This is a genomic window from Pseudomonas sp. NPDC086566 (assembly GCF_050280885.1).
In the GTDB taxonomy this organism is placed as follows: Bacteria; Pseudomonadota; Gammaproteobacteria; order Pseudomonadales; family Pseudomonadaceae; genus Aquipseudomonas; species Aquipseudomonas vlassakiae.
Genome location: NZ_JBNNWD010000004.1, coordinates 510,860 through 551,883, shown reverse-complemented (window position 1 = coordinate 551,883; position 41,024 = coordinate 510,860). Strand labels below are relative to the sequence as shown.

At 63.6% G+C, this 41,024-nt stretch carries 36 protein-coding genes and 1 pseudogene; 23 read left to right on the top strand and 14 right to left on the bottom strand.

What is annotated here, in order from left to right; translation table 11 throughout:
- Window positions 1-369: 369 nt before the first annotated feature.
- Window positions 370-1,863, bottom strand: a complete 1,494-nt coding sequence (locus ACQKPS_RS12420) for a CoA-acylating methylmalonate-semialdehyde dehydrogenase (protein WP_283725444.1) — start codon at window positions 1,861-1,863, stop codon at window positions 370-372.
- Between the two features lie 72 nt (window positions 1,864-1,935).
- Window positions 1,936-3,282 carry an aspartate aminotransferase family protein gene (locus ACQKPS_RS12415; protein ID WP_254483039.1) on the bottom strand — a complete coding sequence of 449 codons (1,347 nt, stop codon included), beginning with the start codon at window positions 3,280-3,282 and terminating at the stop codon, window positions 1,936-1,938.
- A 118-nt stretch (window positions 3,283-3,400) separates the two neighbouring features.
- Between ACQKPS_RS12415 and ACQKPS_RS12410 the strand changes: the two genes are divergently transcribed.
- From ACQKPS_RS12410 to ACQKPS_RS12390, 5 genes are all read left to right on the top strand, one after another.
- Window positions 3,401-4,318, top strand: a complete 918-nt coding sequence (locus ACQKPS_RS12410) for a LysR family transcriptional regulator (RefSeq protein WP_054886800.1) — start codon at window positions 3,401-3,403, stop codon at window positions 4,316-4,318.
- A gap of 90 nt (window positions 4,319-4,408) precedes the next feature.
- Complete coding sequence (locus ACQKPS_RS12405; RefSeq protein ID WP_254483037.1) at window positions 4,409-5,071, top strand: TetR/AcrR family transcriptional regulator; 663 nt, start codon at window positions 4,409-4,411, stop codon at window positions 5,069-5,071.
- Between the two features lie 9 nt (window positions 5,072-5,080).
- Window positions 5,081-5,665: an IMPACT family protein gene (locus ACQKPS_RS12400; protein ID WP_254483035.1), complete on the top strand. Its 585-nt coding sequence runs from the start codon at window positions 5,081-5,083 to the stop codon at window positions 5,663-5,665.
- A 369-nt stretch (window positions 5,666-6,034) separates the two neighbouring features.
- Window positions 6,035-6,721, top strand: coding sequence for an SDR family oxidoreductase (locus ACQKPS_RS12395; RefSeq protein WP_427604242.1), 687 nt, complete (start codon window positions 6,035-6,037; stop codon window positions 6,719-6,721).
- Window positions 6,722-6,805: 84 nt separating this feature from the next.
- Complete coding sequence (locus ACQKPS_RS12390) at window positions 6,806-7,753, top strand: adenosine deaminase (protein WP_283725447.1); 948 nt, start codon at window positions 6,806-6,808, stop codon at window positions 7,751-7,753.
- A 4-nt stretch (window positions 7,754-7,757) separates the two neighbouring features.
- Here the strand turns inward: ACQKPS_RS12390 and ACQKPS_RS12385 are convergent, their stop codons facing one another.
- Window positions 7,758-8,465 (bottom strand): ArsR/SmtB family transcription factor, encoded by a 708-nt coding sequence (locus tag ACQKPS_RS12385; protein WP_283725448.1) that lies wholly within the window; start codon window positions 8,463-8,465, stop codon window positions 7,758-7,760.
- A 453-nt stretch (window positions 8,466-8,918) separates the two neighbouring features.
- Between ACQKPS_RS12385 and ACQKPS_RS12380 the strand changes: the two genes are divergently transcribed.
- Entirely contained in the window at window positions 8,919-9,116 is a 198-nt protein-coding gene (locus ACQKPS_RS12380; protein ID WP_283725449.1) for a hypothetical protein, read from the top strand.
- On the opposite strand, the gene ACQKPS_RS12375 is transcribed toward ACQKPS_RS12380, so the two are convergent.
- The gene (locus tag ACQKPS_RS12375) at window positions 9,067-10,248 is read right to left on the bottom strand and encodes a multidrug effflux MFS transporter (protein WP_254483027.1); all 1,182 of its coding nucleotides are present in this window, start codon (window positions 10,246-10,248) and stop codon (window positions 9,067-9,069) included. The genes ACQKPS_RS12380 and ACQKPS_RS12375 overlap by 50 nt on opposite strands.
- Before the next feature lie 105 nt (window positions 10,249-10,353).
- On the bottom strand, window positions 10,354-10,551 hold the full coding sequence (locus ACQKPS_RS12370) for a heavy-metal-associated domain-containing protein (RefSeq protein WP_427604239.1): 198 nt from the start codon (window positions 10,549-10,551) through the stop codon (window positions 10,354-10,356).
- 146 nt (window positions 10,552-10,697) lie between these two features.
- Here ACQKPS_RS12370 and ACQKPS_RS12365 point away from each other — a divergent pair, with 146 nt between their 5' ends.
- From ACQKPS_RS12365 to ACQKPS_RS12345, 5 genes and pseudogenes are all read left to right on the top strand, one after another.
- Window positions 10,698-11,084, top strand: coding sequence for a hypothetical protein (locus tag ACQKPS_RS12365; RefSeq protein WP_186604104.1), 387 nt, complete (start codon window positions 10,698-10,700; stop codon window positions 11,082-11,084).
- A 57-nt stretch (window positions 11,085-11,141) separates the two neighbouring features.
- The gene (locus tag ACQKPS_RS12360; RefSeq protein ID WP_427604237.1) at window positions 11,142-13,541 is read left to right on the top strand and encodes a heavy metal translocating P-type ATPase; all 2,400 of its coding nucleotides are present in this window, start codon (window positions 11,142-11,144) and stop codon (window positions 13,539-13,541) included.
- On the top strand, window positions 13,538-13,942 hold the full coding sequence (cueR, locus tag ACQKPS_RS12355; protein WP_427604235.1) for a Cu(I)-responsive transcriptional regulator: 405 nt from the start codon (window positions 13,538-13,540) through the stop codon (window positions 13,940-13,942). The genes ACQKPS_RS12360 and cueR overlap by 4 nt, the downstream gene beginning before the upstream one ends.
- Window positions 13,943-14,133: 191 nt before the next feature.
- Window positions 14,134-15,219: pseudogene (locus ACQKPS_RS12350) on the top strand (HAMP domain-containing protein); the annotation flags it as partial.
- 90 nt (window positions 15,220-15,309) lie between these two features.
- Complete coding sequence (locus ACQKPS_RS12345; RefSeq protein ID WP_427604268.1) at window positions 15,310-16,077, top strand: methyl-accepting chemotaxis protein; 768 nt, start codon at window positions 15,310-15,312, stop codon at window positions 16,075-16,077.
- Between the two features lie 108 nt (window positions 16,078-16,185).
- Here ACQKPS_RS12345 and ACQKPS_RS12340 read toward each other — a convergent pair whose 3' ends face one another.
- Both ACQKPS_RS12340 and ACQKPS_RS12335 read right to left on the bottom strand, forming a co-directional pair.
- Entirely contained in the window at window positions 16,186-16,965 is a 780-nt protein-coding gene (locus ACQKPS_RS12340; protein WP_254483019.1) for an AraC family transcriptional regulator, read from the bottom strand.
- A 58-nt stretch (window positions 16,966-17,023) separates the two neighbouring features.
- On the bottom strand, window positions 17,024-18,301 hold the full coding sequence (locus ACQKPS_RS12335; RefSeq protein WP_254483017.1) for an acetyl-CoA C-acetyltransferase: 1,278 nt from the start codon (window positions 18,299-18,301) through the stop codon (window positions 17,024-17,026).
- Window positions 18,302-18,418: 117 nt separating this feature from the next.
- Here ACQKPS_RS12335 and ACQKPS_RS12330 point away from each other — a divergent pair, with 117 nt between their 5' ends.
- The 8 genes from ACQKPS_RS12330 (at window position 18,419) to ACQKPS_RS12295 (ending at window position 24,526) form a co-directional block, all read left to right on the top strand.
- Window positions 18,419-19,771 (top strand): 3-oxoacyl-ACP reductase, encoded by a 1,353-nt coding sequence (locus ACQKPS_RS12330; RefSeq protein ID WP_313200657.1) that lies wholly within the window; start codon window positions 18,419-18,421, stop codon window positions 19,769-19,771.
- 2 nt (window positions 19,772-19,773) lie between these two features.
- On the top strand, window positions 19,774-20,625 hold the full coding sequence (locus ACQKPS_RS12325; RefSeq protein ID WP_313200658.1) for a MaoC family dehydratase: 852 nt from the start codon (window positions 19,774-19,776) through the stop codon (window positions 20,623-20,625).
- A gap of 64 nt (window positions 20,626-20,689) precedes the next feature.
- Window positions 20,690-20,995, top strand: coding sequence for a MazG-like family protein (locus ACQKPS_RS12320; protein WP_254483011.1), 306 nt, complete (start codon window positions 20,690-20,692; stop codon window positions 20,993-20,995).
- Entirely contained in the window at window positions 20,992-21,741 is a 750-nt protein-coding gene (locus ACQKPS_RS12315; RefSeq protein WP_254483009.1) for a methyltransferase domain-containing protein, read from the top strand. The genes ACQKPS_RS12320 and ACQKPS_RS12315 overlap by 4 nt, the downstream gene beginning before the upstream one ends.
- 22 nt (window positions 21,742-21,763) lie before the next feature.
- Window positions 21,764-22,399 (top strand): DUF4136 domain-containing protein, encoded by a 636-nt coding sequence (locus ACQKPS_RS12310; protein ID WP_427604232.1) that lies wholly within the window; start codon window positions 21,764-21,766, stop codon window positions 22,397-22,399.
- A gap of 19 nt (window positions 22,400-22,418) precedes the next feature.
- Window positions 22,419-22,988: a DUF4136 domain-containing protein gene (locus ACQKPS_RS12305; RefSeq protein WP_313200659.1), complete on the top strand. Its 570-nt coding sequence runs from the start codon at window positions 22,419-22,421 to the stop codon at window positions 22,986-22,988.
- Between the two features lie 167 nt (window positions 22,989-23,155).
- Window positions 23,156-23,626, top strand: coding sequence for an A24 family peptidase (locus ACQKPS_RS12300; protein ID WP_254483003.1), 471 nt, complete (start codon window positions 23,156-23,158; stop codon window positions 23,624-23,626).
- 114 nt (window positions 23,627-23,740) lie between these two features.
- A complete protein-coding gene (locus ACQKPS_RS12295; RefSeq protein WP_409519838.1) occupies window positions 23,741-24,526 on the top strand; it encodes a response regulator in 786 nt (261 codons plus the stop codon).
- A 40-nt stretch (window positions 24,527-24,566) separates the two neighbouring features.
- On the opposite strand, the gene ACQKPS_RS12290 is transcribed toward ACQKPS_RS12295, so the two are convergent.
- Both ACQKPS_RS12290 and pbpC read right to left on the bottom strand, forming a co-directional pair.
- Entirely contained in the window at window positions 24,567-26,228 is a 1,662-nt protein-coding gene (locus ACQKPS_RS12290; RefSeq protein ID WP_427604229.1) for a ShlB/FhaC/HecB family hemolysin secretion/activation protein, read from the bottom strand.
- 90 nt (window positions 26,229-26,318) lie between these two features.
- Window positions 26,319-28,673 (bottom strand): peptidoglycan glycosyltransferase PbpC, encoded by a 2,355-nt coding sequence (gene pbpC / locus ACQKPS_RS12285; RefSeq protein WP_254482999.1) that lies wholly within the window; start codon window positions 28,671-28,673, stop codon window positions 26,319-26,321.
- A 77-nt stretch (window positions 28,674-28,750) separates the two neighbouring features.
- Here pbpC and ACQKPS_RS12280 point away from each other — a divergent pair, with 77 nt between their 5' ends.
- Complete coding sequence (locus ACQKPS_RS12280; protein WP_254482997.1) at window positions 28,751-29,044, top strand: hypothetical protein; 294 nt, start codon at window positions 28,751-28,753, stop codon at window positions 29,042-29,044.
- A gap of 160 nt (window positions 29,045-29,204) precedes the next feature.
- Here the strand turns inward: ACQKPS_RS12280 and ACQKPS_RS12275 are convergent, their stop codons facing one another.
- A complete protein-coding gene (locus ACQKPS_RS12275; RefSeq protein ID WP_427604226.1) occupies window positions 29,205-34,106 on the bottom strand; it encodes an alpha-2-macroglobulin family protein in 4,902 nt (1,633 codons plus the stop codon).
- A 180-nt stretch (window positions 34,107-34,286) separates the two neighbouring features.
- Here ACQKPS_RS12275 and ACQKPS_RS12270 point away from each other — a divergent pair, with 180 nt between their 5' ends.
- From ACQKPS_RS12270 to ACQKPS_RS12260, 3 genes are all read left to right on the top strand, one after another.
- Window positions 34,287-35,639 carry an MATE family efflux transporter gene (locus ACQKPS_RS12270; RefSeq protein WP_427604224.1) on the top strand — a complete coding sequence of 451 codons (1,353 nt, stop codon included), beginning with the start codon at window positions 34,287-34,289 and terminating at the stop codon, window positions 35,637-35,639.
- Between the two features lie 102 nt (window positions 35,640-35,741).
- On the top strand, window positions 35,742-36,128 hold the full coding sequence (locus ACQKPS_RS12265; protein ID WP_254482988.1) for a polymorphic toxin type 44 domain-containing protein: 387 nt from the start codon (window positions 35,742-35,744) through the stop codon (window positions 36,126-36,128).
- Window positions 36,106-36,537 carry a hypothetical protein gene (locus ACQKPS_RS12260; protein WP_254482987.1) on the top strand — a complete coding sequence of 144 codons (432 nt, stop codon included), beginning with the start codon at window positions 36,106-36,108 and terminating at the stop codon, window positions 36,535-36,537. The genes ACQKPS_RS12265 and ACQKPS_RS12260 overlap by 23 nt, the downstream gene beginning before the upstream one ends.
- A gap of 105 nt (window positions 36,538-36,642) precedes the next feature.
- Here ACQKPS_RS12260 and speA read toward each other — a convergent pair whose 3' ends face one another.
- The 4 genes from speA to ACQKPS_RS12240 form a co-directional block, all read right to left on the bottom strand.
- Window positions 36,643-38,556 (bottom strand): arginine decarboxylase, encoded by a 1,914-nt coding sequence (gene speA, locus ACQKPS_RS12255; protein WP_254482986.1) that lies wholly within the window; start codon window positions 38,554-38,556, stop codon window positions 36,643-36,645.
- A gap of 151 nt (window positions 38,557-38,707) precedes the next feature.
- Window positions 38,708-39,079 (bottom strand): translation initiation factor Sui1, encoded by a 372-nt coding sequence (locus ACQKPS_RS12250; protein WP_176509643.1) that lies wholly within the window; start codon window positions 39,077-39,079, stop codon window positions 38,708-38,710.
- Between the two features lie 296 nt (window positions 39,080-39,375).
- A complete protein-coding gene (locus ACQKPS_RS12245) occupies window positions 39,376-39,912 on the bottom strand; it encodes an NUDIX hydrolase (protein ID WP_254482985.1) in 537 nt (178 codons plus the stop codon).
- Window positions 39,913-39,914: 2 nt separating this feature from the next.
- Window positions 39,915-40,982: a DUF2333 family protein gene (locus tag ACQKPS_RS12240; protein ID WP_054886852.1), complete on the bottom strand. Its 1,068-nt coding sequence runs from the start codon at window positions 40,980-40,982 to the stop codon at window positions 39,915-39,917.
- Window positions 40,983-41,024: the final 42 nt, after the last annotated feature.

Below are 41,024 nucleotides of genomic sequence, written 5' to 3'. Positions count from 1 at the left end.
CGAGGCGCGCATTCTACGCTTTCCTCAGAGCCTGTCAAGCGTTTATTTTGAAGTTTTTTGCGAGAAACTCGTTTAGCTTCAAACACTTGGCTCGCCGCGATCTCTCGTAGCGGGAGGCGAATAATACAGCGTTTAAAACCGCTGTCAACCTTCATCTCAACCGCTATCGATCATTTGACCGAAGCCCTTCCAGCACCTGCCGAATCGTCTAACTCGTTGAATTTCAAGGAGTTTGTCGTTCCGATGTCGCTGGAAGTGGGGCGCATTATAAGGGGATTCGAAAGCGCGTCAACCTTTATTTCAAGAAACTTTAATATCGCTGAAAACAAAGCAAGGAGGCCTGTCGGCCTCCCCGCTTTGTTTCATCCCTTACAAGCTAGGGAACGCAAACTGCGAGGCCTCATGGCTGGAACGCTGCGGCCAACGCTGAGTGATCGCCTTGCGGCGGGTATAGAAGCGCACACCGTCCGGGCCATAGGCATGCAGGTCGCCGAACAGCGAACGCTTCCAGCCACCGAAGCTGTGGTACGCAACCGGTACCGGCAGCGGTACGTTGACGCCGACCATGCCCACTTCGATTTCGTCACAGAACAGGCGAGCCGCTTCACCGTCACGGGTGAAGATGCAGGTACCGTTGCCATACTCGTGATCGTTGATCAGCTGCATGGCCTGCTCCAGGCTGTTCACACGCACCACGCACAGCACTGGGCCGAAGATCTCTTCTTTATAGATGCGCATTTCCGGAGTCACGTTGTCGAACAGCGTGCCGCCAACAAAGTAGCCGTCTTCATTACCCGTTACACGCAAGCCACGACCATCCACCACCAGCTTGGCGCCAGCGGCAATGCCGTCGTCGATGTAACCGACAACCTTGTCACGGGCAGCAGCAGTCACCAGCGGGCCCATGTCCAGGCCGCAGGAAGTGCCAGCACCAATCTTCAGCGCCTTGATTTGTGGCTCCAGCTTGGCGATCAGCGCATCGGCAACCTGGTCACCCACGCAAACGGCCACCGAGATCGCCATGCAGCGCTCGCCACACGAACCGTAGGCAGCGCCCATCAGCGCGCTGACCGCATTGTCCAGGTCGGCATCAGGCATCAACACCGCGTGGTTCTTCGCACCGCCCAGGGCCTGTACGCGCTTGCCACGCTTGGTGCCTTCGGCATAGATGTATTCGGCAATCGGAGTCGAACCGACAAAACTCAGCGCTTTCACTTCCGGCGCTTCGATCAGTGCATCCACCGCTTCCTTGTCACCATGCACCACATTGAGAATGCCCTTGGGCAGGCCAGCCTCCAGCAGCAACTGAGCGATGAACAGGGTCGAACTCGGGTCACGCTCGGATGGTTTGAGAATGAAGGCGTTACCGCAGGCAATGGCCAGCGGGTACATCCACAGCGGTACCATGGCCGGGAAGTTGAAGGGCGTGATGCCAGCGACCACACCCAGTGGCTGGAAGTCAGACCAGGCGTCGATGTTCGGCCCGACGTTGCGGCTGTACTCGCCTTTCAGCACTTCCGGCGCCGCACAGGCGAACTCGACGTTCTCGATGCCACGCTTCAGTTCGCCGGCCGCGTCTTCGAGGGTCTTGCCATGCTCTTCGCTGATCATCTGCGAGATGCGGGCTTCGTTTTGCTCCAGCAGTTGCTTGAAGCGGAACATCACCTGGGCGCGCTTGGCCGGTGGGGTGTTGCGCCAGGCGGGGAAGGCAGCCTTGGCCGAATCAATGGCTTGCTGCACGGTCGCGCGGCTAGCCAGTTCGACCTTGCGCACTGCCTGACCGGTGGACGGGTTGAAGACATCGGCGGTGCGCTCACCCTTGGTAACCAGTTCGCCGTGAATCAGGTGCTGAACAATGCTCATGCAAAACTCCAGGTAAAGAAAGTTGAGGCAGGCGCGTGATGGTTCACGCGCCCTGCGTCAAAAGCGGAAGGATCAGTCGATCTGGTTCAGGGTTTCGCCGACCGCGTCGAACAGGCGGTCCAGTTCCTGCGGCTGGGTATTGAAGGTTGGGCCGAACTGCAGGGTGTCGCCACCGAAGCGCACATAGAAGCCGGCTTGCCACAGCTTCATGGCGGCTTCGTAAGGACGCACGATGGCATCGCCATCGCGGGCGGCGATCTGGATCGCGCCGGCCAGGCCGTAGTTACGGATGTCGACGATGTTCTTGGTGCCCTTCACGCCATGCAGCAGCTTCTCGAAGTGCGGTGCCAGTTCGGCAGCCGACTGCACCAGGCTCTCCTTCTGCAACAGATCGAGCGCGGCAAGACCGGCGGCGCAGGCTACCGGGTGCGCCGAGTAGGTGTAGCCGTGGGGGAATTCCACCGCATATTCCGGCGTCGGCTGGTTCATGAAGGTCTGGTAGATCTCACGGGTGGCGATGACCGCACCCATCGGGATGGCACCGTTGGTGACCTGCTTGGCGATGCACATCAGGTCAGGGGTGACACCAAAGGCCTCGGAACCAGTCATGGCGCCCATACGGCCAAAGCCTGTGATCACTTCGTCGAAGATCAGCAGGATGTTGTGCTGGGAGCAGATTTCACGCAGGCGCTTCAAGTAGCCCTTCGGCGGCGGCAGCACGCCGGCAGAACCCGCCAAAGGCTCGACGATCACCGCTGCGATGTTCGAGGCGTCGTGCAACTCGATCAGCTTGAGCATTTCGTCCGCCAGGGCGATACCGCCCTCTTCCGGCAGGCCTTTGGAGAAGGCGTTAGCGGGCAGCACGGTGTGCGGCAGGTGGTCGACGTCCAGCAACTGGCCGAACATCTTGCGGTTACCGTTGACGCCACCCAGGCTGGTGCCGGCAATGTTCACGCCGTGATAACCACGGGCACGGCCGATGATCTTGGTCTTGGTGGCCTGGCCTTTCAGGCGCCAGTAGGCACGCACCATCTTCAGCGCAGTGTCGCAGCACTCGGAGCCGGAGTTGGTATAGAAGACGTGGTTCAAGTCGCCCGGGGTCAGCTCGGCGATCTTCTCGGCCAGCTGGAAGGACAGCGGGTGGCCGAACTGGAACGCCGGGGAATAATCGAGTGTACCGACCTGGCGTGCGACCGCTTCGGTGATTTCCTTGCGGGTATGCCCGGCGCCGCAGGTCCACAGGCCAGACAGGGCGTCGAAGATCTTGCGCCCCTTGTCATCGACCAGGTAGTTGCCTTGGGCCGCCACGATCAGGCGCGGGTCGCGCTGGAAGTTACGGTTGGCGGTGTAGGGCATCCAGTGGGCATCCAGCTTCAGCTGGCTGGCGATGCCCGCGGTTGCGGTTTCAGGCATGTTCATCGGCGGTTCCTCGGAAGACGATTAGGCAACGATGGATGTTGTTGCAGCTAAATTCGCACGCGGATAAAGTCTGAAAAAGCCTACATTTCTAATCTTCAGGTAGCGCAAGACTAAACATATGAGCAGACGACCCGACCCTCTCGCACAAGTGAGCGATTTCGACATCCGCCTGCTGAAAATCTACCGAAGCGTGGTTGAATGTGGCGGTTTTTCCGCTGCGGAGAACGTGCTGGGGATTGGCCGCTCGGCCATCAGCCAGCAGATGAACGACCTGGAGCAACGCCTGGGCCTGCGCTTGTGTCAGCGTGGTCGTGCCGGTTTCTCGCTGACCGAGGAAGGCCGCGAGGTCTATCACTCGGCATTGCAGCTGCTCAGTGCCCTGGAAACCTTCCGTACCGAGGTCAACGGCCTGCACCAGCACTTGCGCGGCGAGCTGAACATCGGCCTTACCGACAACCTGGTCACCCTGCCGCATATGCGCATCACCCATGCCTTGGCCGAACTCAAGGACCGCGGCCCGGATGTGCGCATCCAGATCCGCATGATCGCCCCCAGCCAGGTGGAGCAAGGGGTACTGGACGGCAGCCTGCATGTCGGTGTGGTCCCCCAGACCAGCCCGCTGTCCGGCCTGGAATACCAACCCCTGTACAGCGAACGGTCACAGCTCTACTGCGCGGTTGGCCACCCCTTGTTCTACGCCGACAACCAGCAGATCGACGATGACCGCCTCAACAGCCAGGAAGCGATTGCGCCAACCTTCCGCCTGCCTGCGGAAATCCAGGCGCACTACCAGGCGCTCAACTGCACTGCCAGTGCCTCGGACCGCGAAGGCATGGCGTTCCTGATCCTCACCGGGCGCTATATCGGCTACCTGCCCGACCACTACGCCACGTTCTGGGTTCAACAAGGCCGCCTGCGTGCACTCAAGCCTGCGCAACGCTTCTATGACCTGAGCCTGAGCTGGGTGACGCGCAAAGGGCGGCGACCGAACCTGGTACTGGAAAGCTTCCTGGAAAGCCTGGCTGCGACACGTTGATGCCAGCTTCTGACGCTAAGGCTTGTCACGCCAGCACAGGCAGGTAATCTTGTCCGACATTCGTTGCCACAGACCTGTCCGGAATCGTCCATGACCCTAGAAGTCCCTGCGCATCGCCTCGCCGCCTCTGGCAAGCCCGCCGGCCGCATCCGCCAGAAGAACGAACAGGCCATCATCCAGGCCGCCGAAGACGAATTCGCCCGCCATGGGTTCAAAGGCACCAGCATGAACACCATCGCGCTGAAAGCCGGCTTGCCCAAGGCCAACCTGCATTACTACTTCACCAACAAGCTCGGCCTCTATATCGCCGTGCTGAGCAACATCATCGAGCTGTGGGACAGCACCTTCAATGCCCTGAGCGTCGATGACGACCCAGGCGAAGCGCTGAGCCAGTACATCCGCACCAAGATGGAGTTCTCCCGGCGCAACCCGCAGGCCTCGCGCATCTTCGCGATGGAGGTGATCAGCGGTGGCACCTGCCTGACCGAGTATTTCAGCGCCGACTACCGCGAATGGTTCCGCGGGCGGGCCGCCGTGTTCCAGTCCTGGATGGACGCCGGCAAGATGGATCCGGTCGACCCGGTGCATCTGATCTTCCTGCTCTGGGGCAGCACCCAGCACTATGCCGACTTTGCCACCCAGATCTGCCAGGTTACCGGCCGCAGCCGCCTGACCAAGCAAGACATGGAAGATGCCAGCAACAACCTTATCCACATCATTCTCAAGGGGTGCGGCATAAAGCCGAGTGCCTGACGTTCATCTATGCCTTCTACCCTGCTCGACCTCTGCGAATTTCGCGAGGAAATCCGCAAGAGCCGCTTCATCACCCTGGCCAGCCCGATCAACAGTGCCGCCGAGGCGATGAGCTTCATCGAGCGCCACAGTGACTTGGCCGCCACCCACAACTGCTGGGCATGGAAAATAGGCGGGCAATACCGCAGCAATGACGATGGCGAACCGGGCGGTACTGCCGGAAGGCCGATCCTGGCGGCCATCGAAGCACAGGACTGCGACCAGGTCGTGGTGCTGGTGATTCGCTGGTACGGCGGTATCCAGCTGGGCACCGGCGGGCTGGCGCGCGCCTATGGCGGTGGCGCCAACAAGTGCCTGCAGCAAGCGCCCAAGCGCCTGCTGGTCCAGCGCAGCGAGTACACCTGCAGTTGTACCTTCAGCGAACTGGCTCTGGTGAAACTGCGCCTGGCAGAAGTGGATGGCCTGGTGCTCGACGAGCAATTCACCGCCAATGGCGTCGACCTGCATATCGCTGTGGGCGAAGCGTGCCTGGCCGTATTGCAACAGCAACTGGCGGACCTGAGCCGGGGCCGAATTCTCCTCGAGACACGCTGAGGTTGCCCACATCTACTGTGGGCCGGCCTGTGGATAAGCTTGGGGCACTCCGATACAGGCCAAGCGCTGCAAGGCCTCAAGGCCGTTGATCATATTTTGATCACTGTTTCATGACAGCAGTAAGCGACTGAGTCTTCAGAAGTTATCCCCAATGTGTCTGCCAGACTGCACAACCCCGGTCGTGGCGCTTGCACACATTTACTGTGGACGAGCCTGTGGATAACCCGTTAGCCAACAAGCCAGACACCCGCCCGCTCAAGGCCAGACGCACTTGTACATTTTTTAGCCAATCGTGAAGCAGGCGAGGCATACGTCCGAACTCTGCAGTATGCTCAATTCCTTTTCCTACACCGATAAAGGAATGTTCCTATGGCATCCTCCAGAACTGCCCTCATCATCGGCGCTTCCCGCGGTCTCGGCCTGGGCCTGGTACAACGCCTGCACGAAGACGGCTGGAACATTGTTGCAACCGTGCGTAACCCTCAACAGCCAGGCGCCCTGGCCGATGTTCCCGGCGTGCGCATCGAGCAACTGGAAATGAACGACACCACCCAGCTCGATGGCCTCCAGCAACGCCTGCAAGGCCAGCTGTTCGACTTGGTCTTCATCAACGCCGGGGTCATGGGGCCCCTGCCGCAAGACCTGGAGACCGTAAACTCTCAGGCCATTGGTGATCTGTTCATGACCAATGCCGTGGCCCCGATCCGCGTCGCCCGGCGCCTGGCCGGCCAGGTACGCGAAGGCAGTGGTGTGCTCGCGTTCATGAGTTCGATCCTCGGCAGCGTGACCATCCCCGACGGTGGCGAGATCTGCCTGTACAAGGCCAGCAAGGCCGCGCTCAATTCGATGATCAACAGTTTCGTGGTCGATCTGCAGCGCCCCGACCTGTGCGTACTGGCCATGCACCCGGGCTGGGTGAAGACCGACATGGGTGGCGAAAACGCCGAGATCGACGTGCTCACCAGCACCCGTGGCATGCTCGAACAGATCAAGGCGCAAAGCGGACACGGTGGCCTGCGCTTCATCAACTACAAAGGCGAATCACTCACCTGGTGAGGTGAATACCGACCGGCCGGGCGCAATGCCCGGCCAGGCCCTGTAGAATGGCGGCAACCGTACCTGATTCGAGACGCCCTCCTTATGTATGACTGGCTGAATGCCCTGCCCAAGGCAGAACTGCACCTGCACCTTGAAGGCTCGCTGGAACCCGAGCTGTTGTTCACCCTGGCCGAGCGCAACAAGATCGCCCTGCCATGGAACGACGTGGAAACCCTTCGTGGCGCCTATGCGTTCAACAACCTCCAGGAGTTTCTCGACCTGTATTACCAAGGCGCAGACGTGCTGCGCACCGAACAGGACTTCTACGACCTGACCTGGGCTTACCTGCAACGCTGCAAGGCGCAGAATGTGGTCCATACCGAACCGTTCTTCGACCCGCAGACCCACACCGACCGTGGCATCCCGTTCGAGGTCGTGCTCAACGGCATCAACCAGGCGTTGAAAGACGGTCGCGAGCAACTGGGTATCAGCAGCGGCCTGATCCTGAGCTTCCTGCGCCACCTGAGCGAAGACGAGGCGCAAAAAACCCTCGACCAAGCGCTGCCCTTCCGCGACGCGTTCATTGCCGTCGGCCTGGACAGTTCGGAAATGGGCCACCCACCCAGCAAGTTCCAGCGGGTATTCGACCGTGCCCGCAGCGAAGGCTTCGTGGCCGTTGCCCACGCCGGTGAGGAAGGCCCACCCGAGTACATCTGGGAAGCCCTCGACCTGCTCAAGATCAAGCGTATCGACCACGGTGTACGCGCCATCGAAGACGAACGCCTGATGCAACGCATCATCGACGAGCAGATCCCGCTCACCGTCTGCCCGTTGTCTAACACCAAGCTCTGCGTGTTCGACCACATGAGCCAGCACAACATCCTCGACATGCTCGAGCGTGGCGTGAAGGTGACGGTGAACTCGGACGACCCTGCCTACTTCGGCGGTTACGTCACCGAGAACTTCCATGCTCTGCACACTCACCTGGGCATGACCGAAGACCAGGCCCGTCGACTGGCGCAAAACAGCCTGGATGCTCGCCTGGTCTGATGCGTCAACCGACCTGCAAGGTCGTTACGCGGGCAATACGGTTGATCTGCTGCACGCCCTCGGCGGATATCTGTAGTACCCGCGTGCCTTCAGGCTCGCGAATCCAGCCAGACTGCAGAAACAGTTTGAGCAATGCCTGACCAAGGCTGCCACCCATGTGTGGCCCTTGGTCGCTCCACTCATTGCAGTGGCAAATCACACAACCGCGCTGCTGCCCGGTAGCCAGTGCGTCTATGTAAACGCCTATGGCGGCCAACTGTGTTCGCCCCTCCTCGCTGACCATCAGCTCCCGCTCGTTGCCCTCCAGCCAGCCCGCCACCACCAGCCGGTGGTACAACTCGCCTGCCAGCTCCCCACCCAGGTGATCGCCACATCGACGCGCCCTGCGCATCGACATGGGCAACTGCAGCACCTCTGTGCGTCGCCCTTTCGCCGACGCCAACTGGACGCTGGCCAACGCTTCGACGGCTACGCCCACCTGAGGTGTGGCGAGTCGGAAGTAGCGCTTGCGCCCGCGTGCCTCCAGCCTGAGCAGGCCAGCCGAAGACAGCAACGACAGGTGAGCACATGCTGAAGACGAGCTCAGCCCGGCCATCATCGCCAATTCATCGGTCGGCCGCGGTGTGCCATCGATTAGCGCCCACAACATTGCGCTACGCTTGGGGTCGGCCATCAGGCCGGCAATCTGACTGATACTGCTGACTGCATTCATGTCCCTGTATCTCCCCGCATGATCACGTCTGGTTTCCAAAGGCCAGCGTTGGCTACGCTGATCGCCTCTCAAGCAAACTGCCAAGGCGCCAGTATAAGCCGCACCAACGGCCCTCCCGGCAGCCCTGCGCATGCTCAGGCAGACTCATCAGGCGTTGGGTGGGGCAACCCTTACATCAGTCAAAGTCGCCAAGACGTGGTACAGAAGGGAAAATACAGGGCATGAGGAAGGATGGCCCAACGAGGAGAACGACTCTGCTGACAGCGCACTTCCTCAAATAGCGCAAATCAAAGCGAAGCTTCCTCATCAACCCAGGCATGTCCACTGGAAACGTCGGACAGGCCATAGCGAATGGTGCCCAGACCGCCAGTCAGGACATCCATCCAAGTCATGGCGCCAGGAGACTCCAGCGCTAAACTTGATTCGCTCTCCCCCGATCGGAGGTATGCCGCAGTGAAAATTGTCGTCAGTGCGTCGAGCCGCAACCCTGACTGCCCGTGGCAGGTGAGGCTGGACCAGCATGTGGTGAGTTTCCGCAGCGAGGCAGAAGCACGTGCCTTCGTCGCCACCCTGGAAACCCGCCTGCAGGCACCTCACCCGCTCATGCTGGACGCTTGGCCTGCAAACGCCGGGTCAACAGCGCGACACTGACCACCAGTGCCCCGCACAGGCTGATCACCAACGTCATGGGCACGGCACTGCCATCATGCAGCACGCCGACCAGCGAGGCCGCACCGGCCGCGACGCTGAATTGCAGGCAACCCATCAATGCCGAAGCACTGCCTGCCCGTGCGCCCTGGCCACTCATGGCGCAGGCCGACGCATTGGGGATGATGCACCCCAGGCTGGCAATGCAGACGAACAGCGGTACCAGCAATGGCCACAACTGCGCCGGGCGCAGGGCTGCCACGCCAAGCAATACCAGGCCTGCTGCCAAGTACAGCCAGACCGCCCGTACCAACAGGAATGCCGGGCCTCGCTTGGCCAGCAGGCGCGCGTTGACCTGGGCGACCAGAATGAAACCGGCCGCGTTGGTACCGAACAGCCAGCCATAGTGCTCTGCGGGTACACCATAGAGTTTGATGAATACGAAAGGTGAACCGGCGATGTAGGCGAACATCCCGGCAATGGCGATACCGCCGGTCAAGGCATGGCCGATGAACACACGATCAGTCAACAACCGCAGGTACTGACGCAATGCACCTGACAGCGGCTGGCGCGGCATGTTGGCCGGCAGGCTTTCCGGCAGGCCCAGGCTTACCGCCAGCAGACTGGCCGCACTGAACAGGCTCAGCGCCAGGAAAATCGACTGCCAACCGGCCAGGTTCACCAGGACCCCGCCCAGCATCGGCGCAAGAATGGGGGCCAGGCCCATCACCAGCATCAACTGCGAGAACACCTTGGCCGATGCCACCGGGTCGCACTTGTCACTGACGATGGCCCGCGACAGGACCATGCCAGCGCAGCCGCCAAGCGCCTGGACAAAGCGCGCCACGATCAAGGTGTCGAGGTTGGGGGCGTAAGCACAGGCCAGTGAGGCCAGGGTGAACAGCGCCACGCCGAACAACAGCGGCTTGCGTCGGCCGAAGCGGTCCGCCACCGGCCCATAGGCCAGTTGGCCGATCGACAGGCCGAGGAAATAGGCCGCCAGGGTGGCCTGTACATGTTTTTCATCGGTGGCAAACGCCTGCGCCATGGCCGGGAAGGCGGGCAGGTAAAAGTCGATCGCCAAGGGCCCGAACGCACTCAGTGCGCCCAGGATCAGGACCATTCGCAGGTTCATCAGGAATCCATAGCAGGCTAAGCAAGCTGCCAAGTCTACCTGTAGGAGCGGCCCTCAGCATGAAAACATTTGCAACAAAACAGGGCCGCAGTGCGGCCCCTCGGTTCAGGCCACTTCAGCCTGGTAGCCTTCCGCACGAATAGCCGCCAATACCTGCTCCGAGGCCAGCGAGCTTTGCACCCGCACTTGCTGGCCAGGCAGATCGACTTCCACGATGGCCTGCGCATCCTGCTCCTGTACCGCACGCGTCACGGCTTTCATGCAATGGCCACAGGTCATGCCTTGAACATTGAACACTTGCATGGGGACCACCTCCTTCAGGGTTTTACCCAGTTTCAAGCTTGCCATCGGGGCAAGGTCAAGTTCTGCGTGAAACGGCCGGGCTGGAAATCCGTGCGGACCTCGGCCAAGCTGCGCCTTTGACGATTCGTGCAAGCAGGAGATTCTTCATGTTCAGGACAGCAGTGGGCGTTGTCGGGCTGTTGGCCGCACTGACGGCCGTGCCGCCGGCCAGCGCCGAGGGCAACTCGGACTACAGCGTGCTGATCATTTCCCGGGAACGCCTGGAAGTGGCCACGAGCTGCGAAATCGGCGTGTACCTCAACGATCAGCTCTCAGGGCGCGTCTTCCAGGAACAGTCCACTTCCTTCAACCTGCCGCCCGGCCCGATCGATGTTCGTCTGCGCCTGTTGCCCGGGCAGATGCCAGGGTGTGCCCCCGGTATCGAGGACCAACGCAGCACGCGGCTCAACCTGCAAGCAGGCCAGATCAGCAAGTACCGCATCGCCATGGGCCAACAGGGCCTTGAACTGAAGCGAGCCGGCCTGGGCTATTGACCTTCCCCGCGTGGCAAGGTTGATGCTGATGCTCCAGCCCTGCCAAGGAGGAGAGCCATGCCCGCATCTACCACGTTCAACCTGCCGATCTCCGGCATGACCTGCGCCAGCTGTGCGGGCCGTGTCGAGCGCGCCTTGCAGAAAGTCAGCGGCGCTGACCAGGTCAGCGTCAACCTCGCCACCGAACAAGCCAGGGTCCAGGCCCCGGCCGACAGCCTGCCAGCCCTGGTCGAAGCCGTGCGCGGCGCGGGCTATGGCGTACCCACCCGAACCGTGGAGCTGCAGATCAGCGGCATGACCTGCGCCAGCTGCGTCGGCCGCGTCGAGCGCGCCCTCGGCAAACTGGCGGGGGTGGAACAGGTCAGCGTCAACCTGGCCAGCGAGCGAGCCTACCTTGAAGTGCTGGAGGCGCTCGATGACCAGCTGTTGATCGCCACTGTCGAAAAAGCCGGCTACGGCGCCAGTCTGCCGCAAGCGGCCAAAGATGATCACCACGATGCCCAACGGCGCCTGCGCAATGAGCGTCTGGCCGTCGCTGCCGCGCTGTTGCTGGCCCTGCCATTGGTGCTGCCGATGCTGGTGCAGCCATTCGGCCTGCACTGGATGCTGCCTGCCTGGGCACAGTTCGCGCTGGCCACCCCGGTGCAGTTCATTCTCGGCGCACGCTTCTATAAGGCCGCCTACAAAGCCGTGCGGGCCGGTGCCGGCAACATGGACCTGCTGGTCGCACTGGGCACCAGCGCAGGGTACGGCCTGAGCCTGTACCAATGGGCCAAGGCCCCGGCCGGAATGGCCCCCCACCTTTACTTCGAGGCCTCGGCGGTAGTCATTGCCCTGGTATTGCTGGGCAAGTACCTCGAAAGCCGGGCCAAGCGCCAGACCGCCAGTGCCATTCGCGCCCTCGAAGCCCTGCGCCCGGAACGTGCCGTGCGCGTCATCGACGGCCGCGAAGAAGACGTGGCAATTGCCCAACTGCGCCTTGGTGACCTGGTTCTGGTCAAGCCCGGCGAGCGCTTCCCGGTCGACGGTACGGTGGAGGAAGGCAGCAGCCATGCCGACGAAGCATTGATCAGCGGTGAGAGCCTGCCGGTCCCCAAGCAACCTGGCGACAGTGTCACCGGCGGTGCCATCAACGGCGAAGGCAGGCTGCTGGTGCGTACTCAGGCACTGGGTACGGAAACCGTGCTGGCGCGTATCATCCGTCTGGTAGAGGACGCACAAGCCGCCAAGGCACCGATCCAGAAACTGGTCGATCGCGTCAGCCAGGTGTTCGTGCCCGCCGTGCTGGTGCTGGCATTGCTCACCTTGGTTGGCTGGTGGCTGGCGGGTGCACCGCTGGGGACTGCGCTGATCAATGCGGTCGCCGTGCTGGTCATCGCCTGCCCCTGTGCCCTGGGCCTGGCCACGCCAGCAGCGATCATGGCCGGCACCGGTGTGGCCGCCCGCCACGGCATCCTGATCAAGGACGCCGAAGCGCTGGAGCGGGCCCATGCGGTCAACCGCGTGGTGTTCGACAAGACCGGCACCCTCACCTCCGGCAGCCCGCGCATCGTCCACAGCCAGGCACTGGACGGAGATGGCGCCGACCTGCACCGCCTGGCCGGTGCCCTGCAGCGCGGCAGCGAACACCCTTTGGCCAAGGCGGTACTGGATGCCTGCGCCGAGCAAGGCCTCGAAGTACCCGCCGTCACTGACAGCCAGTCGCTTACCGGTCGCGGTATTGCCGGGCGTGTGGAAAGCCGCGAGCTGGCGCTGGGCAATCGCCGGCTGCTCGACGAAAGCGGCCTGCAACCCGGCGCACTGGCAGCCAGCGCTCAAGCCTGGGAAGCCGAAGGCCGTACCTTGTCGTGGCTCATCGAGCGCGGTACGGCGCCTCGCGTGCTCGGCCTGTTCGCCTTTGGCGATAGCCTCAAACCGGGCGCCGAGCAGGCCATCGCTGCCCTGCACGCCCGCCACATCAGCAGCCACCTGCTGACCGGCGACAACCGCGGAAGTGCCAAGGTGGTGGCCGATGCCCTTGGCATTGACGACGTGCACGCCGAAGTACTGCCGGCCGACAAGGCCGCCACCGTGGCCACCCTGAAAAACAACGGTGTGGTGGCGATGGTCGGCGACGGCATCAACGATGCCCCGGCCCTGGCCGCTGCCGACATCGGCATCGCCATGGGCGGCGGCACTGACGTGGCCATGCAGGCTGCCGCCATCACCCTGATGCGCGGTGACCCACTGCTGGTGCCCGCCGCGCTGGAGATCAGCCGCAAGACCTATGCAAAAATCCGTCAGAATCTGTTCTGGGCCTTCATCTACAACCTGATCGGCATTCCCCTGGCCGCTCTTGGCTATCTCAACCCGGTACTGGCCGGCGCCGCCATGGCGCTGTCCAGCGTCAGCGTGGTCAGCAATGCCCTGTGGCTGAAGACCTGGAAACCCACCAGCACCTCGCAGGAGGCCCGATGAACATTGGCCAGGCCGCCCGCCGCAGCGGGCTCAGCACCAAGATGATCCGCTATTACGAATCCATCGGCCTGCTCAAGCCGGCTACCCGCAGCGACAGCGGCTACCGCGTGTACCAGGCCGAAGACTTGCACAGCCTGGCCTTCATCAAGCGCTCCCGTGACCTCGGGTTTTCCCTGGAAGAAGTGGGCAAGCTGCTGACCTTGTGGCAGGACCGCGGCCGTGCCAGCGCCGACGTCAAGGCGCTGGCCATGCAGCACATCGATGGGCTGAACCGGCGTATCGAGGAGCTGGTGAGCCTGCGTGACACGCTGGGCGATCTGGTTGCCCACTGCCAGGGGGATGACCGCCCGGACTGCCCGATTCTGAAGGACCTGGCCAACGGCGCAGGCTGCTGCCATTGAAAGCGTGCGGCGTGCTCGGATCGGCACGTCGCACACCTTTGGTATGCCATATTAGCCTAAAGCCGACCGAATAGTCGCCAAATGCGACTTCGCCCAATAAATACGGGCACTTTCACTAAAAATTCCCCGGATGCTGCCGATGCAGTGGCTACCTGCCTCGCGTGCAAAAAAAACAAACCCCGGGAGCGTCGATGAACATCAAACAGAAACTGACATGGGCCTTCGCGATCATCGCGGGCTTGCCCATCGTCCTCGTAGCCACCTTGGTGGTCATCAACCTGCGCGGCGAAGCGCGTGACGGTTTCCTCGACAGCAGCAGCCGGGAAATCCGCCAGGTCAGCAACGCGATGAACATCTTCTTCCAGGGCATCGACCAGAATGTCGATTACCTGGCCTCGCAACCGATGGTGGCGGCCACGGGTAACAACCTGAACAAGTTCATGAGCGCCAACCCGTCCTACGAGCTGGGCGATCAGGACAAGCAACTGCTGGCATTTTTCACACGCCTGGCAGAAACCCACCCTGGCTATGCCTACGTCGCCTACGGGGTGAATGACGGCGGCTACGTCGGCTGGCCCGCCGGGCAGAAGTTCGTCAACTATGACCCGCGCCCGCGTCCCTGGTACCAGCTGGCCATGGCCAACCCTGGCAAGACCGTGCGCACCGGCGCCTATTACTGGGCTGCCGACGATGCCGTGCTGATCAGCACCGTGCGCGCCGTGGCCAACCAGCTCGGCAACCCCGGTGGTGTAGTCAACATCGACGTGTCGCTCAAGGGCCTGACCGAGATCGTCAAGCAGATCAAGCTGGGCGAAAGCGGCTACCTGATGCTGGTGGAAAACAACGGCAACGTGATGGTCGACCCACGCGACGCCAGCCACAACTTCAAGCAGCTGGCCAGCTTCGGCGAGGGCTACGCCGAACTGGCCAAGGCCGGCAAGGGCCTGGTCGAGGTCGAGATCAACGGCGAGCGTTACATGGCCAACGTCTACCCCGACGAAAAACTCGGCTGGACCTTCATCGGCCTCATCCAGCAGGGCGAAGTGATGCAGACCACCACCCGCCTGACTTGGCTGATCGGCGCCATCGCCCTGGTACTGGCGGCGCTGTTCGCGGTGGTCGGCACCGCCTTCGCCAAACTCATCGTGCGCCCGATCAACAGCGTCACCAGCGGCCTGGAAGACATTGCCCAGGGCGAAGGCGACCTGACCCGCAACCTCGACGTGCGCGGGCGCGACGAAACCGCGCAACTGGCCAACTGGTTCAACCAGTTCCTGGGCGCCATCCGCAGCCTCATCCAGCATATCGGCTCGGCCGCCAGCAAGATCCTCAGCACTTCCAGCAGCTCCACCCGGGTTTCCAGTGACATGGCCGAGGCTGCCGGGCGCCAGCGAGAAGCAGTGGACATGGTCTCCACCGCGTTCCACGAAATGGTCGCCACCGCCAACGAAGTCGCCCGCTCTTGCAGCCAGGCCGCACAGTCGGCCGACAGCGGCCAGCAGCAAGCCCGCGAAGGCCAGCAGCAGATCGACGCGGCCGTCAACAGCGTCGACCGCCTCAGCCAGGAGATCGAACAGTCGGCCCAGTCGATCCAGCAACTGGAGCGCGACAGCAACGCCATCCAGTCAATCCTCGGCACCATTCGCTCGATTGCCGAGCAGACCAACCTGCTGGCACTCAACGCAGCCATCGAAGCGGCCCGGGCCGGTGAACAGGGCCGGGGCTTTGCCGTGGTGGCCGACGAGGTGCGGGCATTGGCCAAGCGCACGGCCGACTCCACCGCGGAAATCGATGGTTTGCTAGGCAACCTGGCCAGCCGCACCGCCGAGGTAGCCGAGCAGATGCATGCCAGCATTGAAGTGTCGCAGCAGTCGGTCAGCCGCATAGGCTTGGCCCGTGACAGTTTCGGGCAGATTCGCGAGTCGGTGGATATCATTCGTGACATGAACACGCAGATCGCCACGGCGGCGGAAGAGCAGCACCAGGTGGCCGAGGACATCAACCGCCATATCAGCCAGATTCATGGCGATGCGCAGTTGGTGGCGGAACTGGCCCAGGCGGCGCGTCAGGACTCCGAGAGCCTGGCCGGGCTGTCCAATGAACTGGACTCGCTGGTGCGTCGCTTCCGCACTTGAACCCACCTGACCCGGCCTCTTCGAGGGCTCGCCCGCTCCCACTTTGATCGGCGTAGCACGGACTTTGTGGGAGCGGGCGAGCCCGCGAAGAGGCCGGGTCAGGCAACATCAAAGCCTCAATTCCCCGGGAGTCGCCCCGAACAACTGCTTGAAGGCCGCGATGTACGCCGAGGTCGAATCATAGCCACAACCCAGCGCGGCATCGGTCACACTCTCCCCCGCCTCCAGCAACGCCAGCGATGACAGTAGCCGCATCCGCTGGCGCCAGTTGCGAAAACTCAACCCGGTCTCGCGCTGGAACAGCCGCATCAAGGTCTTTTCCGAGCATCCCAACTGCACCGCCCACTGCTGCAAGGTCTGCACCTGGTCCGGCGCGGCGATCAGCCCGTTGCACAGCGCCAGCAACCCGGGGTGCCGCGGCAACGGCAGCGAGAACCCCACCTCGGGCAAGGTGCGCAACTGATCGAGCAACACGGCCACCAGGCGGCCTTCGGCACTGTCACCCTCGGCGTATTCCGCCGGGAACAGGCAAAACTGCTTGATCAATTCCCGCGCCAGCGCTGTCACTTCCAGGACCCGGCAGTGCGCCGGTGCCCAGGGGCAGGCATCACGGCGGATGTACAGGCTGCGCATTTCAGCCTGCCCGGAGGTAACCACTTCATGTTCGGCATCGGCCGGTATCCACACGCCCCACTGCGGTGGGGCGAAGTAGCTGCCATCGTCGGTATACACCCCCAATACGCCGCTGATGGCATAGGAAAACTGCACCCAGTCATGGCTGTGGCGAGTGGTCCAGGACCCCGCGCCAAGGCTTTCGGCGCGGGCATAGAGTGGCCGGGGCAACTGCTCCAGGGCAGGAATGGCACGCGGATGTCCGATCGTCTGCATAGCGAATTCTTGTAGTTCTGAGCAGACAAGCCTAACAGAGATCGGCACCGCCCCTCGTTCAACGCTCGACGATCACCGTCACCCCTTGCCCGCCCGCAGCGCAGATGGAGATCAAGCCACGTCCTTTCCCCGCTTTTGCCAGCAACTTCGCCAGGTTGGCCAAGATCCGCCCACCGGTCGCGGCGAACGGGTGGCCTGCCGCCAACGAGCTGCCTTTGACGTTGAGCTTGCTGCGATCGATGGCGCCAAGCGGTGCCTCAAGCCCCAGCTTCTCCCGGCAGTACCCGGCATCCTCCCAGGCCTTGAGGGTGCACAGCACCTGGGCCGCAAAGGCTTCGTGGATTTCGTAGTAGTCGAAGTCCTGCAAGGTCAGGCCATTGCGTGCCAGCAGGCGCGGTACTGCGTACACCGGGGCCATCAGCAGCCCTTCGCGGCCGGTGACGAAGTCCACTGCGGCGGTTTCGCCATCGATCAGGTAGGCCAGTACTGGCAGCCCCTGCTGTTGAGCCCATTGCTCGCTGCCAAGCAGCACCATCGAGGCGCCATCGGTCAGCGGCGTGGAGTTGCCCGGCGTCAACGTGCCCAGCCCACTGCGGTCGAAGGACGGCTTGAGCTTGGCCAGTTGCTCCAGAGTCAGGTCAGTACGCAGGTTGTTGTCCCGCGAGAGGCCAAGGAAGGGCGTCAACAGGTCATCCTGCCAGCCTTCGCTGTATGAGGCCGCCAAGCGCTGGTGGCTGTGCAGCGTCAGCGCGTCCTGGTCGGCGCGGTCAATCCCCCAGCTTTGCGCCATGCGTTCGCAATGCTCGCCCATCGACAGGCCGGTACGCGGTTCGCCATTGCGCGGCAGTTCGGGTTTCAGATGGCCCGGGCGCAATTGCAGGAACGGCTTGAGTCGCTCAGCCAGGGCCTTGCCGCGATTGGCTTGCAGGAGGATGCGCCGCAGCCCCTCATTGACGCCGATCGGGGCATCGGACGTGGTGTCGACGCCACCGGCGATACCGCTGTCGATCTGCCCGAGGGCAATCTTGTTGGCCACCAGCAGCGCCGCTTCCAGGCCCGTGCCACAGGCCTGCTGGATATCGTAGGCCGGCGTCTGCGGCGACAGGCGCGAACCGAGCACGCACTCCCGGGTCAGGCTCATGTCACGCGAGTGCTTGAGTACCGCCCCGGCCACCACTTCGCCCAGGCGCAACCCGTGCAGGCGATAACGCTCGATCAGACCCTCCAGGGCAGCGGTCAGCATCGCCTGGTTGCTGGCGGTGGCGTAGGCGCCGTTGGAGCGGGCGAAAGGGATACGGTTGCCGCCCAGGATCGCGACCCGGCGAGTTGAACGCATGCGTTTGCTCCTCCTGAAACAATTTGATCCGTACAGCCTAGGTGTTTTTGCCGCATTCGAACGACCTTGCCACAAACTTGGTCCACACTTGCAAGCTTGCCTTCTGGAGACCCGCACATGAGCGATCGCTATCTCGGCTTTGCCAACTCCCACCTCGGGCGCCGCCTCGTCGATGCCCTTGGCCTGCCGCGCCCAGCGCCGCTGGAGCGCTGGCAGGCGGGCCGCCTGCGTCCGGTGGAGGGCGCGCTGGTGCTGGGTGGCGGGCCCCTGGCGAATCAGGTCGAGGCCATCGCCCCGCGCCTGACCGAAGCGTTGTTCAGCTTCAATGGCGACGGTTTGCAGGCCCCCGCTTGGGTCGCCGGCCTGGGGCCGAAGCTCAAGGCCGTGGTGTTCGACGCCAGCCATCTGTCCGACAGCGACCAGTTGAAACAATTGCGCGAATTCTTCCAGCCCCTGCTGCGCAGCCTCGCCCCGTGTGCCCACGTGGTGATCCTTGGACGTGCGCCTGAATCCCTCGACGACCCGCTGGCCAGCGTCGCCCAGCGCGCCCTGGAAGGCTTCAGCCGCTCACTGGCAAAAGAGCTGCGCAACGGCGCTACGGCGCAGTTGTTGTATGTGGCAACGGGCGCTGAAGCTGAGCTCGAAGGGGCCTTGCGCTTCTTCCTGTCACCCAAGAGTGCCTTTGTTTCCGGCCAGGTTCTGCGCCTGCAGGCCTGCGCCAGTCAGGTCGAAGACTGGACCCGCCCGCTCGGTGGCCGTCGCGCGCTGGTCACGGGCGCTGCACGCGGCATCGGCGCCGCCATCGCCGAAACGCTGGCGCGTGATGGCGCCGAGGTGATGCTGCTCGACGTGCCCCAGGCCCAGCAGGAACTCGACGCCCTCGCCGCACGTCTGGGTGGCAAGGCCTTGGGCCTGGACATTTGCGCCAGCGATGCCGCCGCGAAACTGCTCGAAGCCCTGCCCGAGGGTATCGATATCGTCGTGCACAACGCTGGCATCACCCGCGACAAGACCCTGGCCAACATGACCCCGGAATACTGGGACGCGGTACTGGCAGTCAACCTCAAGGCCCCGCAGGTACTGACCCAAGCCTTGTATGACGCGGGTGCGCTGGACGACAAGGCACGTATTACCCTGCTGGCGTCGGTCAGCGGCATCGCCGGCAACCGCGGCCAGGCCAACTACGCCGCGAGCAAGGCCGGCCTGATCGGCTTCGCCGAGGCCTGGGCGGCGAAACTTGCCGAGCGCGGCGGCAGCATCAATGCGGTGGCGCCTGGTTTCATCGAAACCCACATGACCGCCGCCATGCCCATTGGCCTGCGCGAGGCCGGGCGGCGCCTGAGTTCACTGGGCCAGGGCGGGCACCCGCAAGACGTCGCCGAAGCCATCGCCTGGCTCAGTCAACCCGGCTCTGGCGCGGTCAACGGCCAAGTGCTGCGCGTCTGCGGCCAGGCCTTGATGGGGGCCTGAACATGAGCCGCCAATGGCTAGACCTGCACAGCCCCGACTCACGCGCCAGCCTCTACCTGCGCGCCGCCAGCAAACGCAAGATCAGCGGCGTTACCCTGCCCGCCGGCGGTCTGCGCAGCTTCATCCGTGTGCAGCCCGGCAACCTCGCGGCCTATCGCCGGCTCTGCCATTTCACCGACGATGGCCGCTTGCCTGGCACTTACCCACACGTAATGGCCTTCACCCTTCAGTTGCAACTGCTGACCGCCCACGACTTCCCTTTCCCGCTGCTCGGGCTGGTGCACCTGCACAACCGCATCGACGTGCTCCGCCCGCTGGGTGGTATCGACGGGCTGCGCTTTGCGGTGTATGCCGACAATCTGCAGGCCCATGCCAAGGGCGGTACCTTCGACCTGGTCACCGAAGCCGAGGATGGCTTGGGCGTGCTCTGGCGTGAAACCAGCCGCATGCTGGTGCGTGGCCTGAAGCTGGAGGGACCGTTCGACGAAAACGAGGTAACCGAGCCCGAGGCCCTGCCGGAAGTCACCCGCTGGTATGCCGACGGTGATATCGGCCGGCGCTACGCCAAGGTCTGTGGCGACTACAACCCGATTCACCTGAGCGCGGTCAGCGCTCGCCTGTTTGGCTTCCCCAAGGCCATCGCCCATGGCATGTGGAGCAATGCCATGGCGTTGGCAGCCCTGCGCACGCACATGCCAAACAGTGGCTATCGCTTCGCGGTGGACTTCCGCAAACCGGTGCGCTTGCCATCGGAGGTTGTCCTGAGCGCCAGCGAGGCGGGGCCGGCGGGTGAACTGAGGCTGGACGGCCAGGGTGGGGTATTGCATATGGTCGGGCGCTGGGCCGTGCTCTAGCGCCCTGATTGCACTTGCTTTGCATCGGGCCTGCGCAGAAGCTATGCGGCATTAGGAGACCCAGATGAACCTGCAAGAACTCACCGAACGCCTGCATCAGATCCGCGACAACAATGACTGGCGCGGCTTCCACAGCCCGAAGAACCTGGCCATGGCGGCCAGCGTGGAAATGGCCGAGCTGGTGGAAATATTCCAATGGCTGAGCGAGGACCAATCACGCCAGCTGACCGCCGACCAGCTGGCCCACGCCGGCCAGGAAGTCGGCGACGTAATCCTCTACCTGTTGCTGCTGTGCAGCGAGCTGGGCCTGGACATGGAGCAGGTGGTGCGCGCCAAGCTGGCCGATAGCGAGAGGCGTTTCGCACGATGAACGACCGCCACTTCGACCAACTGGCCACACGCTTTGCCGAAAAGATCTATGGCGGTGCCAAAGGTGCCATTCGCCTGGCCGTACTCCAGGCCGACCTGGCCGACGCGCTGCCCGACCGCCCATTGCGGGTGCTCGACATCGGTGCCGGCCTGGGTCACATGGCCTTGTGGCTGGCCCAGCGCGGGCACGATGTAACGCTGGCCGAACCCGCTGCACCGATGCTGGAGGGCGCCCGGGCACGCTTTGCAGAAGCGGGCCAATCGGCAACCTTCATCCAGGCGCCCTGGCAAGAGCTGCTTGGCCAGCTCACCGAGCCCTATGACCTGGTGCTCTGCCACGCTGTGCTGGAATGGCTGGCCGAACCACAGAGCATCCTGCCAGTACTGCACCAGCTGACCAGCCCGGCGGGCTGGCTGTCGCTGGCGTTCTACAACCGCGATGCGCTGGTCTACCGCAACTTGCTCAAGGGCCATTTTCGCAAGCTGCGCAGCAACCGCCTGGAAGGTGAAAAGCAAAGCCTGACCCCGCAAAAACCGCTTGATCCAAGGGAACTGAAGGCGCAACTTGAAGGGGTGTGGCACGTTGAAAGCGAGAGCGGCGTGCGCGTATTCCATGACTACATGCCCAAAGAATTCCAGGACAAGGCCGAGTTGCTCGACCTGCTGGAGATGGAGCTGGCCCACCGCCGTCACCCAAGTTTTGCCGGGCTCGGCCGCTACCTGCACTGGATGTGCCGCCCCCGCTGATTGCGCCCTCCGGGAGGGATACATGCCGTACCGTCTGTTGTGCCTGGCCCTGCTGCCGCTCGCCCTGGCCGCCTGTCAGGCCAGCAACCCCTACGTGGCCAGCAGCCGCCCGCTGCCGCCGGCCCCGCCACAAGCGGCCAACACCTTCGACGCCAGTGCCTACCCGGCGCTAGCGCGTGACTATGGCCACTACCGCAGCTGGAGCTGGCGCGGCGGCCAGCTGCCAAGCGGCAATGCCGACGCCGACCCGGCCCAAATCGCCGACGCCGTCAGCGGTGCCCTCGACCAACATGGCCTGCGCCCTGCTCGCGGCGCCACCGGCGACCTGCTGGTGAGCGCCGACATGCGCCTGGAACGGCGCCTGCGCCAGGTGCGCGACTATGACTATTACGACCCTTACTACGGCCCGTACCCCTACGGTAGCGTCGGTTTCGGCGGCTACCGCAATGGTTACGGCGCTTACGGCAGCGTGCCGGTCGTACGCACCTACGAAGTGGAGGTGATGGTGGTGCGCATCGACCTGTTCGATGCCCGCAACGGCCAGCCGGTGTGGAGCGCCAGCGCTGAAAGCGGCAGTGAAAAAAGCTCGCCGCGCGATCGCGAGACCGCCCTGCGCGAATCGGTTCGCAAGGCGCTCAGCGGCTATCCTCCCAGTTAACGCCTAACGGAGAACCATCATGTTGCGCCGCCTCGTTCTACTGTCATTCGCGCTGCTGCTGGCCGCCTGCTCCAGCAACAACGTTCAGCAGGATTTCGATGCCAGCCGCGATTTCGCCGCCTACCGCAGCTGGGCATGGCAGGAACCGGGCCTGCAATATCGTCCGGATGATCCACGCATCAAGAGCGACCTGACCGAACAGCGCATCCGTGCCGCAGTCGCCGACCAGCTCGACCAGCGTGGCCTGCGTCCAGCCCAGGGCAATGCCCGGCCTGACGTCACCGTCCGTGCCTACCTGATCGTCGAACAACGCCAGCAGCAGATCACCACCAACTATGGCGGGGCCTGGGGCGGCTACTGGAACGGCTATTGGGGCGGGCCGATGTACAACGAAACCCGCAGTGTCGACTACAAGGTCGCCACCATCCAGATCGACCTGTTCGATGGCCGTGACGGCAAGCTGGTCTGGCGCGGTAGTGCCGAACAGATCATGAACAGCTACCCGCCCAGCCCCGACGAGCGTAACAGTGCCATTCAGAAGACCGTTGCCCAGGTACTCGGCAACTACCCACCGGGCCGGGTCAAGTAAGCCAATCGCAGAGGGCCGCCTTGCGGCCCTTTTCGCGACACGAGGCAGCTCCTGCAACGACCTTTTTGCCAGCCGAACATGCCCGTTCGTCAGATCGCGTCTACCCTGATTAGGAAACCTGACTGATCGGGTAGAAGTGTTCAACGAATGGAAAAGGCGGCCTGCCGATGCAAAGCATTGTTCTCCTGATGTGGCTTGCCTTGTGCACCGAACAAGATATCCGCGAACGCCAGATCGCCAACATGCTGACCCTGGGTTTCGCTGCTGGCGCGCTGGTCTGGCTGTTTGCCACGGGCCACACCTGGATCGGCGCCGACGCCAGCGACGCCGGCTGGGCCCTGGCCATTGTCATGCTGCTGACGCTGCCAGGCTACATGCTGGGCCGCTTCGGCGCCGACGACGTCAAGCTGATGGGGGCGCTGGCGCTTGCTACCAGCCCGCAATACGTGCTCGGCACCTTCATCGGAGCCGGGGTCAGCGTGGTGCTCTGGTTGCTGACCCGCAGGCGGCTGTGGACGCTGCTCAACCCCAAGGTAAAGAAGCGCCTGGCCACACTCACTGAACAGATGGGCGACAAACAAGTGTTCGTGCCTTACGTGCTGGCGGGTTTTTTACTCACTGCCGTATGGATCCAATGAGCATTCCCATGGTCCGATCAGTTGTACAAAACTTGTACAAAATCGCAGGCAGCGTCTATTTTTAAGCTGCCAGAGCGTCTGGCTCGGGAGCCGGGGTCATTTACGAACAGGGAGTTGATCGTGACCAAGTCATTGAGTGAAGTGAAAGTTCTGGTGGTGGATGACCAGCCGCTGATCGTCGAGCAATTGTGTGAATTCCTTCTGTCCCAGGGCCACCCTTGCGTTGCGGCCCACTCCACCGATGAAGCCATCGAACGGTTCAGTGCCGACGAAGCGATTGGCCTGGTGTTGTGCGACCTGCACATGCCCAATCGCGATGGCATCGAGCTTATGCATGCGCTGAAGGACATTGCCGGGCGCCAGCGCATGTTCGAAGCCATCATGCTCACCGGGCGCGCCGACAAGCAGGACGTGATCCGTGCCCTGCGTGAAGGTTTCGCCGATTACTACCAGAAGCCCATGGACTTCGACGAACTGCTCGAAGGCGTGCGCCGCCAGGAGCAAGTGCTGCTGGAGCGCAGATCCAATCTGCAGGACCTGGGCAACCTCAACCAACGCCTGCAGGACCTGGCCGGTTCCATCGACGAGCTGTATCAGGACCTGGAAAAGGCTCGAGGCCAGGGCGTCCACCGCCGCGCCACCGATGTCGTCGAAGAGTCTGAAGGCGAGCTACCGGCAGCGTTCGAGAAGCTGTCTCCGCGGCAACTGGAGGTCGCCCGGCTGGTGAGCAAGGGCAAGACCAACTACCAGATTGCCTGCGAACTGGGGATCACCGAGAACACCGTAAAGCTGTATGTGTCGCAGGTTTTGCGGTTGACCCACATGCACAACCGCACCCAACTGGCGTTGGCGTTGACGCCAAGTTCGTCTCCTGTACACCAGCGGTTTACCACGCACTAAGCGTTTCCCAGGCGTTTCATGAGGCCGGTATCGCCTGGATTCACTCCAACCGGTAGCTGAAGCTCACCGTCCAGCGTGGGCTTCTGCTCATGCTGTCCAAGGCCACGTCGGCCAGTGGCTTGGCCACCTCCAGCGCCACATTGCCGTGCCGCCCCTCTCCCAGCCGCACACCCAACGCCACGGAACGCATCCTGGCATCTTCGAATGGCCCACCGTTGTACCAGGCCTGCGCAGCGTCCAGCAGTGCATACGGCTGCACCAGCCGCAGCCAGCCAGCGCCAGGCGTAATGCTGTAGTTCAGCTCGTAGGCGACACCCCAGCCCTTGTCACCCGCCGCCTGGTCCTGCGGATAGCCATGACCGAAACGCTGCCCGCCGAAGACCGCATGCTCACTGTCAGGCAGCCGGTCATCGGTCCAGTACAAGGCGCCTGACAGCACGCCTTGCCAGCCCTGCAGCAGCTGGTCGCTCTGCAACCCGGCCACGCGAAAGCGCAAAAAGTCCATGTCGTAATCGGCATCGCTGCGTGCGCCCAGATAATCCAGCCCCTGATACACGCCGGCGCTGACCATGCGCAGCCGCCCAGGCTCGACCTTGCGCCAATCGCCTTCGAACGACAGCGCTCGCACGTAAGTGTCGCTGCGTCCATGGTCACCAGAAAGGTCATCGATATGCTCAGTGACCGAATAGACTTGCCCTGTGACCGCCAGCCATTCATCGGCCGTGACGATCACCGGCTGGCCAAGCCCGATGGCATAACGCTCGCTTTCTATCTTCTGGAAAAGTTGCGCACCATGCTCCAGACGGACCGGCGTGCCCGGCTCGCTGCGGTAGCGAGCCTCTGAAAGCAGCAGTTGGCTACCTTGTGCATCCAGGTGCTGACTGTAATCCAGACGCTGGTAATGGCTGTGGTCATCACCCGGTGGCAGCAGCACGCTGGCCGTCAACTGCTCGGCAAAACGCGTCAGGGCATAGCTGGACACCTTGAACAGCCCCTGCGGGCCGTCACGGCTGCCATCGCTGAACGCCACTTCCATATCGAAGGGCTTGCGCCAGGCCCGCACGGTAAGCTGCGCGGCCCCATCACTGTGCGCCGCCTGGCTCAGGTCAGCCTGCAACGTCACACCGGGGATGTGCTGAGCCAGGCCGATGAAGCGGCTGAGCGTCGCCTGGGTCAACGGGCGATCCGCCCGCAAGCGTTCCAGCAGTTGGTCGAGGTAAGCGCCAGCAGGCCCGATATCCCCTTCCCGTCGAACGTCGTGGACATACCCCTCGACCAGCACGACATGCACACGGCCATCGACAAAATCCTGATCAGGCAGGTAGGCCTGCGATAGCAGGTAGCCGTCGCGCTGGTAGCGCTGGGTCAGGCGCTCGGTGAACTGCTGCAGCTCGCCAACACTCACTTCTCGGCCAATCAAGGGTTGGTAATGCTCGCGCAAGTCGCTCAGCGGGTAGACCGTCCCACCCTCGAAGCGCACCTTGTGCAGCACGAAACGCGTCGACAATGGCTGCGCTTCGGTCGCGCTCCTGGGCGGCGCCAGGTGCAGGTCCGCGGCAAGGGGGCGGTAGGCCTCGATCGGCAGGTTCGCGCTGGGCAGGCGGCGCTCGTATTCATGGCCGTCGAGAAACACCGGCAATGGCTCGGCGAACAGCTGACTGGCCCAGGGCGAAAGCAGCAGGGGCATCAGCAGAAGACGCATAGGTCACTCCACAATCCCTTGGGTACCGGGGCGTCGCCGGCCTCACCCGTCACATGCAAGCGTAGGTGTTGCCCTGGTAAACGTCGAACCCTACTCGTTGACCTGGAACGCCACCCGCGCCGTTTCTCCACTTTCGTCCAAGGCACTGAGTTCGAACTGCCCGGCCTGGTCGAAGCGCACCAGCATGCTGCCCTGCCCTTCGCTTTCGCCCAGCGGCTGGCCGTTGAGGAACCACCAGCGCCGCCCGCCACCGCCGAGGGCAGACACCTGCAATTGCAAGGGTTCACTGCTGGAGGCCGGGCGCCGCAGGTGGTCGCCGGGGCGCACGCCGACGATGGACAGCGGCGGCGCACTGGCCGGTACCTGGGGCGGGCAGCTCGGGTCCACCGCCGGCAGCCGCGCCGCACGCCGCTCGACGCGTGGCAACCAAGGCTCCAGCGGCGCTGGCCACAACGCGATGTCGAGCGCCTTGGCCCCGGGGCAACTGCCATCCACGCGCAGGCCCTGGGCATTGACCCAGATGCTTTCGCGCAGCCCCAGGCCGAGCGGCTGGTCGGCGGCCTGCAAGGTGGGAGGCGTGGTGCCATCGAGGGTCCAGGCAAAGCGCTGGCGCCGACAGTTCGGGTCCTGCCGGTTCATGGGCTGGCCCAGCGGCCAGCAGATGGCCGCCACCCCGACACTGTCCGGCACGCGCTCCACTGGCACCCGGATGCCTCGCTGGCTGTCGCGGTTGCTCAGCAGGTCATGCACTTGCAGCATCAGCGGCGCCGCCGAGGCCAGGCCGAACTGCCCGGGCACGGGCGTGCCATCAGGGCGACCGATCCAGACACCGATCAGGTAGCGCGGCCCGACGCCGATCGACCAGGCATCGCGGAAGCCATAGCTGGTGCCGGTCTTCCAGGCCAGTTGTGGGCGCTGTACCAGTTCGGCATGCGGGTCGCGGTCGGGCCGCGCCTGGCCACTGAGGATGCGCCGGATGATCCAGGCCGCGCCTGGCGACATCAATTGGCGCTCCAGCAAGGGATCCTGCGGTTGCAGGCGTACCTGCGCACTGTTGCCACCCCGGGCCAGCGCCGCATAACCGCCGACCAGGTCCTCCAGGCGGCTGCCGGCTCCGCCCAGAATCAATGCCAGGTTGGGCTCGGCCAACGGCGGCAGCGCCAACGGCACGCCGGCCATGCGTAACTGTGCGGCGAAGCGCTTGGGGCCATAGGCTTCGAGCAATTGCACCGCTGGCAGGTTGAGCGACAGCGCCAGCGCCGAACTGGCAGAGACCGGGCCGCTGAAGCCCATCGAGAAATTGCCGGGGCGATAGTCGCCGTAGCGCCGCGGCACATCCTGCAACAGCGATTCGGAATGAATCAGGCCATCATCCATGGCCAGGCCGTAAAGAAACGGCTTGAGCGTCGAACCCGGCGAGCGTAATGAGCGGACCATGTCGACATGGCCAAAACGGCGCTCGTCGTTCAGGTCGATCGAGCCCAGGTAGGCGCGTACCGCCATGGTTTGTGCCTCGACCACCAGGATCGCCGCCGAGGTGCGCTCCGGCAAGCGCGCACGCCACCCCAGCAACAGGTCTTCCAGACGCCGTTGCAACGAGGCGTCGAGGGTGGTGCGAATCAACGTCGGGCTGTCAGCGGTGTACAGCCGCCGCGCCAGCAGCGGAGCAAGCGCAGGTTCCTGACGCGGGGCCAGCAGCAATGGCTCTTCAGCCGCCTCCTTGATCTGTTGCGCCGGCCACACCTGGTACTCGTCCAGGCGCTGCAACACCTTGTCGCGGGCGCGTTGGGCACGGGCCGGGTGGCGGTCCGGGCGCAAGCGGCTCGGTGCCTGCGGCAGCACGGCCAGCAGTGCGGCTTCGGCGGGTGTGAGCTGCTGCGGCGACTTGCCCAGGTAAGCCCAGCTGGCCGCTGCCACGCCCTGCAAGGTCCCGCCGAACGGGGCACGGTTCAGGTAGATCTGCAGGATCTCGCGCTTGGACAGGTGCCACTCCAGCTGGACGGTGCGCCACAGCTGCCGCAGCTTGCCGGCCAAGGTCCGATCATGCGGGTCGAGCAGTCGGGCAACCTGCATCGACAACGTGCTGCCGCCAGACACTACCCGCCCACCGCGCAGGTTGAGCCAGACCGCCCGCGCCAACGCCAGCGGGTTGACCCCTGGGTGGTGGTAGAACCAGCGGTCTTCGTAGGTCAACAGGGCCTGCAGGTAAAGCGGTGAAACATCCTCCGGGCTGACCGGATAGCGCCACACCCCATCGGCATCGGCAAAGCGCCACAATGGAGTGCCGTCTTCAGCCAGCACCACCCTTGCCAGGTCATTGCCCGGCAACGGCAGCGGCCAGATGCGGTCGGCCAGCCACAACAGGCCGAGCAACATCAGGATGCTGACCGCGGCAGCACGCACAAGCCTTCCCGCTCGGGTACGCGGCCGCGCTAAGCTTGGCATCGGGAACCGACCTGGCCAGGTAGTGGCCAAAGGCTTGGGAACGGCAAACGTGCCGATTCGTTCATCAGGAAGCAACTATGCATGTAGAAGGTTTTTTCGAGTGGCTTGGCCAGGCACTGGGGTCGGTGATCCGCTTCATCGTCGACGCCTTGAGCGGCCTGTTCAACCTGCTGGCCAACGCCGGGGGCAATTTCATCGATGGCCTGGCACGCACGTTGGGCATGGACACCTCGCTGCTCAGCATCCTCGCCCTGATCATCGGCCTGATGCTGCTGTACTCGGCGATCCGCGCCTTCATGCGTGCTTCGATCATCCTCGGGATCATCTGGCTGATGCTGGGGCTGTGGGTGATGAGCTGGGTGATTCACTGACATTGAACTGCCCGGCGCGGACCTGTGGGGCGGCCTTGTGTCGCGAAAGGGCTGCGCAGCAGCCCCAGGATCTCAGCTCCGTAGCTTGAAATGCCGGGGCCGCTTTGCGGCCCTTTCGCGACACAAGGCCGCTCCCACATAGTCCGTGCAAGGCAGGTGCTTAGCGGGCTTTTACAGTCATCTCCCCTTGCCCGTCCCCCACGGCCTGCAGGTTCGGCCGATACATCGACTCCACTTGTGGCGGCGGCACCCGGTAGGTGCCCGGGGTCACCGCACGCGCCAGGTACAACAGGTGCGTGGTGCCATAGCCGTCGAGCTTGAGGGCCGCCACGTAGCGGTCATCACGGTACTCCTGATGCACCACGCTGGCGTTCTGCATCGACTCGCGCCACTGCTTCACCGCGCTGCTGGCGTTGTCCAGGCTGGCAGCGCTCTGGGCCAGGTTCTGGTTCTCCAGTTCCAGGCCAGCAGGCAGCAGGTCAACCACCAATGCATCCGGCACGCGATCGCTGCTCTTGAGCGCCAGGTGCACCAGCACCAGGTCGCCGCTGCGCAGGTTATGCAGGTCCAGCGGCTGGCCATTCATGCCCAGGTAGTCGCGGCGAATCTCCATGCCGTTGCCACCGGTAGCAGGCGCCTGGCGTGGATAGCCCGACAGGGTCAGTTGCTGGTAGAGCGTTTCGCTGCCCTCGTTCTGCACAGTCAGAGGTGAGGCCAGCAACGGCCCCTCGAGCTTCATGCCCGCCTCGACATTATTGAACTCACGCACCTCACCGGCACTGTCCAGGCGTGCCTTCCACGGCGCTTCCGGCTTGCCCAGCAGCCCCCGGCCGGCCAGGTACAAGGCATTGCGCTCCTGGGTCGACAGCCAACGGTTGGCCGCCAGCTCGTCCGACAGGGCGAACAGGCGCTGGTCGACCTGGTTGCTGGCCAGCTTGCTTTCCTGCAGCAGCGCCAGGATCAGCGCCTGGTCGCGCAGGCTGCTGCCGTAGTCGGCCATCCAGCCCTTGCTGCGGCTGATGCCCAGGCCCGCCTGCAGCGCCTGCCCGGCACGCGGCTTGTCGCCCATGGCGTCCAGCGCTACTGCCAGTTGCACCAGCGGCAGGCCGGAGCGGGCATCGGCACGGCGCTCGAACAGGCTGCGCAGGGCACCCAGCGGTGCCTGCTGGCTGCGCGACAGCACCAGCGCAGCATAGGCCTGTACGGCAAAGCGGGTGTGCTCGGCATTTTCGCTGTAGTCGACTTCGATCAGATTACGTTCCTGGAGGTAGCGCAACAGGCGTTCGTTGGCCTTCTTCAAGGCCTCGGCCGGCACGCCGTAGCCTTGGTCGCGGGCACGCAACAGGAAGTCGGTGACATAGGCGGTCAGCCAGTATTCCTCTTCACTGTCCGAGCTCCACAGGCCGAAGCTGCCGTTGTAGCGCTGCATGCCCAGCAGGTGCTCGATGCCCATCTCGATCTTGCGCTTGCGCACCTCGGCCGGCTCGCCCTTGATGCCCAGGCGTTTGAGGCTTTCGGCATCAGCGTACAGCGACGGGTAGAGGCCGCTGGTGGTCTGCTCCAGGCAGCCGTAAGGGTAGGCTTCGAGGGCGCGGATCTGCTCGGCGAGGTTCAGTGGCGGGCGGCTCGACAGCGCCAGGCTGGCTTCAAGGCCGGCTGGCTCGAAGGCGGCCAGGTCGCTTTCCGGCAGGGTCCATGGCTGGTCCTTGAGGGCCACACGGTAATGCTTGAGCAGCGCCGGGTAGGCCGGGCGCACGCCCAACGTCCATTCGCGTTCGAAGGTGTTTGCCGGTTCGCCCGGCAGTTGCAGGCCATTGACCCGCACCCGCACCTTGCCCTGCCCCAGGCCACCCTGGGCCTGTACCGGGATGAGCAGCGTGCTGCGCTGGCCTTCGGCCAGGGCGACAGCCTGCTGGGCGCTGGCCGTCAGGCTCAACTGGCCCTCGGCAAGGATCTCGACATTCAACTGCTGGGCACGCCCCGACAGGTTGGCCAGGTCCAGCGCCAGGCTGGTGCGGTCACCACCCGCCAGGAAGCGCGGCGCCGACAGCTCGGCGATCAGCGGCGCGGCCACCACCGTCTTGCCTTCGGCCATGCCGAAGTGCTCGTCGGTCCAGGCCTGGGCCATCAGCCGCAACTCGCCATTGAAATCGGGAATATCCACGCTTGCCTCGCCTTCGCCCTGGTCGTTCAGGGTCACCGGCAGGCTTTGCTGGGCAACGATGGTCACCGTGGTGTTAGGGCGCTTGCCCCCCTTCGCCATCGCCGCGTCACCGCCGAAGGCCAGGCTGGCCAAACGGCCCTGGCCGGCCTCGATCAGCTGGCCGTAGATGTCCAGCTGGTCGGCACCGTAGGCCTTGCGGCCGAACAGGCTGGCGAACGGGTCGGGGGTCTTGAAGTCGGTGATGTTGAGGATGCCCACGTCGACTGCGGACAGCAACACGTGCACCTGCTTCGGCACGCTGCCATCGGCATTGGCGGCCTTGATCTTTACCGTCAGCGGCTGCTTGGGCCGCATCTTCTCAGGCGCCTGCAGGCTGACCGCCAGCTTGCGCTCGGCCCGCGCCAGCGGCAGGTGCAGCACGCCGACGGCGCGCTTGGGCGTGGCATTGGCCTTGCGTTCACCCGGGCGGATCACCAGCGCGCTGATGTACAGGTCGTGGCGCGCCCATTGTTTGTCCAGTTGCACATCGAAGGTCTTGCCCTCGGCGGGCACCTCGATTTCCTGCCACCACAGCGGGCCATCGCTGGACTCGATCATCAGGTAGCCACTGCCGGCCGCAGGCGGGGTCACGGTGACCTTGGCGGTGGCACCGTCGGCATAGGCCGGCTTGTCCAGCGCCAGCTTCACCTGGTCGGGCCGCACCGCGCCGCCTTCGGCGTTGTCCTGGGCGCGGTAACCGGCCCAGAAGCGCTCGCTGGAAACCAGCCCGGTCTCAGGGTCTTCCACCTCGACCCGGTACGGGCCCCATTCCACCTGGAAGCTCAATTTTGCAGTGGAGCCGGCCTTGACGCTGACCGTCTCCTCGCTCTGGGTGAGGAATTTTTCGTTGTAGTCGTAGCTCCAGCCATCGCTCTGCGAGTAGTTCCAGTAGTAGTCGCGACGCTCACGGATCAGTCGCACCTTCAGGTCATTGGCGGCGAGCTTGTTGCCTTTGCGGTCGGCCACGAGAACTTCGAATTCGACCGGGCCGTCGCTGTCGGTTTCTTCGCCGTCGAACAGGCCGCGCAGGCCGGGCAGGCGCTCGGCAGGCCAGATCGGCTGCTCGAGGCGGCGGGTGATTGGCCGGCCGCCGGATTCCTGCAGGCTGGCCTGCACGGTCAACTGCAACGGCGAGCGTGCTTCGGCCCAATGGCTCTCGATATCGACCACTGCTTTGCCGGCCTGGTCGAGGGTAACTTCGTCGAGTTCCAGGTCCTGGGCCAATTCGGTTTCGGTCACGGAGCCGAACTGGTAACCCGGCAGCGCTGGCACCGCTTCACGCAGCGGGCGCACATAGGCTTGGCCACTCAGGCGATTGCCAGCGGCAGGCGCACCGTAGAGGTAGCGGCCATTGACCTGGATGCGCGCATCCTCCTCGGGCGACAGCGGCGTATCGCTGCCCTTGAGCTCAAGCGCCAGGCGCTCGGGGAGGAAGTCTTCGACCAGGAACTCATAAACCTGCTTGCGCCCGCCACCCAGGTCGAGCAGCAGTTGCCAGCGGCCAGTCGGCGCCTCCGTGGCCAGCTGCAACTGGTATTGATACAGACCACTGGCGTCAGCTTCCCAGACGAACTTGCGGCTGACCTGTTCATCCGGGCGGCGCACCTCGACGCTGACCGGCTGGGCCTTCACCGGCTTGCCATCCTGGTCGCGCAGCAAGCCGTTGAGCAGCACCGTTTCACCCGGGCGGTAGAGGTCGCGCGGGCCGAAGATGAAGAATTGCAGCGGGTTGGCCTGAGGGCCGGTGATGTCGAACTCGGCCAGGTCCAGGGCCGCGGTGTTCAGCCGCAGCAGGGTGGTGTGCACGCCCTGGGTAGCGATCAGCGTATCGGCCTTGGCGGTGATCGGCAGTTGGGCATGGCCGGCGCCATCGGTCCTGGCCTGGGCCAGCAGCTTGCCCTTGTCGTCATGCAATTCGAGGTTGACGTCCTTGAGCGCCTTGCCGCCTTCCAGGGCCTGGGCGAACACATCCAGGCGGTCACGGTAGCGGTGGGCGGACACGCCGATGTCGCTGAGGGTGAACAGCGTCGCCGGCTGTGAATAGTCATAGGTACCCGAGGCGCGCATCACTGCCAGGTACACACCGGGCTCCTGCAGCGGCTTGATGCCTGCAATCGGCAGCAGCACGGTCTCGCGGGTGTTGCGCGCCGGGTTCAGGTCGAAGCGGCCGCTGTAGACCAGCTCGGCCATGTCCAGGGTTTCCTTGGACTGGTAGTAGTACAGGCTGCTGTTGCGGCCCCAGTTGGCGAGGAAGGTCGAGAGCATCTCTGGCTTGACCCGGAAGAACTCGACATCGACCTTCGGCACGTTCAACGCGATCACCGGCAGGCCTTCGGCCAGGCGCGTGGGCAGTAACGAACCGCGGCTGGCAAAGCCGACAGTGGCCTGCATGTCACGGGTTTCCAGGCGGCTCACGGATTCACTGTCGAGCTTGTTGCCGTTGACGGCCAGCAGGCCCTTGTCGACGGTCAGCACCAGCTTGCGCTGCGGCTCGAGGTGGCGCAGGCGCAATTCCATCTGGTTGTCGGAGAGTTCCCAGGCGCCATCGACCTTGCCTTTGACCGTATCGACCAGGTGCACCTTGGCGGCGAAGTCCTGCTTGGCGTCCAGCGGCGCCGAGAAGCTGATCGACAGGGTACTGGCGCCATCGAGTTGCACTTCAGAGACGTCCAGCACGCTGAGCTCGCGCCCCTCATAGCGTTTGGCGAGGACGGCAGGGTCTTCTCGCTTGGCCGCGGGGGCCTCGACCGCAGCGCTTGCAGCCGGTTTTTCGGGGGACGCGGGCTTGTCCGGCGTCGAGGAATCACAGGCACTGAGCAGGGCCAGCGCGCAGGCCAGCAACAATCCTTTGTTGAGCATGGAGTGGTAACTCTTTGGCAGCGTGTACGTAAGGGCAGCAACTATAGCGCAACGGCGCGTCCGGGGCTTTCGTCGATGCGGCAAGTGAGACCATGTTCGCGCAGATTGGTTGCCCGGCCGGTACACTGTGACCAGCCGAACCCTGGGGCCGCTTCGCGCCCCACAGCCTCAGGAATTGCAATGTCGCAACTGACCACCGACTGGCAGCACCGCCCCACCCACCGCAGGGTATGGGCGCTGGCCGCGCCGATGATCCTCTCCAACATTTCGGTACCGCTGGTGGCCTTGGTCGACAGCACCGTGATCGGCCACCTGCCCCACGCCCACCAGCTCGGCGCGGTGGCAGTGGGCGCCACGCTGTTCACTTTCATGGTCGGCCTGATGGGCTTCCTGCGCATGGGCTCCACTGGCTTCGCGGCACAGGCCGCCGGGCGTGCCGACGGCACGGCGCTGCGCCAGGTACTGGTGCAGGGGCTGCTGCTGGCCGTGGCCTTCGCGCTACTGATCGGCCTCCTTGCCCTGCCCTTCAGTCAGCTGGCACTGCACGCCATGCAACCGAGCGAGGCGTTGCAGCAAGCCACCGAAGGCTTCTTCCATACTCGGTTGCTCGGCCTGCCGGCAGCGCTCGCCAGTTATGCGCTGGTCGGCTGGTTCCTTGGCACCCAGAACGCTCGAGCGCCACTGGCGATTCTGCTGACCACCAACCTGCTGAACATCGCCCTCAACCTGTGGTTCGTGCTGGGCCTGAACTGGGGCGTGCTGGGTTCGGCACGGGCCTCGGTGGTCGCCGAATGGTGCGCTGCCCTGCTCGGCCTGGCCCTGACCCGCCCAGCGCTTCGTGCCTACCCCGGGCAGATCGCCTGGGCTGCGCTCAAGCGCTGGCAGGCGTGGCGGCCATTGCTGGCGGTGAACCGCGACATTTTCCTGCGCAGCCTGGCGTTGCAGCTGGTGTTCCTGCTGATCACCGTGCAGGGCGCACGGCTGGGTGAAGCTACGGTGGCGGCCAACGCCCTGCTGCTCAACGGGCTGCTGCTCACCGCCTACGCCCTCGATGGCCTGGCGCACGCCGTGGAGGCGCTGTGCGGGCATGCCATTGGTGCGCGGGACCGGGATACCTTACGCCGCTCGCTGGTGGTGGCCTGTGGTTGGTCGTTGATCACCAGCCTGGGGTTTGCCGGCCTTTTCCTGCTGGGCGGGCACCTGTTCATCGACTTGCAGACCAATATCGATGGCGTGCGGACGGCGGCTTACCCGTACCTGCCGTATCTGGCGCTGCTGCCGTTGATCGCGGTGTGGAGCTACCTGCTCGACGGACTGTTCATCGGCGCCACCCGGGCACGGGAGATGCGTAACACGATGGTGCTGTCGGTGCTGATTGCGCTGCCCTTGGGTGCGATCATGAGCGGGTTTGGCAACCATGGGTTGTGGTTGGCCTTTCTCGGGTTCATGGCGTTGCGGGCGGTGACGTTGGGGTGGGTTGGGTGGAAGTTGAACCTGCAAGGCAAGTGGATAGGGCAGCAGAACACAATATGAAAGAATTGCTCAGTTGACTGCACTAGATTGCTCAAGGCAAAAAAAAGACCTTTGCCCACAGAGGGGTAATCACCATAGCTATGCGATGAGCAAGGAGCCATCATGTACCCACCACCCGCACCTTCTGGCGTCTGTGTAATCAGCAACATGCATGCTGCCAGTCGTGAGCGTCATTACTTCAAAAATGGCGGAACCGGCTTTCTAATATCGTGGTTCTATTCCAAGGTTCGAAATCGAGGTGACTGGGATTACAAACAACAAGGAAGGGAGTATGAGGCCTTGGGCAATTTCAATTACGGCGCAACCGGAACTGCTGCTGGTCTCTCGGAAGAATTCTTGTTGAGAGGCGCCGGGTGGGCGCAAAGCCGTGCTGGCACCAGTAACTCTACATTTGGCTCGTGGTGGGGGGACCCGCCTTATGGTGACGATCCCGAAGATCAGGAATGGATCAAAGCAGGTATCAGATATGCGAAGACGTTCGGCTACTAAATGGCTGATAGCAGCCCTGCTTCTGCTCGCCCTCGGTCAAGCCCTGTGGATTCTCACCTCAGACTCCAAACCTGTATTGACCAAGATTGTTTCTGTCACCCCTATTGGCAAACACAGCGCAGTCTATGAAGTGCTAAGTAATGACGGGGGCGCGACAGTGCCGCTGATTTATTTGTACTTTGTGGCTGAAAAAACTCAGCAAGAGGAGCAGGTGCTACCGAATCTCAAGAAACTCACACCCTTCCTGGTGACACGGCAATCTGGCGCGATAGAGCACGTGGACGGTTTGAAAGTAGCGGCCCGAACTCAGGATACGGTGTACAGCTATTCGAGCACATCGATTCTCAAAGAGAATGGTGCTGTTGTGCCAATCACTATCGAGCTCACGGCAACAGCTCACCCAAAATAGAAAAAGAAGGGGCCGCCTTGCGGCCCTTTCCGACCGGTCCGGCGCCCCGGCAAGGCCGCTCCCACAAGAAAAGCCATACAGCTTTTGCAGGAGCGGCCTCGGCGATCACGAGGAGAGGTAGGAAGAACGCGTCAGACCAAGACGCAGCGCATCGAGGAACTGGGTCCGCTCACGCGCAGTGATCTTGGCGCTGGCCACCTTGTCTCGGTAATGCGTCATCAACTCCTCCGGCGACAGATGCACGTAGCGCAGCATGTCTTCGATGGTGTCATGGGTCTCGATACCGGCGTGGTACACGCTGCCATCGGCGTTTTGGTAGATGTTCACCGAGTCGGTGTCACCGAACAGGTTGTGCATGTCGCCCAGGATTTCCTGGTAGGCACCGACCAGGAACACGCCCAGCAAGTAATCCTCGCCCTCTTTGACCGCATGCACCGGCATGCTGGTCTCGATGCTCTGCTCGTCGACGTACTGGTTGATCTTGCCGTCGGAGTCGCAGGTCAGGTCCTGCAGTACCGCACGGCGCATCGGCTCTTCGTCCAGGCGGTGCAGCGGGATGATCGGCAGTACCTGGCCGATGGCCCAGGTGTCCGGCAGGCTCTGGAACACCGAGAAGTTGCAGATGTACTTGTCGGCCAGCTTGTCGTTGAGCTCGTCAAGTACCTGGCGGTGCGAGCGCTGGCGGGCCTTCAGCGAGTTGTGCAGGCGGCGGCACACGGCGAAGTAGCACTGCTCGGCCAGGGCCTTTTCGGCCAGGCTGATCTTGCCATCGGCATACTGCGCCGCCACATCGCCCATGTAGTGGGTGGCGCGCCAGTAGGTTTCGGTGACCATTTCGATATCGGTCGGGCCCAGCAGGTCGACCAGCCATTGCACGGTTTCCGGCAGGGCTTCCTTGTTGTCGATGGTTGGCACGTCGTCGTTGTGCTTCTCGACGTCGGTCACCTGGATCACCAGCATCGCGTGGTGCGCGGTCAGCGAACGGCCGCTCTCGGAGAAGATGTGCGGGTGCGGCAAGCCCTGCGCGTCGCAGAACTCCTTGAGCATGCCCACCACCACGCCGGCGTAGTCGTCCATGTCGTAGTTGATCGAACTGGCGTTACGCGAGTGGGTACCGTCGTAGTCCACACCCAGGCCACCGCCGACGTCGATGTGGTCGACCGGCAGGCCCAGCGCACGCAGCTCGCCGTAGTAGCGGATGGCTTCCTTGAAACCGTGCTGGTAGTCGGCCAGGTTGGCGATCTGCGAACCCATGTGGAAGTGCAGCAGGCGGATGCCCTGGTCCAGGCCCGCATCGCGGAAGCGCTGCACCACCGAGATCAGCTGGGCGGCAGACAAACCGAACTTGGATTTCTCGCCCCCGGTGTCGGCCCACTTGCTCGACGCCAGCGACGACAGGCGCACGCGCAGGCCTACCTGCGGCTTGACCTTGAGATCGGCGGCTTCATCGATCACCAGCGCCACTTCCGACTCTTTCTCGATGACGATGAACACGTTATGGCCGAGCTTCTGGCCCATCAGCGCCAGGCGGATGAACTCGCGGTCCTTGTAGCCGTTGCAGACGATGGTGCCGCCTTTCGGCGCCAGCGCCAGCACCGCCAGCAGCTCAGGCTTGGAACCGGCTTCAAGGCCGATCGAGACGTCCTGCGTGGCGATGATGTTTTCCACCACCGCTTCCTGCTGGTTGACCTTGATCGGGTACAGCGCGGTGTACTGGCTCTGGTATTCCAGGCGCGCGATATTGGCATCGAAGGCACCGGTCAGCTGGCGCACGCGGTCCTGCAGGATGTCGGGGAAGCGCACCAGCAGCGGCAGCGACAGGCCGCTCTGGCGCAGCTCGTCGACCTGCTCGAACAGGTCGATCGGCGCGCTGCCTGGGCCGTTGGGGCGCACTTCGACGCGCCCGGCTTCATTGATGGCGAAATAACCAGCGCCCCAATGGCGGATGCCGTAAACACTGCGGCTGTCGGCCACGGTCCATTGGCTACCATCGTCTTTGCGTGTGCGTCGTACGGACATTGAAGTCCCCTATAGATAAGTCGAAGACACTGCCCCGCAAGGAGGCGGGCGCAGTGTAAAAGCCGAAAATGACGAATCGTCCGTGCCCTGGGTAGACCCAGATCACCGGAACGAGTTTAGAAAGCGTTGGGCAAAAAATCGCCTGGGCGTATCAGCCGCCGGACTTTTTCGCCTTGAAGCCCTGCTTGATCAGCTCGGCGATCAGCAGCTCGACATGGTCGCCCTGGATCTCGATGACCCCATCCTTCAGCGCACCGCCTGTACCGCAGCGACGCTTGAGAGTGGTGGCCAGCTCCTTGAGCTGGTCGAGCGGCAGCGGCACGCCGGTGACGGTCGTCACGGTCTTGCCGCCACGGCCTTTGCTTTCACGACGCACACGGGCGATGCCGTCACCTTCAGGGATGACGTGCTGCTTGCAGGTGCAGGCGTCCACCGGCTGGCCACAGTCGGGGCAGTGCCGACCGGCATCGGTGGAGTAAACGAGACCGCCAAGGGCGGCGAAGGAAGAAGCTTTCTTGGCCACTTTTGTTCCTCTGTGCTGAGGACAAAAACTGGTCGACCCCAGGGGTTGGGCCCGACCGCGAAGCCCCACTCTGGCAGGGGCGGCGCTACTGCCGAACGATCTTGCGGCAGCCCGAAAAGGGCGCGCAGTGTAACGATAAATCAGGCCCTTGCTAAGTACTGGAATGCGCCATTTTGCGAATGTTTTGCGACTATTCGCGGGCACGCCCGCTCCCACAAGGGCTGTGCCGTACTTGAGACCGGCGCTGTACCTGTGGGAGCGGGCGTGCCCGCGAAAAGGCCGGGACAGCCAAAAAACTATACCTGGCTGGCCTTGTAGCGCTGCAACGCCGCCAGCGAGTCCGGGCAATACGGCTTTATCAGGCTGTCTTGCTCGGCCTGCTCAAGGCTGACGAATTTCGCCTCGATCACTTCCTCAGGCTGCAAACGCAGGGGGGCATCCGATACGGCAGAATACACCGCGCACCACAGGTGGTTGTCCGGCATATCGAAATAGAACCGCTCATGAAAGCGCAGTTCGACACCTTCGATCCCCAGTTCCTCGGCCAGCTCGCGGGCAGCCGAATCGTCATAGGCCTCCCCTGCCGTCACCATGCCACCGGCCGCCACGTCCCAATACCCCGGGTACAGCGCCTTGCTCAGGGCCCGCCGGTGCACGCACAGCTCGCCGGCACTGTTGAACAATAGGATGAACGTGCAGCGGCCGATCAGGCCACGCTCGCGCAGCTCGGCCCTGGGCAGCGCGCCAAGCACCTGGTCGGCTTCGTCGACCCAAGTGACCAGTTCACGGTCGGAAGCCGCCCGGTGGGCGGCCTCGTCGGCGCTGATGGCCATGCTCAACCCTGCGACAGCAGCTGACGCAGGTCGATGACGGCAGCGTTGGCCCGGGAAATGTAGTTGGCCATGACCAGCGAGTGGTTGGCCCACATGCCGAAGCCGCTGCCATTGAGCACCATCGGGCTCCACAACGGTTCCTGCGAGGCTTCCAGCTCACGGATGATCTGGCGCACGCTGACGGTGGCGTTCTTCTTCGCCAGCACGTCGGCGAAGTCGACTTCGATGGCGCGCAGCAGGTGCGACAGCGCCCAGGCCTGGCCACGGGCTTCGTAGAAGACGTTGTCGATCTGCAGCCATGGGGTTTCCACCAGCTCTTCATCCACCTGTGGCGCCTGGCCGGCAACGACCGACTCGGTCTTCAGCGTGGTGTTGAGCTTGACCCGCCCGACACTGGCCGACAGGCGCTGCGACAGCGAACCCAGACGGGTGGCCACGTCACCCAGCCAGTTGTTCAGGTTGTCGGCACGGGTATAGAAGATCGCGCCCTTGTCGCCAGCGGCCAGGCGGGTCTGGTAACGCGTCAGCGACTTGATGCCCTCTTCGAACTCCGACTCGCTCGAAGGCAGGATCCAGCTCTTGTTATCGAAGTTGAAGCGCGGCTCGGCCTTGGCCAGGTCGGCATCTTCGGTGGACTGCGATTGCGAACGGGCAAAATCCTTGCGCAGGGCACGGGACAGGTCACGCACCTGCACCAGCACGCCGTACTCCCAGCTCGGCATGTTGTCCATCCACAGGCCCGGCGGGAAGCGGTCGTTGGAAATGTACCCGCCCGGCTTGTTCAGCAAGGTCCCAGCCACGGTCTTGAGGGTTTCGATGGTGGTGTAGCCGACTACCATCTGCTGGCCGCTGCGCTCGGCGGCGGCCTGGGCATTCTGCTGTACCGGGAACAGCTTCGGCTCCTGGCTCCAGTACCAGCCCAGGCCGATGCAGACCAGCAGGTACAACCCGATGAGGGTCCCCAGGGCTCGGCTCCAAAGCCCGCCAAGGTAGCTACGGGCTGCGGCGCCGCGGCCATCCACACGCTCGCGGGGCTCGGCTTTGGCCTCGCGGTTTTTCCAGTCCAGCATGGCGTTGTCCTTAATCAGTCACGACGGTTCAGGGCTTGGACC

Bases quoted from the DNA above. Each gene is read 5' to 3' on its own strand.
- ACQKPS_RS12420 (WP_283725444.1), bottom strand. From the start codon at position 1,863: ATGAGCATTGTTCAGCACCTGATTCACGGCGAACTGGTTACCAAGGGT.
- ACQKPS_RS12415 (WP_254483039.1), bottom strand. From the start codon at position 3,282: ATGAACATGCCTGAAACCGCAACCGCGGGCATCGCCAGCCAGCTGAAG.
- ACQKPS_RS12410 (WP_054886800.1), top strand. From the start codon at position 3,401: ATGAGCAGACGACCCGACCCTCTCGCACAAGTGAGCGATTTCGACATC.
- ACQKPS_RS12405 (WP_254483037.1), top strand. From the start codon at position 4,409: ATGACCCTAGAAGTCCCTGCGCATCGCCTCGCCGCCTCTGGCAAGCCC.
- ACQKPS_RS12400 (WP_254483035.1), top strand. From the start codon at position 5,081: ATGCCTTCTACCCTGCTCGACCTCTGCGAATTTCGCGAGGAAATCCGC.
- ACQKPS_RS12395 (WP_427604242.1), top strand. From the start codon at position 6,035: ATGGCATCCTCCAGAACTGCCCTCATCATCGGCGCTTCCCGCGGTCTC.
- ACQKPS_RS12390 (WP_283725447.1), top strand. From the start codon at position 6,806: ATGTATGACTGGCTGAATGCCCTGCCCAAGGCAGAACTGCACCTGCAC.
- ACQKPS_RS12385 (WP_283725448.1), bottom strand. From the start codon at position 8,465: ATGAATGCAGTCAGCAGTATCAGTCAGATTGCCGGCCTGATGGCCGAC.
- ACQKPS_RS12375 (WP_254483027.1), bottom strand. From the start codon at position 10,248: ATGAACCTGCGAATGGTCCTGATCCTGGGCGCACTGAGTGCGTTCGGG.
- ACQKPS_RS12370 (WP_427604239.1), bottom strand. From the start codon at position 10,551: ATGCAAGTGTTCAATGTTCAAGGCATGACCTGTGGCCATTGCATGAAA.
- ACQKPS_RS12365 (WP_186604104.1), top strand. From the start codon at position 10,698: ATGTTCAGGACAGCAGTGGGCGTTGTCGGGCTGTTGGCCGCACTGACG.
- ACQKPS_RS12360 (WP_427604237.1), top strand. From the start codon at position 11,142: ATGCCCGCATCTACCACGTTCAACCTGCCGATCTCCGGCATGACCTGC.
- cueR (WP_427604235.1), top strand. From the start codon at position 13,538: ATGAACATTGGCCAGGCCGCCCGCCGCAGCGGGCTCAGCACCAAGATG.
- ACQKPS_RS12345 (WP_427604268.1), top strand. From the start codon at position 15,310: ATGGCCGAGGCTGCCGGGCGCCAGCGAGAAGCAGTGGACATGGTCTCC.
- ACQKPS_RS12340 (WP_254483019.1), bottom strand. From the start codon at position 16,965: ATGCAGACGATCGGACATCCGCGTGCCATTCCTGCCCTGGAGCAGTTG.
- ACQKPS_RS12335 (WP_254483017.1), bottom strand. From the start codon at position 18,301: ATGCGTTCAACTCGCCGGGTCGCGATCCTGGGCGGCAACCGTATCCCT.
- ACQKPS_RS12330 (WP_313200657.1), top strand. From the start codon at position 18,419: ATGAGCGATCGCTATCTCGGCTTTGCCAACTCCCACCTCGGGCGCCGC.
- ACQKPS_RS12325 (WP_313200658.1), top strand. From the start codon at position 19,774: ATGAGCCGCCAATGGCTAGACCTGCACAGCCCCGACTCACGCGCCAGC.
- ACQKPS_RS12320 (WP_254483011.1), top strand. From the start codon at position 20,690: ATGAACCTGCAAGAACTCACCGAACGCCTGCATCAGATCCGCGACAAC.
- ACQKPS_RS12315 (WP_254483009.1), top strand. From the start codon at position 20,992: ATGAACGACCGCCACTTCGACCAACTGGCCACACGCTTTGCCGAAAAG.
- ACQKPS_RS12310 (WP_427604232.1), top strand. From the start codon at position 21,764: ATGCCGTACCGTCTGTTGTGCCTGGCCCTGCTGCCGCTCGCCCTGGCC.
- ACQKPS_RS12305 (WP_313200659.1), top strand. From the start codon at position 22,419: ATGTTGCGCCGCCTCGTTCTACTGTCATTCGCGCTGCTGCTGGCCGCC.
- ACQKPS_RS12300 (WP_254483003.1), top strand. From the start codon at position 23,156: ATGCAAAGCATTGTTCTCCTGATGTGGCTTGCCTTGTGCACCGAACAA.
- ACQKPS_RS12290 (WP_427604229.1), bottom strand. From the start codon at position 26,228: ATGCGTCTTCTGCTGATGCCCCTGCTGCTTTCGCCCTGGGCCAGTCAG.
- pbpC (WP_254482999.1), bottom strand. From the start codon at position 28,673: ATGCCAAGCTTAGCGCGGCCGCGTACCCGAGCGGGAAGGCTTGTGCGT.
- ACQKPS_RS12280 (WP_254482997.1), top strand. From the start codon at position 28,751: ATGCATGTAGAAGGTTTTTTCGAGTGGCTTGGCCAGGCACTGGGGTCG.
- ACQKPS_RS12275 (WP_427604226.1), bottom strand. From the start codon at position 34,106: ATGCTCAACAAAGGATTGTTGCTGGCCTGCGCGCTGGCCCTGCTCAGT.
- ACQKPS_RS12270 (WP_427604224.1), top strand. From the start codon at position 34,287: ATGTCGCAACTGACCACCGACTGGCAGCACCGCCCCACCCACCGCAGG.
- ACQKPS_RS12265 (WP_254482988.1), top strand. From the start codon at position 35,742: ATGTACCCACCACCCGCACCTTCTGGCGTCTGTGTAATCAGCAACATG.
- ACQKPS_RS12260 (WP_254482987.1), top strand. From the start codon at position 36,106: ATGCGAAGACGTTCGGCTACTAAATGGCTGATAGCAGCCCTGCTTCTG.
- speA (WP_254482986.1), bottom strand. From the start codon at position 38,556: ATGTCCGTACGACGCACACGCAAAGACGATGGTAGCCAATGGACCGTG.
- ACQKPS_RS12245 (WP_254482985.1), bottom strand. From the start codon at position 39,912: ATGGCCATCAGCGCCGACGAGGCCGCCCACCGGGCGGCTTCCGACCGT.
- ACQKPS_RS12240 (WP_054886852.1), bottom strand. From the start codon at position 40,982: ATGCTGGACTGGAAAAACCGCGAGGCCAAAGCCGAGCCCCGCGAGCGT.